We start from the raw sequence: 57,671 nt of genomic DNA, 5'->3' as shown, positions 1-57,671 counted from the left end.
ACCGTCAATCTTGCCCCAACGGCTAACCCGGATATCGTTGAAATGACTGTTACCCAATCGGCATATCAGGGAGCGGCAATAACGGTTAATGGGGCAAATACTGGCGCAATTGCGATTATCAATGATACAGAGAATCCATCGGTCGGAACACTCAACCTGACCAATGGCCATATAGAGCTTACTTGTAACTTGCTGATGGCCAGCGTTAACTTTCCTAATCATGTTAATATTGCGAGTTCGTTGAAAGGCACGCTGTATCCGGTAAGCACGCGCAATGGCCAAACCGTGGTTGTGAGCGGAGGAATAACAACATCATTATTTGGAGGAGGGAAGTTTTACGAGACGAATGCCGGGAATACTCAGGACACATCTCTGGTAGAAATGCAGATTAATAAGGAAAAAGCCCCTGGATTAACCGATTATATTGTCCCTCGTAAATCAAAGACAACGACTTATATGCCTAAAGTTCCCTGCCGTATAAGAAACAAATCCAATGCGGAATTAACTGTTTACCTTTATAATCTTCCTGATAAAAATGCCCCCCCTGAGAACGATGGCAGCGGTAAATTAAGTTTTTCAAATGCTGCTAACTCGGTTGCCGATAGTATTACGTTAGTATTACCGCCGGATAATCAGGAACATAATAATTGGGTTGATTTCGACCTTTCCGGCGAGCAAGAAAGCCAATTGATGAGTGACACCGCCATTGTTATTAATAAAAACAATGCGGATGGCGAACAAATCGGGAAGCAAACAGCCACTGTCGTTTGGGTAGATCTTGCATTTACTCCTATCCCCCAAGGGCTTGACAAAGTTGAAGTTTCCAACGATAATACTTGCAAGCCATTCTATCAACATCCAAAAGGATTTGGCAAACCATATTTGGGTGTCATAACTCGCACAAACTCTGTTCAATTTGGATTTGAGATATTTGGTACCGTTAAACCAAACGATTATAATCTACCTCTGATTATTAATCAAGAGGTTTTAAGGTCAGCAATGTATATAATAAAGCCGGATAATTCTGTTTCATTCAGCAATGCGCGATGTAATTCCAAGGACAATCCAAAGAGTATGTGGTCTACAATAGTTCCACTGCAAGGAAAAATTTATTTTCTTGATGGTCCTGGTTTCACTCCTGACGTTGACTCAGATGCCACAGAGCTAGACATAGACACAAAAATAGCTATACGGATGAATTTTAATGGCTGGGTTACTTTAGGAACACAAATCAACCTGGTTTGTTCCGATAATTTTGGTTATTACATTCGTGCCGGAGCAAAAGTGGTTGATCCGGGAGATAGTAAACCAAAACGCTGGGAAATGGAAAAGATAGCTGGCGGTGGCGCAAATAATTTGGATAATACTATTGCCACAGGAACAACCAATCTCACTATTGATACAGTCAATGCTCTATCTTTTTATGTTTCACCGAAGGCTGAACGGCCTGACCCCAAGCTTAAAACTAAAATTCAGTTTACGGCTAATCCTAACCAACAAGACGTAAACACATCTTTTAAGTGGTCTTTTGGTGATGGCAATGATGCTGTTGGAGAAAATCAGTTGTACACCTATGCTGGACTTTCCCTTCTGCATTTACACAACAGTTCGTTTGCTTTAGCTCGCGTTAAGGCAGAAAATGCGACTAAAGCTCCTAAGTGGTTTGATGAAGTTGATGTAGTGGCAGTTGTTAACGAGAGACCAATGCCTATTATTCGGCTGGAGAAAATCTCTAGAAATACAGAAGAACAATTGGTTATTGATATTGATGGAAGTGGGAGTTTTGATAAAGACGGAAAAATCAATACCTATAAGTGGACGCTAACCGCGCTTAAAAACGATGAGGTTATTGATCAATTGGAATTCAAAAACGATCCTAACCCTATTAAAGTGCTTTTTAAAGAAGACACTAAAGACGCGGATAGCATTTTAGTGGAATTAGAAATTATTGATGATGAGATTTCAAGAGCGACAGATGCAAAGCTATATAAACCATAGAGAAGAAAGGATAACGAGTTATGCAAAAGATTTTTAAAACAATGGCATTGTTAGGCATTCTGGCAGCCTCGTTCGCAGTTTATACGGTTATCAAGGCCGATGGGCAATCGCAAGAAGACCCCAAATGGATGAAGGAAAAAGAAAAGTTTGGTAATGACATAAAGTCTCTCAGGGATGAAATCAAAGAAACAGATATGCTGGCATTTCTTATGAATGATGTTGGTTTGTCGGATCTTAAATTCTCGATTGTCGAAAAATGCAAGGATTTTTTGGAAGAGCAGGTAAAAACACCCAGAGATAAAAGACTGCCCAATTGGGTAAAAGCTACATCACGAGCGATTTATCTGTTAAATGCCTTTGAAAGTCGAGATAATTCTTGTTCCTCTATCCTTGTTAATTATCTTGCCCTTAATCAGGACGGGGAAAAACGCATACTATTTGAAAACGATAGGGAAATCTACCCTCTTTTGGATGATTGGTCCGATTCGCTTTCAGAGAAATATCCGGCTAAATATGTCCTATCTAAGATTCCCGGAGATTCATCGGCACGAAAAATATTAGATTATCTTGCAACTGGGGAAGACAAAAATACTATAAATATCGATTATTATCCGGATAAAGACGACCGATACCTAAAAAAAACACTGGAGGAGCGAGGGATAGATGCCGCAACTCTTAATAAAGAAAGAGTAGAGAAAATCTGGAATGAAAATGCCCTGGAAATATTGGAGAAAACCTTGGGCAAGGATAACTGGCTGAATTACTGCGAGAAGTTCAAAAAAGACCTAAAGGATGAAAAGCAAAAGGAGCGGGTAGATAAATTTATTACGGCCTGCAAGGAGATCATCTCCCACCGACCGGCAAAATAATGGGAAGTTATTGGTAATGCTATTCCGAACAGAGCCAAAGTGTTACCTATGATGGTTAGTAATCCACTCTGTAAGTATATCTATTCCTATCATGGAGTAGGGGTGTGATTATACCTAGGTAGAGGTATGGTCACCATGGAGTAGAGGTATGGCTACTATAGAGTATAGATATGGCTATCCCCAAGGGGAGGCTACGCACCAAGGGGATAGGAGTATGGTTAGAGGGGAGTATCTGTATGGTCACCATAGAGTAGAGGTATGGTTAGACCAGAGTATTATAGCCATTACAGGGGAGTAGGGGTATGATTACACCGGAGTATAGTAATGGTCACTATGGAGTAGAGGTATGGTTAGGGTGGAGTAGGGGTAGGGTACCCCCACCCCCATAGGCAGAAATTGTTGAAATAACCGACTTCTTATGGTATAATACTCAATATAACACGTAATCAGCCCATTTGATGGGTAAAATTGAATAGATTCTTGTAATAAAAGTAGGTTTTATCTGCAAAACGTGCCGAAATAACCGACTTTTTTGGGGTAAAATACGACCACAGAGGGCACAGAGGGGTATGAAAAGATACATTTTTAATATAATGCACATAAGAAACTCACTATATTGAAGATGGTTGTTGATTATATTGAGTTTTATAGAATAAACGGAAGATTTGGGTTGACAAAATGGAAGAAAAGACTTGACAAAGTGGAAGATTTGAGTTGACAAGGTTCACCGCAAAGGCGCAAAGAAAGGTCTAATTTTTCTTAGTGGCTTGGTGTCTTTGTGGCAAAAAGGAAAGGAGTTTTTATGTTTAATGCGGAGAATTTCCTACAGCAAAACCCTTGGCGCCAGGATGAATCCAAACTCATAAGCTGGTCTTTTGACCGTTCATTATTGCCCAAATTATTGGACGCGCTTAAAGGCGATAAGCCGATACTCCTTTCCGGCCCGCGCGGTGCGGGAAAAACCACTCTTCTTCAATTGACTATCAGACACCTTATCAAGGAAAAGTCGATTCCGCCTTCCGCCATATTCTATTTTAATCTGGACGATGTCCTGACGCGCGAAGGATTCACCGGAGCGGATGATGTCGCCGGATTCATTAACGGATTCAGCCCGGATAAGAAAACACGGCTCTGGATTTTCCTTGATGAAGTCCAGCACCTTGATTCCGCCATGGTTCAGGAGCTGGAAAAGTTAATGGATAATAGTAAACTAATTATGGCGAGTTCGGTTAGAGATTCTTCCCCCGACAGTAATCGGGGTCAGAATGACAATATTCAAAGATTTGAACTCGGTATGGTCTCTTACACGGAATACTGGAACCGGATGCTTAACCCGAATAATATTTACCTGCCTAAATACAAACTGCCGGAGAAAATAAAGGATTTGCCCAAAAGCAGTTTTTACACCTTAGCGCTTCCTGTTTTGGATGGATACCTGCGTTACGGCGGATACGCCGAAACGGTTAAGGAATATACCCTTTCCAAGCGTCCGGCTATTTTGCGGAAGATTTACCAGGCTCAGTTTTCCCACCAGCCCAAGTCCAAGCAAGAACGGTTAGAGCAAACCCAACAAAGGAAGATTCTGGACGAGTTAACCCGCATACACGGTACGGTCTTAAACGTTAATAAGTTAGCACAGGAAATCAAGGCAGAATGGCGCAAGGTTTCGGCTTTTATAGATGCGCTTGAATCCGATTATTGCGTTAATAAGGTTTTCCCTTATCCTGATAAAGGTGCGCCGATTTTATATTTCAATGACAATGGGTTAAGGAATATGCTGGCAGATTCATTCCAGCCAATTGATACCCGCACAGACCGGAAAGCGCTTATTGATAATTTAGTCTATAACGAATTGCGGTTTATTCCGTGGATAAAAGATATAAAATATTGGGCGAGCGAGACGAGCGATGTTACCGGCTTCTGCCTGAAGCACGGATTGGTCAGGCACCTGGTCGGCGCGTTATATGATTTCCCTCTGGAGAAATCCGGCAGGTGGGCGTTGGTGAATTTCGGCAGGCGGATAAAGGCAAAGAAGATAATTGTTTTTACCCGCGACTATGCCGGCTGGGATGAAATAACACCGACACAGGTTATCTACCTGCCGCTTGCCTATGCCTGGCTCCTGCCGCAGGTGTTGGGAGAATAAATCATCGTAATCAGCGGCTTGTTTACTCTTGGATGGATAATCCCCGCCTACGCTTTGCTCTGGACGGGCAGGCGTTTAATCCCGTTGTTTATTGCCTAAAACAAATCATCCAGTTCACTGCTTGAGCCTTCGGGCATCTTGCCGTGCTGGGAGATATAATGCTGTATCAATTCACTTTCGCGCTTGGTATAATACGGTTCAAGCTCAAAGGTGAAATGCTTTGCCTTGCTATTTGAGAGCTGTTCCTTCAGTCCCTCTTTCAGGTTTGCTACCCCTTTTATAATCAGCACGTTCTTGGCGTCATCCAGCAACTGATATACGCCTTCCTTTTCCGGGACTGCGTCAAGTGATTGGGCGTCAAACTTTAGGTGCGACTCTTTCTTGGGCGGGAAGGTAACCGGCGTGATGCAGAACCGCATATCGCATTGCAAGCACCGCGCGGCTTCTTTTATCGCATTGTCTTTACTGAACCCCTTTTCTATCTGCCCGAAATCATTTACCCTTTCCGCTATCGGTCTCGTGGGCATCTTGACGCGCTGCCAGGAGGAGAAGGATTCATCGCGGCCGAAGAGGGGATTAGGAGTTAGAAGTTTCATGCTAGAAGTTACAAGTTTGCCGTCGCCGCCGAGATGCTTGTCAATCGAGACGGCAACCTTCTTTCCTTCGGCGATAGATTGGATGACCGAGCTCGGATTATGCGCGGCTTCACCGCAGGCAAAGATGCCGGGCTGATTTGTTTCCAGTGAATTTTCATCCACCTTGATTGCGCCGGAATTTGCCACATCCAATCCCATCTTTTGGAGCAATTCCTTATCCGGTTTCTGGCCGATGGCAAGAATGACCATATCCGCCTCTATTTTATGGGTAACGGACTTGTCAAACTGGGGATTGAAGCGTTTAGCAGAGTCTCCGCCAAAGGCGGATCCGCCTTCGGCGGAAAAAACCGCGGTGCACTTGGTGAAGCAGACGCCTTTGACGCAGTTGGAATCTCCGATAAGCTCCTCCGGACCCCAGGAATTATTTATGGTTATCCCTTCCTCGCGCGCCTGTTCTATTTCCCAGTCATGGGCGGGCATTTCATCGGCTGATTCCAGGCATGCCATCTCAACGCTCTTGGCGCCGAGTCTCTTGGCGGTAAGCGCTGTATCTATTGCCACGTTCCCGCCGCCGATGACCAAGACTTTTGATGGGATTGTGTATTTTTTCCCCTGGCGGACACCGCGCAGGAAATCCATCGCCCATAATACAGATGTTAGTTGTTGGGTATCAGATGTTAGATTTAATCCTTTAAGCGGGATTTGTTTGGCCATCTGGGCGCCGGTAGAAATAAGGATGGTTTTAAATCCGTCTTTTTTAAGGCTTTCCACGGTGAAATCTTTTCCGAGAGTCTGGTTCAGTTTTATCTCCACACCGCTTGACGTGATGTGTTTTAAATCCGCGTCCAGTATTTCATCAGGCAGCCGGTAAGCCGGGATGCCGTAACGCATCATCCCGCCGGCCTTGGGCTGTGATTCAAATACGGTTACCGGATAACCTTCTTTGGCAAGATAATACGCGGCAGTCAGTCCGGAAGGTCCTGAGCCAATCACTGCAATGTGGCTAGTTTTTAGATTAGAGTTTTTAGATTGTGGTTTTTCGGTACTATTATCTGTTGCGTACCGTTTGAGTGCGCAGATTGCAATCGGTTCGTTAACTTCCTTACGGCGGCAGACTTCCTCGCAGGGATGGAAGCAGACATTCCCCAAAACCGCGGGAAGCGGAACCGATTCTTTTATCACTTCCAATGCTTTATCCTGATTGCCCAGTTTTACTTGGCGGATATATTCAGGGACATTAATGCCCGCCGGGCAGGTGTATTTGCAGGGGATTAAATCCGTTTCGCGCTCGGTTGATTTTACATCTTTATCCATAAGCGCGCCGGTCGGGCAGACTTCTATGCACGCTCCGCAGAACTTGCATCCGGAATCCTTAAGCGCCGGTTCATGCGAGCCGACAACAACCTTGCCGCCGATTATGACAAATCCCAATGCCTCTATCCCGCGCAGGTCTTTGCAGGTGCGCACGCATCTGGTGCAGCCGATGCATAAGTTATAATTGCGCTTGATAAGCGGGTCTATTTCGATAACAGGCATCTCCTTGGGTTTGTAGCGGGGCGTTTCTGCCTTGATGCCGATATACTCGGAGACCTTTTGCAGTTCGCATTTGCCGAATTTGGGACAGCACCGCTCGTTATTAGGGACGTTGCTGGAGCATTGGGTCAAGGAACAGCCTTCATGCTGGGCGCAGGTCAGGCAGGAATGCGGGTGCTCGGCAATTATTTTAGAGAGATTGTCCTTCCGAAGGGACAATAATTCCGGTGTATCAGTTTCTATGGACATCCCGTTTTTAACTATCGTGGCGCAAGAACGCTGAGGCTTATCCACCCCGCCTATTTTAACCAGGCATAACTGGCAGCCGATGACTTCGGTTAAATTGTTCACCGGTTCATTAGTTGATTTGAGGTCGCCGCGGAATATTTTATCGGAAGTCCTTGAATCCTGCGAAGGCGGCAAATCCGGATGTGCGCAAAGGTGCGGGATATAGATATTATTCGCCAGCGCCGCTTTGAGGATGGTTAATCCTTCCGCGACGGTTAATTCGGCATTGTTTATTTTAATGGTGACCATACGTCTTAAATAGATTATATCGAAGTATCCGAATCGGTCAAACATTTTATCATATCATTCTGAGCCGGTCCCGCCAGGCGGGACGGGAGAAGAATCTATTCTCACGGATTAGGCTCTTTACTCTGCTCAGAGTGACATAAACGGTCGTTGTTCCGGAGCGATGGCGGATTGATTTGTTTGACAGTGGGCTAATTAATCCTATAATAAACGACCTTATGTTGTTCGAATTGAATGAAGAGAAGAAGCTAATCAGGGATACCGCACGCGAATTTGCCCAAGAAACCCTTTCCAAATACGCCAAGCAAATAGACCGCGAGGAGCGGATACCGCAGGAAGTAATCAAGAAGCTGGCGGAACTGGGCTTTTGGGGGATTATCGTGCCGGATGAATTCGGCGGGGCGGGGCTGGATACGTTTTCACTTGTCTTGGTCCTGGAAGAAATCAGCCGCGTCTGTGCCTCAACCTCGGTAACCATGTCCGTCCATAATTCTCTTGTTTGCAACGCACTGGTAAAATATGGGACAACCGAGCAGAAAAAGAAATACCTGCCCAAGCTTGGCGGTGGGGAAATTATCGGGGCATACGCCTTGACCGAGCCGGCTTCCGGAAGCGATGCCGCTTCGCTTATTACCAAAGCGGACAAGAAAGGCAATCAATATATCCTTAATGGCAACAAGATTTTTATCACGAGCGCCCCGATTGCCAGTGTTTCGATTGTCTTTGCCCGGACCAATCCGGATAAATCTTTGAGGGGCAAAGGCATCAGCGCGTTTTTGGTTGAGCCGTCATTCAAGGGTTTTAAGCTTGGCACAATCGAGGAAAAAATGGGCGTAAAAGGCGCCAAAGCGAGCGAGATTGTCTTGGAAGATTGCGCCGTGCCGGCGGAAAACATGCTGGGCGAGGAAAACAAGGGGTTTAATCTCGCGATGGAACTTTTAAACAGCGGCCGAATCGGGATTGCCGCGCAGTCTGTTGGTATTGCCCAGGCATGCCTTGACGCCGCGATGAAATACGCGCAGGAGCGGAAACAATTCGGCAAGGCACTGGCGGAATTCCAGGCAATACAGTGGAAGATAGCCGATATGGCCACAGAAATAAATGCCGCCCGGCTTTCGACTTACCAGGCGGCTTTGCTCAAAGATAAAAAACAGCCCCATATAAAAGAGGCTTGCATGGCGAAATTATTCGCCTCGACCGTATGCAATAAGGCGGCCAAGGAAACCGTCCAGATACACGGCGGGATGGGTTATACCAAGGAGTTTGCGGTGGAGAGGTTTTTCCGCGACGCCAAAGTAACGGAAATTTACGAAGGCACGTCAGAAATCCAGCGAATAGTCATAAACAAGGAATTATTCGGCAAAAACTGGGTTTCTTCGCGCCAATAAAATGATTGATAAGAAAAAGATTTTAGCCGGAGATAAGCCGAGCTTGGCCAAGGCTATTTCGCTGGTTGAAAACGACGCCGATAAATCCACCAAGCTTTTATCAGCACTTTACCCGCACCTGGGTAAAGCACACCGGATAGGGATTACTGGGCCGCCCGGCGTGGGGAAAAGCACCCTGGTCGACGAGCTGGCCATAAATTTGCGGAAGCGCAATAAAACGGTCGGCATTATCGCCATTGACCCTTCGAGTATCTTCAGCGGCGGGGCAATCCTGGGCGACCGTATCAGGATGCAGAAAATCGGGATTGATGCCGGCGTTTTTATCAGGAGCATGGCTACCCGCGGCTGGATAGGCGGCATCAGCCGGAGCACCTCCGACGCGGCGGATATCATCGATGCTTCCGGCAAATCATACGTCATCATAGAAACGGTCGGGGTGGGCCAGTCCGAGATAGAGATATTCAAGAATGTAGATACGACCATCCTCGTCCTTTCGCCCGAATCAGGCGACGCCATCCAGGCGATGAAGGCGGGTATCATGGAGATAGCCGATGTAATCGTGATGAATAAATCCGACCGGCCCGGTGCGGATAACCTGATAGATGCCATTAGGAACACGTGCGAAATGAAATGGAGTCCCCCAAGTGAAACTTCGGGGGGCGAAATATCCTTGAATTGCCGGAATAAGACTTCGCTCTCGGATGGATGCAAAACCGCTATTCCCATATTCAAGACCGAGGCAATCAATTCAGTCGGCATCACGGAGGTCCTGGGTTTTCTAGAAGAGCGCTGGCATCACTTGAAAGAAAGCGGGGAGTTATCCCTGAAGCGCAAACTTATCGTCAAAGAGAAACTAAAGTCGCTCGTTTTCAAGGAGTTCGAGGACTTTATCGGCAATGATAAAAAAATAAGGACGCTTATCGATAAATCTGTTGATGAGATTTTAAGCGGCAAGACGAATGTTTATAAATCGGTTGATGTGATAATGAAACAAATATCAGGCATTCCGAAAAAGCGAAGTTAAGGCCCGCTGTTTTTACCCTAAGCGGATCGGAACCCTCGATTTTATATAAAAACAATTTATGTTTAAGGCTTTTTGGATATACTTCAAGCGTTACCGGTGGCAGTTTTTCATGGCGATAATCCTGCTGGGAATCGTCGACCTGGTGGATGTCGCTTTCCCGCTGGTCATCAAATACGCGATTGACGATTTATCCAAGCCGAATGCGCTGGCAATTATTATATGGTATGCGATAATCTACGTCGGATTGGGCATCATCCAGGGAAGGGGCAGATACTGGTACCGTATTTTCTTCTTCGGGACTTCCTTCAAGGTGGCGCGCGATATCCGGGAGGAATTATTTTCCCACCTGCAAACCCTTTCCAGCAATTATTTTAACCGGACTTATACCGGGGATATCATGTCCCGTGCGACCAGCGATATCGAGGCCGTGCGCCAGTTTTATGCCCGTGGGCTTTTTATCGGGGCGGATATCATCGTTTATATATTCACCGTTCCGGTGATAATGATTTTCCTGAGCCTGAAGCTCACCATTTTGAGCATGTTCCTATTGCCGTTCCTGCCGTTTTTCGTCAACCGTATGGGGAATCTTATCCACCATCGTTTCAAGGATATACAGGAGACCTCGGCGGAAATAAGCACATACGCGCAGGAAAACTTCGCCGGCATCCGCGTCGTGAAGTCATTCGCCCAGGAGGAAAACCAAAAAGCCGGTTTTAAAGAGATAAACGACAAATATGTGAATCAAAATCTTTCGCTTGCCAAAGTGGAGGCGGTTTTTTCACCCACGCTCCATTTTTGCGCTGCTGCGGGCATTTTGGTGGTTCTCTATTTCGGCGGCAAGGAAGTGATTAACGGGGTCATTTCCCCGGGCACTTTTGTCGCTTTCACTTTATATATGGGCAGGCTGCTCTGGCCGATGATGGCGCTGGGCTGGACGATTTCCATATTCCAGCGTTCGGCCGCTTCCATGCAGCGCTTGAGGGAAATCTTTAATGCGAAAGCGGAAATCGTTTCGCCCGCGCAACCGGTCGCCAAAGAAATAGAGGGTGCAATCGAGTTTAAAAACGTCGGATTGGCCTACCAGGGGCTTGGGCTGGAAAGTGTGCAGAAAGAACCGGCTTTAGCCGGAGTAAGCCTCAAAATACCGGCGGGCAAGACCGTGGCGATTATGGGACCGGTCGGCTGCGGCAAGACATCCTTGATAAACCTCATCCCGCGGCTCTTTGACCCGACCGAAGGAAGCGTCTTGATTGACGGGGTTGATATCAGGCAATATGATTTGGGGGAACTCCGCAGGCGAATCGGATTCACCCCGCAGGACGTATTTCTCTTTTCCGAAAGCATAAAAGAAAATATCGGGTTCGGCCTGTCTCAAACGATCGATTCGGAGATGCCGAATATCAGGAAGTCTTCGGAGTTATCCATGATTAACCAGGATATCGAAAGCTTCCCGGAAAAATACGAGACGCTCCTGGGAGAACGGGGGGTAAACCTTTCCGGCGGGCAGAAACAGCGCATCACCATTGCGCGAGCACTCGCTAAGAAGCCCAAAATACTCGTCCTGGATGATTGTTTTTCCAGCGTGGACGTGGAAACCGAGGAAACGATTTTGAGCCGGTTCAAGACCGTATTGCCCGGCATTACGACCGTAATCATTTCGCACCGCCTGCCGGTCGTGAAGATTGCGGATATAATAATCTTCATGGAAAAAGGCCGCATCGTCGAAACCGGTTCCCACCAGGAATTATTGGCCAAAAAAGGCAGGTATTCCGGTTTCTACAGGCAGCAGGAATTAATCAGCGATTTGGAGAGGATTGAATGAGAGGCCACGGAAAAAGTTATCACGCGGATGATGAAATCCTCGGCAAGGTGTATGACCATACGCTCATGAGGAGGCTGTTTGGTTATGCCCGCCCATATTACGCCGTCTTTGCACTGGGGCTCTTTTTGGTGCTGGTTTCAACCGCGTGTTTCCTTGCCGGGCCGAGGCTGATAGGCTTGATAATAGATTTAGGGATTAAGCCCAGGAATTTCCAGGAATTATACAGCCTGTCCGCACTTTACCTGGCGGTGATGCTTTTAAGCTGGCTTACCGATTATGTTTCCACCTATGTTTTGGCCTACCTGGGGCAGAAAATAATGTTTGATTTGAGGGCGCGGCTCTTTTCCCACCTGCAGAAAATGTCGCTCCGGTTCTTCGATAAAAACCCGGTCGGCCGCCTCGTCACCCGCGTCACCAACGATATTGGGACATTGAGCGAATTATTTTCGGTCGGGCTGATTACGGTTTTCCAGGATGTCGTAATGCTTATCGGCCTTATTATCGTGATGTGGTGGATGGATATCTATTTGACCTTAATCGCACTTTCAATTGCGTTATTCCTGATTCCGCTGACCTTTTTCTTTAAAGTGCGGATACGCAATGCCTACCGTGATATCAGGATAAAACTTGCCCGGATTAACGCCTATATCGCGGAAAATGTCGCGGGAATCCGCATCACCAAATTATTCAACCGGGAGGATAAAAACCAGGAACTGTTTAACGATATCAACAAGGAGCATTTTGATGCATGCTACCGTTCGATTAAATATGACGGTTCGTTTATTTCTTCGGTAACTATCATGAGGGCTGTTTCTATCGGGCTGGTGTTGTATTACGGGGGCAGCGCGGTTTTTGATAAAGTCATCGAATTAGGCGTCCTGGTTACCTTCCTGACCTATACCATGCACTTTTTCGACCCGATACAGGATTTGGCGGATAAATACACCCTTTTCCAGTCCGCCATGGCTTCGGCTGAAAGGGTGTTTAAGATTATGGATACGCCCGAAGATATCGTCGATGCGGAAAAGCCGATTCCTTTGCCCGCAATAAAGGGCGAAATAAAGTTTGAAGACGTCTGGTTTGCCTATCCTTCGGATGAGAATAAGGAAGCCCCGCCTCTTTATGTCCTGAAGAATATATCATTCTCGGTCAAGCCCGGTGAAAGCATCGCCATCGTCGGGATAACCGGTAGCGGCAAATCCACCATCATCAACCTGCTTTCCCGGTTCTATGACGTCGGCAAAGGGCGGATACTTATCGACGGAGTGGATATCCGTAACCTGCGCCAGTCCGAATTGCGGAAACAGATGGGAATAGTCCTCCAGGATGTATTCCTCTTTTCCGGCACGGTCCTTGACAATATCTGTTTGGGTGAGAAAAATATCAGCCTGGAGAAATGCCGGGAAATCGCGAAGTATGTCCATGCGGATACGTTTATCGAACAATTGCCCAACCAATACGAGGGCTCGGTTGCGGAGCGCGGCGTCACTTTTTCCACGGGCCAGCGCCAGCTCCTTTCATTTACTAGGGCACTGGTCTTCGATCCCAGGATATTGATTCTGGATGAAGCCACTTCCTCCATCGACGTAGAAACGGAAAGCTATATCCAGGACGCCATAAAGAAGGTGATAAAAGGCCGAACGTCCATCATCATTGCCCACCGCCTTTCCACCATCAAAAACGTGGATAGAATCTTGGTGATACATCACGGCGAGTTGAAAGAAATGGGAACCCACCGGGAACTATTGGAAAGAAAAGGCATCTACTACAAGCTCTACAAGCTCCAGTTCAAGGCTTAAGCTTATTTCTTGCAGTGGTGCGCGTAGGCCTTCTTTTCGCTGTCCGTCAGTTCGGCATTGGCTGTTTTGCCGTCAAAGGAAAGATGAATTTTGTTTTCCCGTGCCAGCCAGCCTATTGCCAGGTGCACATGTTCGGGGGAAAGATTGAGCATTTTCCCCAGTTTGCTTGCAGGTGTCTTCCCGTTTTTGCCCAGTGCATACCAGACCTGTCCGGCAGTCTCGCCTATTTGTGGCAGCATAATATCCCCTCCTTCTATAACTAATTTCAAAATTCCTCTTGATTATTAACCGTTATTCCCAATTGCAAATAATCGTCTTACCGGCTATTTGCATGGGGTCAGTCATGCCTTCAGGGGTCTTGCAATCCTGGCTCCAGATATCAAAGGTGCTTATATTCCGCACGTCGGGCGGGGGTGGTTTTTTGCTGGAATAATTTTCTGCGTTATTATTGCGGTAATAATAGGGGAATCCCAGTTTGTTGACCCATTCGCCGCCCTGTCCGGTTTCCCCCCTTTTGAAGGGATAGTATTGCTTTTTGGGCGGGTCGGCGGTCAGGTCGCCTTTCAAAGCCTCGACCAGGACCGATGACGAAAAGTTTGACGCGGCCTGTTTGGGATAGCCGCCGTAGTCCGCGTAGAATAATTCTAAGGATTCGGACATGGCGCTGATGGCCGCCTTGGATGCCGCCTGCCTGGCCGAACAGTTAAACCCCAGGAAGTTTACCATGAGATACGTGGCTAATACCGTAATGATGGCGATGACGACCAGGAGTTCTATCAGCGTGAAGCCCGTGTTTTTCCCATGATGTAATCTTTTATTTTGCATATTTTAAATTCCTCCGGCAATAGTATAACCGCAAAAACCTGAAATGTCAACTCTAATTTTGAAAATTATTCATTTTTTTTATGCGCTGATTTATAAACACGAATGGCACGAATAAAGCCGGATTTGTTCCATAAGGGCACCGGGGAAATTTAGAAAAGCTTCATCTGGCTGGGCGGGGCAAACCTGAAAGAGGAAAGCTGGCTTGCCGGTGCGTCTTTCGGCGGGGTGTGTTCGAAAATCCTGATTTTCCCGTAAACGCCGTCGTGGCCCGGTTCGATATGGAGCTTCCCTTCCCGGACCAGTTTGATGCCTTTTACGACTTTATCGTCCGCGAAGTGGGAGATTTCATCCAGTTGCATATCCAGGAGTATCTTGAATTCGCTACCGCATTTTTCAATCAGCTTGTCGTAGGCGGCTTCTTCCGTGGTCGTTCCGGTGGAGACATCGAGCGCATCCGCGATGATTTCCTCCAGCGGAACCAGGTTTTTATAGGGGATGCTGTTGGGTGGGACAAATCCCTCCGGCCGGTCGGCCAGCGCCTCTACCCGGTGCATGACGCCGATGGTGAGCGGCTTCCTGCATTTGGGGCAGAGGTTATTGTTCTTCTTGCTTTCCGCGGGCGAAAGCGCCACGTTGCAGTCGCGGTGCCCGTCGAAATGGTATTTGCCTTCCTCCGGGAAAAATTCTATCGTGTAAAGGAATCGCTTGGGGTCCCTGGCCTTGAGGGTATCGATGATGGATTTATAGGAAAACTCCGCGTCAAAGACGTTCGCCTCCCGTCCGATTTTACGGGGTGAGTGCGCGTCGGAATTGGAAATCAAGGCAACCTTATCCAGTTTGGAGAGCCGCCAGTTCATCGCCGGGTCGGAAGAGAGCCCGGTTTCGATGCAGTGGATGTATTTGGCCTCTTCGCCGAAGCATTCTTCGATGGAATCGAACCCGGAATTCGCCCCGTAGAGGGAAAACCAGGGCGTCCAGGCATGCGCTGGCACGAGGAAACATTCCGGAGCGGTATCCATGATCATCTTGGCCATCTCCTTGACCGGCTGCCCGAAGATGGGGCGTCCGTCCGAGGAAACGTTGCCCATGCGCTTCAACTTGGCGTTTATCTTGCTGACCGCGTCGAAGCTGGGGGCCAGGATGAGCGTATGGATTCTCCGGCCTTTGCCGTTTTGGGTGAAGATATTGCTGATTTCCGCGCTCAGGATGAAGTGGGTGGATTTTTCGCCTTTCTTTAGGGTGAAGAATCCGTTCCCTGCGTCTGTCAGGCGCAAGCGTAGTTCCGCGAAGTAATTGGGGTGGGTAAAATCGCCCGTGCCTAAAAGTTTGATGCCCTTGATTTTTGCCCAGCGGGAGAGTATTTCGACATTCATCTCCGGGCTGGTCGCCCGGCTGTATTTGGAATGTATGTGAAAGTCCGCAATGAACTTCATTGGGAACTTCTTCCTTATTTTATATTCAAGCAAAGCTCACGCTATGCCTGACGGTTTCTTAGAAGCACACTATTTAAAACTAACGCTAAAAGTATAAACCATAATTATGACTTTGTCAAGCCAAAAAATAAAAATATATGAAAATTTTTTACCTTGACCCCGTTACAATCTAAATTTATAATTGACTTGCCATGAAGAAATTATGCCTTTGCCTATTGTTTGTTTTGTCAGCGTTCGGCTGTAAGGGGGTGGAGAAGCTGGTTGTTACGGAATTTGTCCCCGCCGCTTCACGGCTTGCCTTGCCTTCCTCCTTCTCCATCGGCGAATCCGTCACCTACCGCCTCCGGCGCTATGTCAAATACAGCCCGGAAGCCAATCCCAGCCAGCTTTCCGAAGGCATCGTCAAAATCAGCATCACCAGCAAGGCGCTCTGGAAAGATGCCGAGTATTTCTGGGTGGAATACGTCATAAACGACGGCACCGACCAGCAACGTGTCTTCAAATTCATGGTGGATGAAAAAGGCAATCCCCAGCCCTTCAAGCTAATCATGAAATTCAATAACATGCAGGCGGTGGAAATAGAGCTGAAGCGCTGGGAAGTGCGGACGCGCCTGAGCGCGGAAGGGCTCTTCTATGAAATGACCCGGAGCATCCCGCCGATTCCTTTTACCCAGCCGGAACATTCGGGTAAAAAGGAAACCGATGAGGTGCAGATAAACGTAAACAATAAAGAAACCTGGCTTAAGTGCGATAAGGTAAACCTGATACCGGATGAAGATGGCTATGAAGGCGCTATCTGGTATGCCCCGCCCCTCCCTTTCTCCGGCTTGGTCAAGGCGTTGTTGTATGAGGGAGAATACCGCACCCAGATTATCCTTCTGGCTTACCAGACTACCGGGGCGCAGACAGTGATTACGGAAAAGACGAGGAGATTGGATTTCTTGGAGAGTAACGAGTAGTGAGGAGTGAATAGCGAGGAAGAATGAGGAAAGCTGTTTTTATTTATATTTTTATAATAATAGCCGCAGTGAATCTTTCCTTGTCTGCCGAAACTATCGAGGTTGTTTACCGCTGGCAGGAGGTTTTAAACCAGGTAGATTCCGTGGTGCTCGACCGCTTTACCAAGACCATGGCTCCGGCTGAGGCATATTACTATTATATCATGTATGCCTGGGCAAAGGATGACGTTTCCATCAGCAAGACCCCGTCGCGGGTTAACCAGGCATGGATTCCGGAAAAGATTCTGCTGGACGGAAAGGAAATCACTTACGAGAAATACACGAACCTCATAGAATTCTCGCCGCCGGAGAAATACGAGATAGTCTATTACCAGAAAACGCCCGAAGGCCTTTTAAAGATTGGGACGAAGCTCGCGGGATCTTCGGCCGAGTTTGTTTCGGATATCCAGATGGTTACGAAGGTGGCATCGCAAATCGGGGAGAAGACGGAACTTGGTCTATGGCATTTTGGCGGATTGGCCGTGGTGGTCGGCAGTATCATCAACTTTAACCAGAAAGAAAGCGAGGTGCCCGAATTACCCCCAGTCGCCATCCTTACGGCCATCCCGGTTACCGGCACGGTTTCCACGGCGTTTTACCTTGACGGCTCGGCATCTTATGACCTCCACGAAACCGCCTCGGCTTTGATGGTGCGCTGGGATTACACCAACGATGGCGTCTGGGATACGGCATACAGCAAAATAAAAACCTCTTCCTATACGTATCCGGGAGTCGGGACATACACGGTAAAGATGGAGTTGGCGGATAACCAGGGCTTTACGGCATCAGCCACGGCGGACGTCAACGTGATTGCGGATGGCTCGGCGCTCTTGAATTCCCCCAGCCCGATGTTCCACCACGACCTTAGGCACACCGGCTTAAGCCCGTATCAGGGGCCGATAACCAATACGTTCAAATGGGCATTTTCTACAGGCGGAGATGTGGAATCGTCACCGGCAATAGACGCCGCCAATAATATTTACATTGCCTCTTACGACGGCAACCTTTACAAAATCACGCCATCGAGTTCCACTGTCTGGGCGGGTCCGTATGTAATCGGCGGGCTGGTTCATTCATCCCCGGCGATTGCCGCGGACGGCACCATTTTTATCGGCGCGGCATCCGGCATGCTCCACGCAATCAATCCGGGCGGGACGCAGAAATGGACTTATGATACGGGAAGCTGGCTGAAATCTTCTCCGGCAATCGGCGCGGACGGGACGGTTTACGTCGGCTCGATTAACGGCAATCTTTACGCGATTAATTACGACGGTAGTTTCAAATGGTCGCGCCAGTGTGGGCCGTGGCTGGAGACATCGCCGGCGATAGCGGCGGACGGGACGATTTATGTCGGCTCGGCAGACGGCAGGGTTTACGCCGTGAATCCGGATAGCACCATCAAGTGGTCTTACCCGACCGGTAGCGGCATCGTTTCATCTCCGGCGATAGCGGCGGACGGAACGGTTTACATCGGCTCTTTGGATAATTATTTGTACGCGTTAAATGCGGACGGGACATTGAAGTGGCGCTACCAGACCAACGGGGCGGTTTATTCATCACCAGCCGTCGATGCCGGAGGCAATATCTATTTCGGGTCGGATGACGACAAGCTTTATTGCCTGGATCCTACCGGTGCAATCGTTGCCGGATTCCCTTTTGTTACCGGAAATAATATCCGTTCATCGCCGACCATTGATTCAACCGGCGCGGTTTATATCGGTTCGGATGACGGTAAATTATATTCTATCTCGCCGACAGGGATCGCCAACTGGGATTATAATACGGGACAGCCAATCCGTTCCACTCCGGCGCTGGCAAACAGCTCTGCAATAAGCCCGGTAGTTTATGTCGGCGCCAATGACGACAAGCTTTACGCCATCGGACAAGCGCCGCCCGACCCGGCGGATATTTCCCTTACCAAGAAAGCTAATAAGCAGCAAGTAACAATCGGCGATATCGTAACGTATCAAATCAATATTACCAACAAAGGCCCTGACCCGACCGATGCCACGAGGACGACGACCGTTTACGACCGGATTCCTTTTGGCTTTAAATATGTCCGGGGTTCGACGTTGCTGAACGGGGTTAAGCAGGCCGACCCGACCGGTGCGGCAACGCTTGCCTTTGACGCGGGTGATTTTATTGTCGGCGAGAGTAAGATTTTAACTTATCAATTAGTCGTGGGAAGCGGAGTCACTTTCGGCAAGTATGAAAACAAGGCGTATGCGGTATATTATTACAATGTCCCGCCGGTCACCGAGGGGCGTTCCAATACCGCGCGCGAATCGGTCACGGTCATTCCCGACCCGATATTCGATTTGGGGACGATTATCGGAAAGGTCTTTGAGGATGCCAACAACAACGGCGTCCAGGATGAAGGCGAAAAGGGTATAGCCAAGGCGAAAATTATAATGGAAGACGGGACAATCATCACCACGGATAAGGACGGGAAATACCACGTGCCGGGGGTGATGCCGGGAACGCACCTCTTAAGTTTAAAAGTTCAAGGGTTTAATAGTTCAAAAGTAGTGAGAGTTACGGAAGGGTTATTGTGCAAAGTGAACTTCCCTGTCAACTCCAAGAATTCTACAAACTCTACGGACTCCTTAGACTTGGTCATCTTAGGAGAAGGCGTTGCCGGCTACAATAATACGAGCGGCAATATTAATCCGGTAAAGCATAATGATATGTATAATGACGGCGCTTACGGCCAGGGCCGGGTTGCCGGTTATTTAAAGACGACCATTAACGGGAAGTACCGCATTACTTCATCCGTTGATACAGATAGAATCGCAAACCGTGAGAATGAACGTAGTTTGTCCCGTTATATCGACCCGGATAAATATTATCTCACTTACGGCGATACGTCCAAAGTATCTTGGGATGCGACCAATACGCAAGGGCCGGTTTATCTTCTGGCAGAGCACCTGCCCAGCGGCAGTAACCTGGTGGTCGGGAATTACCAGACGGGATTGAATAAAACGGAGTTGCTTAATTATAATCGGACTCTTTATGGGGCAAAGGTATATGTTAATAAAACGAACAATGACCAAAAGACGATGACCAATGCAACGCTGTTCGGCGCGCAGGCTAAACAGTTAAGCGGCCATAACGAATTCAAGGCGACCGGCGGGACATTTTATTACCTGGAAAACCGGAATGTCGTCCGGGGCTCGGAACAAATCCGCATTGAAGTGCGCGATAAAATCACCAACCTGACTTTATCCAATACGCCATTGTCGCAGGGCGATGATTACGAGATAGATTATTCCAACGGCCGGATAGTCCTGACCAAACCGGTTGCCTCGGTTGAATCTTCCAACGGCCTTATCTCAACAGGGCTCTTAAACGGGAATCCGGCTTACATTATAATAGACTATGAATACGAGCCGGACCGGAGCCACTGGACTAGGGGCAGTTATGGCGGTTCAGCCAGCCGGCAAATCCCGATACCCGGCGAACAGTTCCAGGTGAAATTAGGAGGGACTTATATCAGGGAAGAGACGCTCGATGAGAATTATGAATTAAGGGGCGCGAATACGTCCTTGACCCTATTCACCAAGAACAAGCTGGATATCGAATACGCGGAATCGGTTTCCTTCGCGATTCCCAATTCGCTGTCAACGGACGGCGGATTAAGTTTCAGTAACATCCCGAACGCCGTGCAACCGAAAGGAGCGGCTTACAGCATCAAGACAACGATTAACGAGATTGACCGCCTGCCGATAAGCGCGTATTACAAGCGCCTCCAGCCTGATTTCATAAGCTCAGATACCGTTAACCAGCAAGGGACGGAGAAATACGGCTTGTCGGTTTCCAATTCCATGCTGGAAGGAAAACTCAATCTCATCGCCAGATACGACGCGCAGGAATTATTGGAGCTTGATACGGAAAACCTTGCCACCAGATTCCAGGTCGGAGCCAAGCGGACGGAAACCGCTTCTTTACACGGCAACTACACGCCCAATAACCAATGGGCGTTTAACGGCGAATACCGCCACCAAGAAGCGCATATTCCGCTTAACGCCATCCAAGGGGAAACCAACCGCGATACGGATATAGTTGCCGCGAGGGTGGAGCGCAAGTTCTACGGCGGGGTTTTCAGGACGTATCTCGGCCAGCAGGCAACCCTGAACGGAGACTCGAATTACCAGACGACTTTAGGCGCGGCGGCAAGCATCGTTGACCCGGACACCATGGATATCGTTTCTACCGCCAGAGTGGAAGCGACCAGCGGGACGGACGGAAATGCGCAACTCGTTGGGGTGGAAACGAAACTTAACGAGCTATGGAGCCTTTATACGAATTACCGCCAGGGATTGACCAGAACCGAAGGCAGGGAATCCCTATTCACCACGGGCACTGCCTATAAGCCGGATGAATCCACACGGGTGTACACCCAGCAGGAATATAAAAAGTCCGAGATAAGCGAGGCTAATTCCCAGCGCGTCGGGGTGGATAAGCAAATAAATGTCTACTGGCGCTGGAACGGCAATTTCGAAAAGAGCCGGTTGCAGAATTATGATACCAGCGAAACCGAGCGTTACAGCGCTTCCACGGCGATTGGCTATTATTCCAAGCCGTTAGTTATAACCACGCGGCTGGAAGTAAGATTCGATGAGAATACCATGGTCGGAGACAGGAACCAGTATCTTACATCTAATTCGTTCAAGTGGAACATGGAGCGCAATCTTTATATTGACGGGCGTTTCAACTGGGCGCAGACCTTAAACCAGGCAACCGAAACGACCGAGGCTTTATACCGCGAATACGGGCTTGGCGTCGGCTACCGTCCGGTAAACTGGGACAGGCTGAACATCCTTGCCAAATACACGCGCCTGACCGACGATTACCCGGCAAGCCAGGCCGATTTGCTTAACGCGATAAGAATCACCCGCCAGCGCCTTAATATTTATTCGATTGAATTGGCGTATGACGTCACCAAGAAACTTGAGGTAATCGAAAAATACGCGTTGAAAGAGGGCGAGGAAAAGGTTGTCAATTATCCGTGGATGGATAGCAAGACCACCTTGCACCTGACGCGCTTCAATTATAAGATATTTGATAAGTGGACGGCCGGCTTGGAATACCGCACCTTGAGGCAATATCTGGCGGATGACACGAAAAGCGGATTCCTTGCCGAAGTCCTTTATAAGCTTGCCGACAGCTTTTATATCGGCGGCGGCTATAACTTTACCGATTTCTCCGATGACCTGACCATTAATAACGACTACTCGCTTAAGGGGGCGTTTGTTAGGTTTGTTGTGGCATTTAGCAAGTAATGAAATATAATTTATTTACTGTGGGCATTATAAAAAACCTGGCTAAAACCAGGTGGTGGCTGTTTATTCTCCGCCTCGTGTTCGTCCTCTTGTTCGGACTGATTGTCTACGCCGGCCTTTTCGGCGGGACATACCGCAATATCGCCTCCGTCGCCACCGGCATTATCTGGCTCACCTTAATAAGCATCTTCGCCATCATCTTCGGCAAGGTCTGGTGTACGGTGTGCCCGTGGAATACCATCGCCGGATGGTTCGGTGCGATAAGCGGCAAAAAGCGATTGGAAAGCAGTAAGCCGGATATCCCGCCATTCCTGCGGAAACTATGGCTGCCGGTTACCTTATTATGCGTCATGGTTTTCCTTGAATACAGCATCGGGATTTCCCTGAACCCGCGCATGACCGCTTATATTGGGCTGGCCATGGTTGCGCTGGCGATTATATTCGTCTTCCTATTTAACCGCAAATCTTTCTGCCGTTATGCCTGCCCGGTTGGAATAATGAGCGGATTGTACGCGCTCTTCGCGCCGTTTGAACTGCGCAGTATCAACCAGGATGTTTGCGCTAAATGCCCCAATAAGGATTGCCTGAACGGTAATGAGAAAGGCGTGGGCTGTCCGGTCTTCGAATTCCCTTCGACCATGGATACCAATATGCACTGCACGCTGTGCCTGGAGTGCCCGAAGGCCTGCCCTTATGATAATATCACCATCAATGCAAGAGCGCCTGCTTCTGACCTGAAAAGCGCTCATACAGATAATCACTCCTATAATTTTCTGGTGATACTCTTATTGCTTTTCACTTTATTCCACGCCTTTTATACGAGTGCGCTGGGGATACGGGTTAATGAATACATGGTAACCCGTTTCTCTTTTAACCAATATCATATCTCCGCTCTTTTCGTGATGGCTATCCTGGCCGTTACGATTATGAAATCATTCAGCGTATCGTTATTCGGCTTTTCTTCCCGCATACATGCATTCATTCCGGTCCTGATTTTCACCCATCTGGGACTGATTATCAAGCAGTTTTCCATCCATATAAAGGAAATGCTTTACACGCTGAATGACCCGTTCGGCTGGAACTGGAATCTCTTCGGCAATACGGATTGGATTTCCTCCATAATGAGCGGCTGGAAGATGCAGCCGGGAGTCTGGTATTGCCAGATAGCCCTGATGGTTATCGGGGTTGCCTACGGCATTTATCTTTTGATGCGCCGCGGGCGCAATGTGTCCGCTGGCTTAAGCGTATTTTCCTCCTTAATCTATGCGGCGCTTATTCTCTGGCTTTCTATCCCGGTGTGATAAGCCCTTAGCGGCAATGATATACTGAACTTATTTTGGCGCGAAGGAATAATTCCTAAGTGCCAATTGTTATATTACATAGGAGATATCGGTATGATAAAAAACAAAACAGCATTTGCTTTTTTCATTATTGCATTGTTTGGATTAGCCGGTTTCATATTCGCTCAGGGTAAGCCTCCCGGAAAGAAAGACGAGCAGGCACGCCCAAAGATTGACCAGCAAAAAGTCGATGGTGCCATCAGGAAAGGCGTGGCTTTCCTGGTTAAAAACACCAATATTACTTTTGATCTTACTGATTACAAAAAAGTGACGCGCAAATTCCGTCCCGAAGAATTGATTCTTTATACTATCGTGCATGCTGGCGCCGAAGAGGCGGATATCGACAAGCTCCTGGAAAAAGTCCTGTCAAACGAGCTCGATTTCACCTATCATGTCGCGTTACGGGCCATGACATTAGAGGCAATTGATATGGTGAAATACCAGGATGAAATCAAGAACTGCGCCCAATTCCTTATTGATAACCAATGTGCTAACGGGCAATGGAGCTATGGGGAAAAAACGGTTTTGGAGAAGCCGCCCGAAAAAGACTCGAAAGCGCAAGTTACCGGCACGCCGGATGATTCGAAAAAAAAGCCGGCGCCTAAAAAGAAAGGCAAAGACGGCGATTATGCCGATAGTGTAAAGAAAGTTGCCATCAAACAAAAACGCAAAGGGCCTCCGGCCGGCGATAATTCCAATTCACAGTATGCGGCATTGGGTTTAAGGGCCTGCATGCAATCCGGCATTATCATACCGGACGATATCCTTAAAAAAGCCCTGCAATGGTGGCGCTCTTCCCAGACGACTGACGGCGGCTGGCATTATGCGGCCGATGGTTCAGCCGGCCAATCCGCTTACGGCGCCATGACGGCGGGAGGATTAGGTTGCCTTTGTATCTATGATTTTTACCTTAAGGAAAGCAAGGATAAAGACAAATGCATCCCGAAAGCCGTTGACTGGCTGGCTAAAAACTTCACGGTTACTGAGCACGCCAAATATCTGGATACTAAAAAGCACCATTATTATTACCTTTATGCGCTTGAGCGAGCCGGCATACTGGCTAACACAGAATTATTCGGTAATAACGAATGGTATGCAACAGGCGCGGAATATCTCCTTAAAGAACAGGGGGAAAACGGCAGTTGGATGTCTAACCCGATTGATACCTGTTTTGCCGTATTGTTCTTAAGGCGCGCCACCAAACCGCTTAAGGCGGTTATCACTAAATAATTGCCGGGCTGAAAGTGAGTGTTGCCTTCACTTCCGGTCATAAAATCGCTCTTTGTTCCTTGGTGTCTTTGTGGCGATAGATTTTATTTGACCCTTACGCTGAGGCTTTGTATAACTTTTTAATATATGGGTATTGACAGCCACTCATCAGCGTTCATCAGGGCGCGCACCATCCTTTTTACCGACATCGTCGGTTCATCTAAATATTTCTCTTCGCAGGGCAACACGGCCGGCCTTGAAATGATAAAGCGGCACAACCAATACCTTTTCCCGATAGTCGAGCATGCCAACGGCCGCGTCGTAAAAACCATCGGAGACAGCATTATGGCGGTCTTTGAACGCCCGACCGACGCCCTGAAAGCCGCCTTTAGCATGCAGGCGAAACTTGCCCAAGTCCGCCAAACGCAAACTGAAGATAAAGACCTGCACATTCGTATCGGGATACATTACGGGCTGGTTTCCGAAAGCGGCAATGATATCTTCGGTGACGCGGTAAATATGGCCGAGCGGATAAAATCCAATGCCGGTCCGGATATTATCACCATCTCACGCACCCTGCGTGACCTGATTAAAATAGACAAGCGCTTTGATTTCAAATCCATCGGCGAGCGCGAGCTTAAAGGCAATGTCGAGCTGATGGAGCTCTTTGAATTGACGCAGTCGCCGGAAGTCCGCCCGCTATCGTTTTTAGGCAGGATTACAAGGCGCACCGTAAAACTCTTTAAGAAACAGGCGGTCGTTATCCCTCTGATACTTGTCTTTATCATCGCCGCGGTCTTATTAAAAGTATTCCTTTTCACCAAGCCCTATGACGCCATTGCCGTCATGCCCTTCCGCAACCTGAATAACGACAAGGAATCCGATTATTTATCGATTGCCATTACCTCCGAGCTGAATGTCCAGCTCCTGAAGATTGAATCGCTCGTCATCCGCCCGCTTAACGCCACGCTTCCGTATAAAGGCAAGGAATGGAAAGCGGAAGCCTTAAAAGAGGAGCTTCAGGTTTCCAAAATAATCAGCGGGAGCTTTATCCGTTCCGAAGGGCAGTTGCGGGTGAATGTGGAAATCATCGATGCCTATGGCAGGGAGCGCCCGGTGGTGCAGGCATACCAGGGAAAGGATACCGATACCTTAAATCTCCTTGACCAGGTCTCGCGCCAGGTGGCAAACGCCCTTCGCCTGCAGATTATGGACAACAAGGATATCTTCAAATACGGGACGGAAAATATCCCCGCTTATGACAATTACCTGAAAGGCGTTGCCTATCTTTCCGGCGAGGTGACCAAGGAAAGCAACAATTCCGCGATAAGCTGCCTGGAAACGGCTGTGACGCTTGACCCCAAATTCGCCCGCGCCCACGCCTCGCTAGCTTATGCGTATGCCCTGCACTTCTGGTGGAATTTTTCCAATGATACCGCGTGGCTGGAAAAAGCGGAGAAAACCGCGCGGCAATCGCTGGAACTGGATAAAAACCTGATAGAAGCCCATCACGCCCTTGCCTATACGCTGGAAGCCAAAGGAAAGCGGCTGGAGGCGACGCGTGAATATATCCAATGCTTTAAGCTTGATAGAAGATATGTCCCGTCTTTGATTTATATGGCGCGCTATGCCTTTTATATGGGCGAATTCGAGACGGCGCTGGAAGTCCTGGAACTTATCGGCAGGATTGACCCGACCTATAATTTTTATATGCGCCGGGCGATTAACCTCTTCTTCGCCGGCAGGATAAGTGAGGGATTGAACGCGAATAAGCTGGCTGAAGGCCGGGCGCACGGAGTGGATGAGCTTACCCAGATTGCCATGAATTATGTCTGGCTGGGTGATATCGCCTCCGCCGAAAAGGTATTGGGCAAACTGGCGGCGCTCGACCCGCAGGCGTTAAGCGCGAGCGAGGTCAGGGCATGGATTTATACCGGACAAGGAAAATACAAGGAAGCGCAAGGGGAAATGGCGCGCTTTTCCGCGAGGGAATCATGGGGCATCATGCAGGAGATGGCGGCGCTTTACGCCCTGCAGGGAGAAAAGGAAAAGTCTATTGAATGGCTCGAAAAGGCAATCGCATCAGGCGGCCCCAGTTACGCCTGGTTTATCTCCGACCACTTTAAGGTGGTGAAAGACGACCCGCGTTATAAAGAGCTGATTAAGAAGCTGGCTGATGATTACGCCCCGCTCAGGGCGGAGTTTAATGAATTATTGGCTAAGCCGAAGCAGTAAGCAGTGATATAACCACAGAGAACACAGAGAAAATACTAGCAAGAATTGGTAGGTGTTCTGCGAGGTCAAAAATTAAAATTGATTTTATGAGTCAAAATGTAAGCGAAATAGAATTCAAACAATATCTAGAGACATACCATAAGACTTTAGAAGAAACCGTAAACAAATTTTTACCTAAAGAGTATGTTACAAAATTATGGTCATTCGCTATTCAACCATCCCATATTATTGGATATCTCTCTACAAACTTTGGCATTGGGTATGAGTACGTGCCAGGCAAGAACGATATCCAAATTGTTAGAGGAAGCTCACGAATAGAAGATTTATTTCTTAAAACTACAAAGCAAATTAGAAATATAAAAAGTCGAGGGATAGTTGCTTATGGTAGTGGGACCATTATTCTTGATTCTGGGCAGTTTAAAAATATATATCCTTTTAGTTTAGAATCTTTAAACGCAAGGATACGAATATTTAACACTACTTGTGAAGCCCTTAACTGGAAGCGATATATAGCATTAGGCGAGATTTTTGGCAACAGGAAGAAAGACTTTTGGACTACAGAATTAGCAATAACACGCGCTAAGGACGAAATTCTTATTGCTCTTACTGATATTTCACAAACCAAGAAGTACCAAGTAAGCATTGATGATTTTGTAAAACAACGCAAGGCTGAAACCATTCTTATTATTGGAGATTATTCACGAGAACAACGGTTAAGAGAAATAGCAGCAGCGTTAAGCAAAAGATACACTCCGATTCTTGTTAAAGATATTCCAGATAGTTTGTATCAAGATATCAGGCAAAAAGCTATTACGATAGGTTCGGTTAGCCGATTTGTGATAGTGGAAGATTCATCTCCGTCTGGACATCTTAGAGAACTTGATGATTGTAAAAATAATGATTGGATTACAGTTATCCTTAGAGAGCAAGGGCAAAAAAGCACTTTTATGACTGCGGGAATTTCAAATACGAGTACGATTATGAAAGAATTTGAATATACAACTGATAGTCTTAATAATGTTATAGAAAATGCTATTAAATGGGCGGAAGAAACCATTGTAACTAGAAAAAAACAAATGATAGCGCAATATCCATGGAGACTTTAAAACACATCCATGGGAATTCGGGGGGCAGCCCTCACCGTTTCACGGTGAGGACGCCCAAATCTGGTATATTGTTGTAGGGGACAGCCCTCTGTGAGGACGCCCATATCTATTATATTATTGTAGGGGACAGCATACTGATTATCAGGAATTAGTAGGTGTCCCCGGAATTACGTGGAGGATGAAAATGACGGATCCCATTGATAAGGTCGTACTTAAAAGAGCCCTGAAAGCGTTTCGGAAACGTTTGAAAATAATGCGCTTAGACGATGAAAGTAGTCTGGGGGGAGGTGCCTTTAGTGGCGGAAAAGTTTCTGGTATCGTCGCCATCAGACCTCCGGATCAATTCCCTCAGGAAGTCTGGGATGAACTTGTTAAGCAGGGGAAACTTATTGCGTCAGGATCGTTATATGAATTGTCCCAGGAGGAAGAGACGGAATAAGAGATTATCCGGTGACGCACACCTTGCCTCCTATCAACCTGTTTAAGCGGATTACGGGACATGATTTTTCCAAAATGCCTCGCCAATAACTTTTCTGCGTTCAGGTGACGCCATGCCGAACCCTTAAAACAAATAGCCCCCTCTGCCGTCCTTTGTGCCTTAGTGCCTAGGCGGCAATATTTAAAAATCAGTATCTTAATTTAACGTTAGAATTCCCCTGGCCCCCTATACCCCCTACCCCAAAATATTGCTTTACCCGCAATTTATAAGTGACTGGCTAGCATATATAGCGTATGGTATTAGGAACTATAGGGAATAGTATTAGGATATATAGCGTATGCCATTAGGGACTATAGGATATGCCATTAGGGACTATAGGGTATGTTGTTAGAGACTATAGGGTATATCATTAGGGGCTATAGGATATGCTATCAGGGGCTATAGGATATGGTATTGGGGACTATAGGATATGGTATTAGGGTATATAGGGAATGGTATTAGGATGACAGGGATATACTATTAGGGTATGGGGCGTTACAGTATAGGGGAGCCAATGCCATTTTCCGGAAAACACTCCTGCCTTCCCGGTCTCCTTATAAATACTGTTTTGCCTGCGTGGTTGTTATTTGTTTGACCGGCTTGGTTGCTTTTTCTAAAATCATTCCTGTTAAATATGTCCAGAGTATATTTTGTTATGTTCCTTCTTATCGTCTTAAGTATCTTCTTCGGGATGAATTATTTCGCCTACTCCCGCGTGGCAAACGGGTTAACGTTTTCGGGTAACTTCCGCCGGGCGCTTCAGATTTCCATGCTTGCCTTTACCCTGTTATTTATCTTAGGAGAAGTCTTGAGCCGTCGGACGGATTTCTTTCTTGCCAAAGCGGTTCTTGGCGCGGGAAGCATCTGGGTCGGGTTGGTCGTCATGGCGTTTACGTTTCTGGTGCTCGCGGATATCGGCAGGCTTTTCCTGCATTCACCTCTCCAAAGATATTGGCTGACCATCTCTGCGCTGATTCTCTTGGTTCTTACCGGCAGTTATTCCATCTATAACGTCGCCCGTTTCCCAAGACTGAAGACTATACATATAAAGGTAGACGAATTGAGATTACCTAAATCCGTGCCGTCGTTTACCATCGTCCAACTTTCGGATTTGCATCTTCATAAACTGCGCTCGAAGGCGTGGCTGGAAGGGATAGTGGAGGAGACCAACCGCCAGAATCCGGATTTAATCGTGATTACCGGCGACCTGGTAGACTCAGATATATGTAAGCCGCCATTAGGGCGAGCCTCGCCTTCGGGCGGGGGAACCGATTTCTGCTCCGTATTAAGGCGTTTACGCGCGAAATACGGCGTCTTTGCCGTTACAGGCAACCACGATTTCTATGCCGGGATTGATACCTTTATGAATGCCGCCAAGGAGTCCGGAATCACCGTCTTACGGAATAATAATGTAAAGCTGAATGATTTCATCCAACTGGTCGGGGTGGATGACAATACCGGAAAGAGTTTCGGAGAAAGCGGTTGCGATTTGGCATCCGCGCTTAAGACACCGAATGTGATAGGCAAAGGCAAGCTCGTTATTCTGCTATCACACCAGCCGGATATATTCGATGAAGCGATTAAGAACGGAGTGAATCTCCAGCTTTCGGGACATACCCACGCCGGACAGATTCCTCCGGTGGATATCCTGGTGCAGTTAAACTTCAAGTATCCATGTGGATTCTATACTGTAAATTCCTCTCACCTATACACCACTTCCGGAACAGGTTTTTGGGGACCGCCGATGCGGCTCTTTTCCAGGTGCGAGATAGTGAAGATAGTGATAGAGCATTAGGGATATGACAGAGCAATCAATTTTCTGTTAATCATCGCCTTCCGGTTGGTCGTCATCTTCTATTACATCTTTTGGAAGGTCCGTATCAATATCTTCTTCTGGGGGAGGTAATTCGATAGTCATAATATTATCTTCTATTTCCTCTTTTTCTTCCGGGGAAATTGCGATTGCTTCTAATATCTTCTTGGCTCTCAGGCGCACTTCAGGGTCTTCGCTTTTTGATGCTTTTCTTATCCATGATAATGCCAAACTGTCCATTTTGATTAACATTAAAGTGGCATTTTCTCTGGTCTCAAAATCATCGTACCCTAATTTCCGGATGAACTCTTCTATTTTCTTTACCGTTTCAGAGTCAACCAGGCCGGATATGAATTGGTCAGCGATTGATTCTTCGGTGGTTTCCTGGTTTATCCCGAATTCTTTTCTGGCAAATTCGACCATGTTATCCTTGTAATCTCCCTGTTTAGGCTTTAGCAATAATGGAATGGCTTTATTGACGTCCTTATTGCCCAGGATAAGAGTTATAAAGTTGCCGTCCCTGGTAAAAGAAATATCATTTAGCGCAAAGAGAGCAGTGATTGTCTTATAATCTTTTGCCGGGCAACTCTTTAATTTCTCAAGCAGTTCGGCTTTTGCTTTCATAAAAGTCTCGTCGCTAATCGGGAATGAAAACCTGATGGATTGCCCCTCTAATTGTAACCACTGATGCTTTTCCTTTGCGGCGGCAGTAAACAAATCAATACTCTTTTTGTCCAACGCGCTAAAAAGCTTTTTAGCGTCATAAGTTTGTTCTATGATAATTTGAGATGTTATTTCGTTAAACAATCCGATGATTTTTGAGGCGTTTGTTACGGTGATGGTTTGGTAACAACTCAGTCGTTTATCTTCATCCAGGAAACACTTTCCGGTGGTAACCGTTATATTCTTAAGCAAGAACGCGGCAAACTTTTTGACGACTTCCGGTGAATTTTCATCGTCTATATTGTCCTGGATTCCTTTTTTTGTTACATGCCCTAACCAGCCGCCAAAGGCGATTTCCCAGTCAGGTTTGAAGAAGCCGGACATCTGTGTTCCCGAGTCGGAAATATCATTGTCGCTATAAATTCCTTTGTAACAAAGAAGCAAATGCAGTTCATCCTTTGGCTTGTCATAAAAGAAATAGGCAACCTGTTCATCCATATCCAGGCAACCAATTAATAGAAGTAAGAATAAACATGAGATAAAAGCCTTTTTCATTCCATACGCTCCTTTTAATAAACTTGTTATTTGAATGGCTTAAAGCGCATATTATACAATAGCTAAAACGATTTGCAAGGTCTTTTTGTTATTTCAATTGGTTTTAAGCCGTGATGCTTTCTGCGTACTTTGCGCCTTAGCGGTGAAAATGGTGGTTCTGGATTACTTGACTAAATAAAAGCGAATTGATATAAAGTTAGGCTTTATGGAACGCTTTAAGCATATTTTGTGGCTGGTTGTGTCCTTGGGATTAATCGGACAGCAGACCGTTTTAAAGGCGCTCGGGATTCACTTGGGTCCCGGTTGGGAGGCGCTGGTTCCGGGCTTGGCAATCTTCGGCGCGGCGTTTATGCTTTCCTGGGCGGCGGAGCTTGCCCAGATGGAAATACCACAAACCTTGGCCTTGGCGTTCCTGGCGCTTATCGCGGTGCTCCCTGAATACGCGGTGGATTTATATTTTGCCTGGTCAGCCGGAACCGACCCGAAATACATCCATTACGCCACCGCCAATATGACCGGGGCGAACAGGCTCTTAATAGGCTTGGGCTGGCCGGTGGTGCTCTTTGCCTACTGGTTTGCCACTAAGAAAAAGCATATCGATCTTGAGCCGGGACACCGGATAGAACTCTTCGCGCTTCTGGCGGCGACTTTCTATTCCTTTTTCATCCCGATAAAAGGGAGCATCCAGTTAATCGATTCGGTCGTGCTCCTGGCAATCTTTATATTTTACATCATCGCGGCAAGCAAGGCGCACCATGTCGAGCCTGAGCTGGAAGGGCCGGTCGAGCTTTTCAGCAAGGGCTCAAGGCTGTATAGATGTATAGTGACGCTGGCGTTCTTTGCCATTTCCGGATTCACGATTTATATTTCCGCCGAACCGTTTGCCGAAGGGCTTATCGCCAGCGGAAAGACCTGGGGGGTGGATGAGTTTATCCTGGTCCAGTGGCTGGCGCCGCTGGCTTCGGAATCGCCCGAGTTTATCGTGGCGATAATATTCGCCACACGCGCCATGGCCGGGGCATCGCTCGGGACGCTTATTTCTTCCAAGGTCAACCAGTGGACGCTTCTTATTGCCTCTCTGCCGATAGCCTATACTTTAGCCGGCGGCTCAATCTGGGGTATGGAGCTGGATAAACAGCAGATTGAAGAGATATTCCTGACCGCGGGCCAATCGCTCTTCGCCATATTCATACTTTCCAATTTCCGTTTTTCCATGCTGGAGGCGTTCGCGCTTTTAATACTCTTTTCCACCCAGCTGGTTATTCCGTTGCTTTTCCCTTCGATATTCCCGAATATGCCGGAAGCGGATTTGAAGGCCCTTGAAATAAAGGCGCGGCTCTTTTACGGGGGATTTTACATCGCGCTGTCAATACTGATGATAATGCTTTCCCATAACCGGCGCAACGCGATTCTTTCACTCATCCGTCCGAAAAGAAAATAACAACGGGATTTAACAGATTACACTGATAATCCGTAAAATCCGTTTAATCCTGTTGTTTTAATGCATGAACATCTATATAAGGACTTTTGGCTGCCAGATGAATAAGCTGGATTCGGAGCTTATGCTGGAGCAATTCCTGTCCAAAGGGCATAAGCAAACCGATACCGAGAAAGACGCCGACGTCATTCTTTTCAATACCTGCAGTGTCAGGAAGCACGCGGAAGACAAGGTGTATGATAATCTGCGCATGCTTAAGCCGCTTAAGGATAAGAATCCGCGCCTCATTATCGGATTGGTCGGTTGCATGGCGGAAAAGGAAAAGGCAAACGCCTTGGATAAAATACCGTTTCTCGATATCGTCTGCGGGCCGAATCAGGAAGAGGCTATTTCCGATACGATAGATGAAATAATCCAAACCAGGAGCAGGATTATTAAAACCGGGGACGGCGAATCAGCCGGCAAAAGCCCAATCCGTACGCTTGGCAGCCTTTCGGCATACGTCCTGGCGATGAAGGGATGCAATAATTTCTGCAGTTATTGCGTGGTGCCTTATGTCCGTGGAAAAGAGACCAGCCGCCCGTTGGGGGAAATAGTCAATGAAGCGAAAATGCTTTCCGAGAAAGGCGCCAAGGAGATTATCCTGCTTGGACAGTGCATCAGCTCCTATGCCGACCGTGGTAGTAAGCTTTCGCATCTCCTTAAGGCGGTCCATGAGATGGTTAGAATTAAACGAATCCGCTTTGTCACTTCGCACCCGGCTTATACGACCGAAGATATTTTTAAGGCGATAAAGGATTTGCCCAAGGTCTGCCCGCATCTACATATGCCGGCGCAATCCGGCTCGGATAAAATACTTAAGGCGATGAACCGGAAGTATACAAGGGGCGATTACCTAAAGCTCGCGGAAAAGGCGAGGGGAATCGTGCCAGGAATAGAAATCGCCAGCGATTTTATCGTCGGTTTTCCGGGAGAGACCGAAGCGGATTTTGAGGATACGGCAAGCCTTATCAGGGAAGTGGGATTCCTTAACAGCTTTGTCTTTAAGTATTCTTCCCGACCCGGAACCGCGGCGGATAAAATGGCCGATGATGTGCCTTATAAGGTAAAACAGGAAAGGAACAAGATACTTTTGGATATACAGGGCAAGATATCTGAGGAGAAAAACAGGCTTTTGGTCGGAAAAGAGGTGGAAATACTGGCTGAAGGCAGGAGCAAAACCAATGTAATGACCCAGACTGGGCGCACAATGCAGAATCATATCGTGATATTCAATTCTACTGATGATTTAACGGGACAACTGGTTAAGATTAAAATAACCTCATCCACCGCCTTAAGCCTGCGCGGTGAGTTGACCTGACAAGACTTTTTTCCTTTACTTTGAGGCGGTTTTATTGCATAATTTGCCATGCTAGCGTCCTGCAAAATAGGCAATAAACAATGAATATACGTAACAGAATTATTCTCGGTATAAGCTTATTACTGGTTGTCCTGGCTGTCGGGACGATTGGTTATTGGTATATTAGCGGAAACTTTCTGGATTCTTTATACATGACGGTAATCACCGCCGGCACGGTCGGATACGGAGAAATAATAGACCTTTCCCACAGCCCGGGTGGCAGGGTTTTTACCATCGTATTCATCGTTCTTTCGCTCGTGACGATTGCCGTTATCACATCGCTCTTGGCAGCGTCAATTTTGGAAATAGAATTAACAGGTTCATTAAGGAGACGTAAAATGAATAAAGACATCAGCAAGTTATCAGACCATTACATTATCTGCGGGGCAGGGGAGAACGGGAGGCATGTTATCCAGGAACTGGCAAAGACACTCCATCCATTTGTGGTGATTGATGTTGACCAGGAGGCGCTGGAAAAGCTGGCGGCGGCTATCCCGAATCTTCTTTACATTAAAGGTGATGCCACGGATGACGAATCGCTCTTGGCGGCCGGAGTAGAACGGGCCCTGGGGGTTGTCACGGTGCTGCCTTCGGATAAGGATAATCTTTATGTCACGGTTATGACCAAGCAATATAACAGCAAAGTACGGGTGGTAGCTTTGGGTGTGGAGGATAAAGCCATCAATAAGCTTAAGAAAGTGGGGGCGGATTCCGTGGTGGCGCCTTCGGCAATCGGCGGATTGAGGATGGCTTCTGAAATGGTCAGGCCTTATGCGGTTAAATTCCTGGATACAATGCTCAGGCAGACCGAGCGGACATTCAGGATTGAGGAAATCATCGTCAGGAAGAATGCGTCCATAATCGGCAAGAAACTGGCGGAAACACCTTTTCGTGATAAATTCGGATTGCTGATACTGGCGGTTATGAGACCGGATACCGACGAGATAGTGTATAACCCGCCGGCGGATACAATTCTGAAAGAAGGCAATATAGTAGTCGCTCTGGGCGATGTCGCTAAAATCAAGGGAGCGGCTGAGTTTATTCATTCGTAAAGAATAATTATGCCGGAAGATTTAGAACTGCATCAAAAATACATTAACAGGGCGATGGAACTGGCCGCCAGGGGCGAGGGCATGGTTGAGCCCAACCCGATGGTTGGTGCGGTCATCGTCCGGGATGACAAGGTGATAAGCGAAGGCTGGCATGAACATTTCGGCGGCCCTCACGCGGAAATCAACGCTTTCAATAACACCAAAGAGTCTGTTGAAGGTGCGACATTATATATTAATATCGAGCCATGCGCACATTTCGGCAAGACGCCTCCATGCGTGGATGCCATTATAAAAGCCAAGATAGGCAAGGTGGTCTTTTCCGTGCGCGACCCGAATCCTGTCACCGCGGGCAAAGGCGTGACGATATTACGCAATGCCGGCATTGACGTGGTGGAAGGCATCGGCGAACGCAAGGCGCGCCTATTAAATGCGCCGTTCTTCAAGCTCCATACCGAAGGCCTGCCGTATTTTATCGCCAAATGGGCGATGACCGTGGACGGCAAAACCGCCACCCGGAGCGGCGATTCCAAATGGATTTCTTCGGAAGAATCCCGCTCGTTTTCCCACGAGTTCAGGGAAAAGATGGGCGCGATAATGGTGGGAATCGGCACGATTCTTAAGGATAACCCGAAGCTTTTGGGAAGGGAAGGCGCCAAGAACAATCCGCGGCGCATTATCCTGGACAGTTTCGCGCGGCTGCCGCCGGACAGCGAGATAGTCAAGACCCTGAAACAGGCGGAAACCCATGTGGTCATTTCCCCGAACGCGCCCCAGGAAAAGGTTAAACAACTCTTTGAGTTGGGCGTTAAGATTTTTGAGATAGAAGAAGTGAGCGGTAAGATCAATTTCCTGAAACTGGCGCGCAAGCTGACCGAGCTTGGGATAAACAAAGTGTTGATAGAAGGCGGAGGTGAGGTTCTGGCAAGCGCTTTTGAGGCGGATTTGGTTGATGAGGTGATGGTTTTTATCGCACCCAAGATTATCGGAGGGCGGGACGCCAAGACGCCGGTTGCAGGGGAAGGATTAGATATCCTGAAAAACGCTTTCACGCTGGCAGACCCGGAAGTCAGGCTTATCGGTAATGATATTTTAGTCCGCAGCCGCATTAATCGCAGGTAGTCCATTCACCTTCTCCTTAGCCTAAACCTGAGTCCCGGCACCCCATTAAAACATTGACTATTTTAGCGCACAAGAGTAAAATCAGTATAGCCGATTATTGATAAAATCAACGTTCTAATATTATAGGAGGGGACAAACAATGCCGCACGTAACAAAAGGAAAGGAACTCTTGGTAACCACGCCTAACGAGGTGGGCGCTTTAGGAAAAGTAACCGGAGCCGTATCCGCCGCCGGGGCAAATTTTATTACTTTATCTGCCTGGGGAGAAAAAGACAAGGGCTATTTTCGTATGCTCACTTCGAATAACGCCAAAGCCGGCGATGCCTTAAAAAAGTTAGGATACGGAGTGACCGAAACAGATGTGCTGCTGGTAAATATCGGTAACAAACCCGGAACACTGGCGCCGATAGCCAAGAAGATAGGCGATGTGGGAATTGAGATTAATTATTGCTACGCCACGGCCTGGAGTGATATGGCGGTTCTGGTTTTATCTACCAAAAATAACGACAAAGCATTGAGTATAATAACCGCTTCGTAATCGCACCCTGATTAGGCCGTCGTATAGAAGCATAAAACCAGGGATTAATTTGGTTCTCATAAGGGACGGTGCTTTTATTTTATACAATTGAAAACTAAAATATTTGTTTAGGACCAAATAAAATATTGACAATGTCATAAAAATCGGGTAGTATGCCTATAAAGGCTTTGGTCCATGGAAGAATTAAACAAACCGTCTCCTGAGTTATTAGAAGTCAATATCCGCCAGGAACAGGAAGGCGTTACCACCATTCTGCTTTCCGGGGTTCTGGATAATTTTTCTTATATGCAGCTTGAAAGGGTTTTTGACCCGCTGATAAACCAGCATATTTATAAATTCATCGTGGATTTATCCCGGATAGACCGGATAAGCAGCGCTGGGGTAGGGGTTTTCTTGAGCAAGCTTCGGTTAATCAGGGAAAAGAACGGCAATATTATATTGATTAATCCCATGCCCGAAGTAATGAAGATGTTTGCCAAGCTTGGGATAACCCAGTATTTTACCATTGCGAAAGACAGACAAGCCGCCATGAGTTTGTTTAACGTCTTAAAACCGCGGGTGTTGGTAATATCCAGTCGGCCGGAATTCGGAAAAAACCTGGTCGGATACCTGAGCCAAAAGAACCGGGAAGCAATCAGTTTTGCGAGTGCTAAAGATATTCTGGATCACCTGAAAACCAATCCGGCAAGCATTCTAATAATAGAAACCGAAATACCCGATACAGAATATGAGGAGATGATCAAAACGGCGAAGGAATTTAAACCTAATTTGCCTGTTATAGTCGTAAGCGGCTATCTAAGTGCAGAAACAAAAGATAAACTGACCAAGCTGGGTGTATCCGATTTCTGCAATAAGATGTTCGGGTTTGATTATCTGGGCGCTATCATTGAGCAAAAGCTGACTTCCTGATAATGCCCCACGCCATAATAACCGATTTTTATTCGCCAAGCCACCGTGTTTTTATTCATCAAGGGTGTTGAACGTATCGGCGTATTTTTCGAAAGTATCGCTGTAGTTATCGTAGATCGTTTTTGGGCAATAAAAGACAATTCGGAACTTAGTTCCATCAGCATCTATTGCATGGGCGTAATATTCGTAGTCTGTGCCGTTTATATCGCATATATAAACTAGAGTAGCTCTTCTTTTGCCTTTCGGTTTTACCACGACTTCAACTTCGCCATCGTTCTTAAGACCATCCAGAACGCCTTTCAGGTAGTCATCAGCGCCGCCTTCAAATTCACTTTTGGTAATGAGTCCATAAATGCCGGCGGCATCATTGGAAAACTCCGCGATGAGAGAGCCGTCGGCTTTATCCAGAATATCCATTTTCCATTCAGCCGGTAGATTAATTTCAAATCCCCATTTCTCGCTGGACCAGGTTTTATCCTTAGGTTTTTGTTTGGGTGTGTCGGCCAGTGGTTTAAGGGTGCTGGAGTATTTTTCGAATAGTTCGCTGTATTTATCGTATATTTTTTCCACGCAATAAAAGACAACCCGGAGTTTTTTATTGCCGTCAACGTCTATAGCATGGGCGTAATATTCGTAGTCTGTGCCGCTTACATCGCATATGTAAACCAAGGTGGCACTTTGCTTGCCTTTTGGTTTAACTACGATTTCCGTATCTTCGCTCTCCTTGAGCCCTTCCATGATATCTTTTAGGTAGTCATCAGCGCCGCCTTCAAAATCGCTGGTGGTGACAATTCCGTAAATTCCGTTTGTTTCATTTTCAAACCTGGTTACGATGGTCCCGTCTATATTATCCAATATAACTATTTTCCAGTCGCCCGGCAGAGAGAGTTCAAACCCCCATTTTTTGCTGGACCAGGTTTTATCCTTAGGCTTTTGTTTGGGTGTATCGGACAGGGGTTTAAGTGTGGCGGCATATTTCTCGAACATATCGCTGGTTTCAGCGTAATATTTTTTTTCCGTAAGGAAGCAAACAGTTAAGATGGTATCATCCGCCCTAATTACGCGCGCATAATACTGGAAAGTGGTGTCTTGTACTACGGCGGTGTATATTGCCGTCGCCTCGTCGTCATTTCCGGAAGGCTTTTTCAGGATTTTGACTTCCAGCTTTTTCTTAAGATTGTCCAGGCTGGCATTAAGATATTCGACGCAGGTGGCTTCGCCCCTTTCGACATTAATTGCGCAGCCTCTGATTTCTTTGCTATCGGAAGCAAACGCCACCGTTACTTCATCCTTGGCCCGGTCATAAATTTCCATGTTCCAGTCAGCCGGTAGGGTTAGTCTGAACCCCCATTTTTCGCTGGACCAGGTTTTATCTTCAGTTTCAATGGGCGTGTTTATTTGCTTTTCGGGGATACTTTTCAAGGTGGCGGCGCATCTTTCGAATGTATCGCGGTATTTGCTAAAGGAAGCCTTTTCGCTATCGAAATCAACACGCAGGATAAATCCGCCGATATCAATAGCCCGCTGGTAGTATTGGCGCTTGCTTTCCGAATCGGAGATCGTATAGATGATAGTTGCGTCGGTTTTGCCCAGCGGCTTTTTTATCACTTCAATTTCATAATTATTGTTGGGGTCTTTCAGGGTTTCAATAATATTATTAAGATAAGCATCGCAGCCGTCTTTCCATTCGGCAATAGTGATGAGCCCCTCAATTTTTCCTTTGGCGCCGGAAAAAGTAGCAACCAGGGTGCCCAGAGCGGATTCACGAATTTCCATATTCCAGTCTTCCGGGATGGTAAGCTCGAAGCCCCATTTATCGCTTGACCATGTTTTATCTCCGGCTGATGAAGGCTCGTCAGTTTCTTTTTTCTGGACGCTTTTTAAAGTAGCGGCACAAGTTTCAAAAGTTTCCGCGTAATCGTCATATTCGCTTCTTTTACAGGTGAATCCCACGCGTATTTTTTCCCCTTGCTCGTCGATGACACGCCAGTAATGCTTACTTTTGTCTTCGCCGACAACTGAGGTGTAAACGATAGTGGAATCTTTTTCGCCTTCCGGTTTTTCAAGTATTTTGATTTTATACTGCTCAATCAGCGGGGATATGATAGAATTAATGTAATCATCGCATCTTCCGTCATATTTTTCCACGGCGATATATCCCGTGACAGATTTGTCCTCGTTTTCGAAATCCAGGGCGAGAGCGCTTTTCCCGGCGGGGTACTTAATCGTTTTCCATTCGGCCGGCAGGGTTATTTCGAAACCCCATTCCCCGGAAGTCCATGTTTTGTTGCCCTTGCTGTCCGGGTCACCGGAGCCTATGATGTCGCTTTCCTCCTGAGCCGACGCCGTATTAAATGCCAGGCATAATGCCGCTAATAAAAGCCACAATATTTTCTTCATAAAGGCCTCCTTTAATGATTTTATCTGTATTAACATGGATTTTATATGTTTTGTGGGTAGTGTCAAGTAATTTTCTCCTAAGATTGCGCTTTAGAGGGTTTTAGCCCCTGTTTTCCGCCCCAATAATTATTTAAATAAAAATGCATAAAAAAGTGGACAATCTGTTTTTATTTTGTATACTATATCGTTTTTCACTAATAGGAGAATTACAAATGGAACGAGGTCTCAGGCGGACGAGAACCGGGGTGGTAATCAGCGATAAAATGGATAAAACCATTGCTGTCAAAGCGGAAAAGCTGTTACGCCATCCGAAATACGGAAAGTTTATAAGAAAATCCACCGTCTATAAAGCCCATGACGAAAAAGAACAAGCTAATATAGGCGATGAGGTGGAAATAATGGAGACCCGTCCCTTAAGCAAGACCAAAAGGTGGAGACTGGTAAGCATAGTAAAGAAAGCTGAGCTAAAACAGGATTAATTTATGATAATGATGAAAACCAAGCTGGTCGTGGCCGATAATACAGGCGCCAAGATAGTCGGCTGCATACAGGTGCTGGGCGGAAGCAAACACCGCTATGCCGCAGTCGGCGACATCGTTATCGGCAATGTGAAGAAGATTATTACCGGCGGTGCTTTAAAAAAAGGTGACATTGTCCGCGGCGTGATAGTCCGTACTAAGGCGCCCATCAGGCGTAAAGACGGATCTTACGTCCGGTTTGACAGGAATGCAATAGTCCTTCTGGATGCCGAAAACAACCCGCGCGGAACGCGTATTTTCGGGGCGGTCCCGAGAGAATTACGTTCTAACTTCATGAAGATAATTTCACTGGCTCCGGAGGTGGTTTAATATGAACATAAAAAAAGGCGATATCGTAAAAGTAATCAGCGGCGACGACAAGAACCGTGATGGCAAGGTAATACGGGTCATGACGGGAGGCGAGAAAATCCTGGTGCAGGGCGTTAATATGGTTTGGAAACATATGAAACGCAGCTCTAACTATCCGCACGGTGCCCGTATCCAGAAAGAATCTCCTATTAATATATCTAATGTAAAGCTGATTTGCCCGAATTGCAATAAACCGACCCGGGTCGGTTTTGTGAAGCAGCCCGACGGCGTAAAAAACAGAAGCTGTAAAAAGTGTAAACAAGCGATTACCGCATAATAAATATGTCAAGACTGTTAGAAAAATATAAGAAAGAATGCATCCCGGTGTTAAAGGAGAAATTAAGCCTTAAGAATGTAATGGCGGTGCCGCGCCTGGATAAAATCGTGGTGAATGCCGGCGTGGGCAAGGCGATCGAAAACAAGGACAGAATCGAGGCAACGGTAAAAGATATCGCCGCGATAACCGGGCAAAAGCCGGTGGTAACCTATGCCCGTCAGAGCATTTCCGGATTTAAACTGAGAAAAGGTGAGAAAATCGGTTGCAAGGTCACCTTAAGGGGCAGGACAATGTATGAATTCCTAGATAAATTAATCAGTATTGTCATCCCACGCTTGCGCGATTTCAGGGGATTGGACCCGAAGTCATTTGATAATCAGGGCAATTTTAATATGGGCATCGCCGAACAGTCGGTTTTCCCGGAGATAAGCATTGATCAGGTCCAGTTTGTTCAGGGGATGGATATTACCATGGTGATTTCTAACGGTTCGAAAAAGGCCTCCCATGAATTGTTAAAATCATTGGGGATGCCCTTCAGGAGTTAAGTAGAAGATTGCCCGCCAAAGGCGGGCCCGCCTCAGGCGGAAAAGGGGATAAACTTGGCGACAAAAGCATTAAGGATAAAGCAGCAAAGCGAACCTAAATACAAGGTTATGAAATATAACCGTTGCCTCCTTTGCGGCCGGCGCAGGGCTTATTACCGCCGGTTTTGCATGTGCCGGCTTTGCTTCAGAAAGCTTGCCTCGGAAGGCAAGTTGCCCGGTGTCAGGAAAGCAAGCTGGTAGAGCGAACTTAACTTATAAAAGGAGTTAGTATGAGCACAGACCCGGTGGCTGATATGTTAACGATGATCCGGAACGCCCGGATGAGAGGAACCGAAAAAGTTAATATGCCCGTTTCGAGCATTAAGCTGGAAATCGCCCGTGTCCTTAAGGAAGAAGGGTATATTAAAGATTATAAAACCGTTAAAGCCGAGGATAAAAAAAATAATACGCTTGCCGTTTACCTTAAATACGGGGAAGACGGCGAATGCATCATTAATAAAATCGTTAGGATAAGCAAACCCGGCCGGCGCGTTTATTGCCGGGTCAAGAATATGAGCAAAATCCTGGACGGATTGGGCGTTTCCATATTATCCACCCCCAAAGGGGTAATGAGCGATAAAGAATGCCGTAAGCTTAATTTGGGCGGCGAGATAATTTGTAACGTTTATTAAAAGGAGTTTTCTAAATGTCCCGAATAGGCAGTAAACCGATTCAGTTGCCGGATGGGGTGAATGTGACCCGTAAGGATAATACCTTGCTTATTGCCGGACCTAAAGGCAAGATAGAGCAGAAAATATCCCCGAATGTTAAGGTGGAGGTTGATGCCGCGGCAAAGAAAGTAAAGCTGACCTGCAATATAAAACTGGCTTCGGATAAAGCCGTTTACGGAACGGCGCGGAGCCTTATCAATAACGCGATTCACGGAGTTTCGCAAGGCTACGAGAAAAAGATTGAAATACACGGTGTTGGTTATAACGCAAAAGTCCAAGGGCAGGAATTGACTATCAGCATAGGTTTTAGCCATCCGGTAAAAGTAAATATTCCCGCCGGGCTTACTGTCACTGTGCCTAACCCGAACATGCTTATAATACAGGGTGTGAATAAGGAATTGCTCGGGCAGTTTTCCGCTTCTGTGAGGGGGATTAAACCCTGTGAAGTGTATAATCTTAAAGGCATAAAATATGCCGACGAAATAATAAAGAAAAAGGCCGGAAAGACCTTTGTGTCCGGAGCTTCGTAATACTATGAATAAAACGAGAGAAATACTGCGTAAAAGGACGATTCGCCATTACCGCCTGCGCCATAAAGTTCAGGGAACAGCGGTTAAGCCGCGTTTGTGCGTTACCCGTACCCTTAATCAGATTTACGCGCAGGTGATAGATGATGAAAAGGGTCATACTTTGGTATCCGTTTCCACGCTCACCCCGGATATAAAGAAAAGCGTTAAGTCTGGAGGAAACGTTGCCGCGGCTAAAGTCGTGGGCAAGAAAGTGGCCGAGGAAGCGGTTAAAAAGAATATCAAGACTGTGGTTTTCGACCGGGGCGGATTTCCTTACCACGGGCGCATTAAAGCATTGGCAGATTCCGCGCGAGAAGGCGGATTAAAGTTTTAGTGATTTGAATTTCCTATTAAGGAGGTAAATCTTGGAAAGACCACCGAGAAGAAACAGGAGGGATGAACCCAGGGAGGCCCCGGAATACGAAGAAATTGTCCTTAAGGTAAAGCGTTGTTGTAAGGTTGTCAAGGGAGGTAAGCGGTTTAACTTTAGCGCACTTGTTACCGTGGGCAATAAAAAAGGACGTGTTGGCTACGGGCACGGAAAAGCCAAAGAAGTGCCTTTCGCCGTGGAAAAAGCCATCAAGGCGGCCAAAAGAAACCTGGTTGATATCCCGATTAAAGATACGACTATTCCACACCGTGTGGAAGGCAAATACGGTGCTTCAAGGGTGATTGTCCGTCCGGCCTGTAAAGGAACCGGGATTATCGCAGGTTCGGCCATGCGCGCCATTCTGGAGCTGGCTGGCGTGGAAAACGTCCTTGCCAAAGTTATGGGAAGCACCAATCCGATGAATGTGGTCAGGGCCACCGTAGTCGCATTGCAGAAATTAAAGACAAAGAAAGCAATAGAAGAATTAAGGGGTGTTAATGCCGTATGAATATTACTCAATTAAAACACAACGTAAAAATAACACGTAAACATAAGAAACGCGTCGGAAGAGGCGACCGTTCCGGCCATGGCGGCACTTCAGGCAAAGGTCATAAGGGGCAGTTGGCCCGTTCCGGCCACCAGCGCCGCCCGTATTTTGAAGGCGGACAGATGCCTTTAATCCGCAGGCTGCCGAAAAGAGGATTCACCAACGCCCGTTTCCAGGGAACTGTCGCCATTGTCAACCTCAAGGATTTAAACCGGTTTGACGCGGGAACCGAAGTAACCCCGGAATTGCTTTCTAAAACAGGACTTGTCAAAGGCAGTTACGATAAAATAAAGATTCTTGGCAAGGGAGACTTGACTAAGAAACTTATTATTCACGCGCATGCTTTTAGCCAGGGGGTTGCAGAGAAGGCCAAAAAGACAAACAGTTCTTGCCAGCTGATAAAAGCAGCCAATTAAATAGTGCCGGTGAAATATGTCCCGAATTAAAGAAATCATTGTAAACATTTTTATGATTCCGGAGCTCCGGCGCCGGATTCTTTTTACCTTCGCGCTCCTGGCGGTTTTCCGGCTTGGTTTTGCCATACCGATCCCCGGGGTTAATGTGGAAGCCCTCAAGGAATGGCTTAAAGTACTGGAAGAAAACTACAAGGCGGTATCTTTTATCGCCATCTTTTCCGGAGGCGCGCTTTCCCAGTTTTCCATCTTTACGCTGGGAATTATGCCGTATATCACCGCTTCCATCATGTTTTCGCTTCTCATTAAGGTTATCCCAAGCCTGGAAGCCCTGAGCAAGGAAGGTCCCAGTGGTTACAGGAAAATCAGCCAGTATACAAGGTTAGCCGCATTGCCTATCTGTATTTTATGGTCCACCACAACGATTGCCGTTTTGCAATCACCTCAAGTGTCTGCACGGGTTGGTCCGGTTGTTCTCAATCCCGGTTTCTGGACATTTATCCTACCGACTATATGCTCTTTAACAGCCGGGGCGATGTTCCTGATGTGGCTGGGCGAGCAGATTACGGAATACGGCATTGGAAACGGTGCTTCATTGATTATCATGGCCGGAATTATTGACCGTATGCCGAATGCAGTTGTCCAGATGATAGACGCGGTCCAGAAAGGCAATGTTACTATAGACAGGCCTTTGATTCTTTTGGCGTTATATGTCCTGGTGATTGTGGCGATTGTTTATACGACCCAGGCGCAGCGGAGGATTCCCGTCCAATACGCCAAGCACATCCGTGGACAAAAGGTCTACGGTGGCCAGAGGCATTACCTGCCTTTAAGGGTGAATCAGGCCGGAGTCATGCCGGTTATTTTCGCAGTTACTTTGATGGCCGTTCCGCAGTTGATAGCACAAGTGACCAAAAGCGAGATGTTACAGAGTATTTTCAGCCGGAGCGAATCCGGATTCTGGTACACGTCTTTATATATAATACTCATATTCTTTTTCACTTATTTCTGGACGGCACTTTATTTCAGGCCGGTTGAAATGTCAGAACACCTCAAAGAATGGGGCAGTTTTATACCGGGCATAAGGCCGGGGCGTGAAACAGCCGATTATATGGAAAAAATAATGAACAGAATAACGCTGACCGGCGCGACATTTTTGGCGCTGATAGCGGTTTTGCCTAATATCATTTCGGTGCTTCTTAACGTGGATACCTACGTGACGGGCTTTTTGGGCGGGACGGGCATATTGATTGTGGTCGGTGTTGGACTGGACCTGATGCAAAAGATAGAATCGCAGCTTTTGGTCAGGGAATATGACGGCTTTTTAGCCAAAGGAAGAGTGAGAGGACGTAGATAACTATGATAGTTGTTTTACTTGGAGCTCCCGGTTCAGGCAAGGGAACACAGGCGACAAAGCTTAAAGATGCTCTCGGCATTGCCCATATTTCAACCGGAGATATCCTGAGGGAATCCATAAAAAAGGGGACTCCAGTAGGCAAAAAAGCGAAAGAATACATGGAAGCGGGCGGTCTGGTGCCGGATTCCATCATCATCGAAATAATCGCCCAGCGTATAAAAGAACCGGATTGCAAAAAAGGATTCATCCTGGACGGATTCCCCAGGACCGTAAAGCAGGCCGAATCCCTTGACGGTATCCTGAAGGAATCCAATCTTAAAATTGATAAGGTAATCAGCATGGATGTCACCGATAGCATTGTCATCGAAAGGCTTTCCGGCAGGCGCACCTGCCGTAAATGCGGCGTTAATTTCCATATTAAGTATAACGCCCCTGCCAAGGAAAATATCTGCGATAAATGCGGCGGAGAATTATATCAGAGGAATGACGATAAAGCCGAAACCATCAAACACCGGCTGGAAGTTTACCGTAAGGATACTTACCCGCTTCTGGAATATTACAAGAAAGCGGTCATAAATATTAAAGCCGATGAAGACATAGATAAGATTACGGAACGCCTGATGGCTTTGATAAAAGGCAAATGATTAAGTATAAATCAGCCCGCGAAATCGAATTAATGCGGCAGGCCGGCTTGATAGTTGCCGGTGCAATGAAATTAGCGCGGGAAATGATTAAGCCAGAGCTTTCCACTATCGAGCTGGACGTAAAAATGATGGATTATGTGATAAAGCACGGAGGTGAAATGGCTTTTAAAGGATATCGCGGCTACCCCGCGAATATCTGTGTTTCGATAAACGAAGAACTGGTTCATGGGATACCGGATTCCCGCAGGATAAAATCCGGCGATATCATCAGCGTTGACGTGGGAGTGCGTTATAAGAATTATTATGCCGACGCGGCATTTACCATGGGGGCCGGGGAGATTTCGGAAAAGGCAAAGCGTTTGATTGAGGTAACCAAAAAAGCCCTGGATATGGCGATTGATAAAATAGTGCCGGGCAGGCATCTTTTTGAGATATCGGCAACTATCCAGAATTTCGTTGAATCCCAGGGGTATTCGGTAGTGCGTCAGTATGTCGGGCATGGAATCGGTACGGAGCTTCATGAAGACCCTCAGGTGCCCAATTACCGGATTTCTCCCGAAGAGCAGGCAGATGTAATCCTGAAGCCGGGCGTTGTCATTGCGATTGAACCGATGGTGAACGAGGGTTCTTGGGAAGTGGAAACCCTTAAGAATAAATGGACCGTCGTGACGCGTGACCGCAAACTCTGCGCTCATTTCGAGCATTCGATTGCCGTGACGGCTTCGGGGTACGATATCCTGACCAAAGAATAGGACTATGGTAAAAGAAGATTTTATTAAGACAGAGGGAATCGTAAAAGAATCTTTGCCAAATGCAATGTTTAAAGTGGAAATAAAAGGTGGCCACACGGTTTTAGCCCATGTGGCCGGCAGGTTAAGAATGAATTTTATAAAGATTATTCCGGGGGATAGGGTGACTTTGGAAATATCCCCTTATGATTTGAATAAAGCCAGAATAGTTTACAGAGGATAAAAATCATGAAAGTAAGACCGTCAGTAAAGCGTATTTGTGAAAATTGCCAGATTATCCGGCGCAAAGGCAAAATCAGAGTTATCTGTTCGAATCCGCGTCATAAACAAAGACAAGGATAAAAAGAAAAGGAGCTATCTTATATGGCACGTATCGCTGGGGTGGAAATTCCTGCAAATAAAAGAGTGGTAATCAGCTTAATGTATATTTACGGCATCGGCAAGACCCTTTCGCAAAAAGTCCTTAAGGAAGCTAATATCGATGAAAATATCAGGGTGAAAAACCTTAACGAAGACCAGCTCGGACGCATTAATAATATCATTGATAAGCATTTTGTGGTTGAAGGCGCTTTGCGGCGACAGATCGGCCAGAATATCCAGCGTTTGAAAGATATCGGCAGTTACCGCGGTTTCAGGCACCGTAAGGGATTACCCGTCCGCGGGCAGCGCACCCGGACCAATGCCCGAACCAGGAAGGGACCTCGTAAGACGGTAGCAGGCAAGAAGATGTCTCTTGCTAAAACATAAATAATCAATTGACGGAGAAAATAATAATATGAGAACACAAAAAGCGAAAGTAATCGACGGAAGCGCCGAAGAAAAGAAAAAGGGCGGTACCGGGGTGCCGGAAAAAAAGCCGGCCAAGAAGAAAATTAAGCGGGAAGTCGCCCACGGCGTGGCTCACGTTAAATCCACTTTCAATAATACGATTATCACGATTACCGATATTACCGGTGCAACGCTTTGTTCGGCTTCTGCCGGGACAATCGGCTATAAAGGCTCCAGGAAAAGCACGCCTTTTGCCGCCCAGAAAGCCGCGGCCAGCGTCGCAGATAAAGCCAAGAAATTCGGCATCAAGGAAATTGACGTCAAGGTAAAGGGTCCGGGCGCGGGGCGTGATTCGGCAATCAGGACACTCCAGGCATCAGGACTGACCATTAAATCTATAGAAGATGTGACTCCTCTTCCGCACAACGGGTGCCGCCCGCGCAAGAAGAGAAGGGTATAATCTAAACTATTTAATTCCCCCGCTCCGCTACGCTCTGCGGGACGATAGGGAGCTCCCCCCGCCGTAGGCGGGGGCGCAAGGAGTATTAGAAATGGCAAAAATAAGTGGCGCAAACTGCAGGATATGCCGTCGCGAAGGCATTAAATTATTCTTGAAAGGCAATCGGTGTGATACCGCAAAATGCGCGATGGAAAAAAATCCGCAAATACCCGGCCAGCATGGCGCGAAAAGGCCGCGTTTTACCGATTATGGAAAACACCTTAGGGAAAAACAGAAAGTGAAACGCCTTTACGGGGTTGCGGAAAAGCAATTCAAGCATTATTTTACGGAAGCCTCCAGGCAGACCGGCAATACCGGAGAGAACCTTTTGGTTATTTTGGAACGAAGGCTGGATAATACGATTTTCTTAGGGAAAATGGCTCCGTCACGTTCTGCAGCCAGGCAGTTGATATTCCATGGGCATATCCGTATAAACGGGCGACGCGCTTCGGTTCCTTCCATGAGCGTAAATGCCGGTGATATCATCACGCCGAAACCGAAGGAAAAGAGCATGAAAATAGTCAAATCGTTTATGGATACGATTAATAAAGAGCAAATTCCATCCTGGTTGAAGTTATCCGAAGAGCCGGTGCAATTGCAGGTAACGCAATTGCCCAAACGTACGGATATCCTGGCGCCTGTTAACGAACAGATGGTTGTAGAATTTTGTTCAAGATAGGAGAATAAAAAAATGATTAGAGCTCGCTGGCGTGAATTTGAATTGCCCAATCGGGTAATCTGCGATGAAAAAACCCTTTCCGCCACTTACGGCCGGTTTGTTATCGAACCGTTTGAACGCGGATTCGGCGTGACCATCGGAAACGGTTTACGGCGTATTCTTCTTTCTTCGATAGAAGGCGCCTCCGTTACCGGGATAAGAATCAAGGACGTTCCCCATGAATTCACCACCATTGAAGGCGTCTTGGAGGATGTTACCGATATCGTCCTTAACATCAAAAGGCTTGTTATCAAGCTTAACTCCGATGAGCCCAGAAAACTCGTGATAGAAGTGAAAAGCCGCAAAGGCGCGGTGACCGCGGCGGATATCAAAGCGGATTCCATGGTGGAAATAATGAACCCGGATCTCCACATCGCCACGCTGGTTGAAGAACGTGATTTTACGGCGGAGCTTAATATACGCAGGGGCAGGGGCTATGTCACCGCGGAAGAAAATGAATTAGGCGAACAGGAAATAGGCTTTGTTCCGGTTGATACCGTGTTTTCCCCTATCAGCAAGGTTAATTATAAGGTGGAAAATACCCGCGTTGGACAGGTGACCGATTACGACCGCCTGACTTTGGAAATCTGGTCGAACGGCACGATTACGCCGGAAATGGCATTGGTCCAGGCATCCAAAATATACAGGAAACATATAAACCCGCTCGTCCAGTATTGGGAAATCGGGCGCGAATTGCAGATAGACGAGAAAAAGGAAGAAGAAGAACGCAAGAAGGAAGAATACCGCGGTGAACTGAAGAAAAAGCTTGCCATGCCCGTAAGCGAGCTCGATTTATCCGTCCGGTCTTCCAAATGCCTTACCTACGGTAAAATCCAAACCATCGGCGACCTGGTCACCAAGCAGGAAATCGAACTCTTGAAAACCCGCAACTTCGGGAAGACTTCCCTTAAGGAAGTCAAAAAGAAACTGGCCGAACTGGGCTTATCGCTCGGCATGGATTTGAATACTATTTTTAACGAGAAAGGTAAATAGGAAATGAGGCACGGAGAAAAAGGCAGGAAGCTGGGGGTGACGACCAGCCACCGCCATATGATGGCGCGCCATATTGTCAGCAGTTTGTTTAAACACGAAAGAATCGTTACCACGATTGACCGGGCAAAGGAATTCCGCCACCTGGCGGAAAAGTTGATTACCCGCGGAAAAACTATGACCCTGTCCAATTACCGTTATGTTCTTTCGTATATTCAGGATAAAGCCATGGTCAAGAAGCTCTTCGCGGAGATAGGACCGCGCTTTAAAGACCGGAACGGCGGCTATACCCGGATAATGCGCCTGGGCGGAAGCCGCTGGTCAGGCGAGAAGAAAGCCGGCAAATGGGCTTCGCGCAGGTTAGGCGATGACGGCGAACGCGCCATCTTAGAGCTCGTTGTCAGACCGGAAGCCGAAAAGGAAAAAGGCAAGAAGGAAAAGAAAAAGGTAGCCTCTACCAGCAAATAGCGCTTCTACTAAAGTAAATAGATTCAAGCGTCCCCTGATTCCGCTTCTGCGGGAGAAAGGGGATATTCATAAATAAATATGGACTGCGTCTTCTGTAAAATCATAAAGGGCGAGATCCCCTCCTCAAAATTATACGAAGACGAAAACGCCTTGGCTATTCTTGATATCAATCCGGTTGCCGCGGGGCACACGCTCGTTATTTCCAAAGGACACTACCCGGAGTTTCTCGATGCTCCGCCTGAAGCCATGGCGGAATTCATGAAAACCGCTCATAAAGTCATCGGCGCGGTGGCCAAAGGAACCGGGGCGGAAGGCTATAATCTGCTTATTAATAATAACCGGTGCGCCGGGCAGGTAATCCCGCATCTCCATATTCACGTCATCCCACGCAAAAAGGGGGACGGATTGCGCTTTGAATGGATTCCCCGCCCTTATCCCGAAGGCGGGATGGAAAAGATTGCCAAAGCCATTAAGGCTTATTTTTCTTAGTATAGCAAATCATAAAAGGATGTTCAAAAACCCGGGCACCGTCATTCCCGTGTAAACGCGAATCCAGAAGATTACAAGTAGCCTGGATTCCTGCCTGCCCGTCCGGTCAGGCGGGCTTTCGCCCCATTCTGCCGAAGGTCCCTATTATCGGTTGCCCCTACGTCAGCATAATCGGGCGTCCTCGCCAGAGGGGTGTCCCCGAATCCCGTCCCTTTTTGCGGGACGGGAGGAGCGGGGCAGGAATGACCCAGAGAAGCGGACATTAGTTATATGAGTATCAATAGTATAGGGGCATATAAACAACAGGATTAAACTGATTAATTAATCTGATAAATCAGCTAAATCCGGTTGTTAAATTTCTTGACAATTCATAATTAAAATATAGATTATAGGTAGTCAATCGTTCAATAAAAGGAGGCGGTTTATGAAAATTAAAATAATATTCGGTATCATCTGCCTGATGTTTACACTAAATGCCGTTGGTTGCATCGGATACGATACTAACTGGAACCCTTCCTGGACGAATAAATACGATCATGAAAAGCGCCACTTAAGGGCATTGTGGCAGGATATGTCGGATATCCATCGGTTTATAGACCGGTATCTGATGAACTTTGACGAAAACGACCCGTCAAGGTATTAGTTCGCTTTCAGCCTCTTCATCACCAATCGCCTGATATGTTCGGAAGATAATTCTATCCGTAAGTTTTGTTTTACCCATTCGGACATCTTTTTAAAGCTCCAGCGGGCTTCCCATTGCTTGGATTTGCCTTTGCTGTGAATGAAGGACTATCCGCTTAAACTTATCAGTTCGTCAAGCTGTCCGGGAGCCGGTTTCTTTTCCCTTTTCCGGGCAGACAGGCTTTTTATCCCGTATCTTTCGTATTTCATATAATCACAAACCAGACCTTCTAATAAAGCGGGAGTTCCCCGCCTGTGAAGGCGGGGGTGAAAGCCGTTTCCAGCAACAAAGTTGCTGGACAAGCGAAGCTTGAAACCGTAAGAACCACGCCTGTAAAGGCGTGGGAATCTATTTTCACAATCCAGAATCAAGAGGAATTGTTTGTTACAAAGAATAATGCCTATTACTAATAGAGAAGCTTTACTAATATTTAACCTAATCTTAACAATTCCTTAACACGCATTTTTTATACTAATGGCAATGAAAGAAACAAAGAGATTAATGAAAAAGACGGATGAGAAAGGATTAAGATAATTATGGACGGCATTTCATTTGGTTTGATTGTGGTTTTACTACTGGTGCTTTGGGGAGAGCTTGTCAACGGCTGGACGGACGCGCCTAACGCCATGGCAACGGTCGTTTCCACCCGCGTGCTTTCTCCCATGCAGGCGATGGCGATGACCGTGGTGTTTAACCTGTTGGGCGTCCTTTTGGCCGGCACGGCCGTGGCGGCGACCATCGGCAAGGGAATCGTCGATCCTTCAATCATTGACCTCACCACCATCGGCGCGGCGATGCTGGGCATAATAGTCTTTTCCACGGGCGCCTGGTTTTTCGGACTGCCGACCAGCGAATCACACGCCCTGATAGCCGGACTGACCGGCGCCGGGCTTGCCAAAGCGGGAGTTTCGGTCCTGGTCTGGGCGGGCTGGAAAAAGGTTTTGCTGGGGCTGGTCTTTTCCACTTTCCTCGGATTCGGAGTGGGATTTATTATCATGTTTTTAATCTACCGCCTGTTCGCGCGCATCGAGCGCTCCAAAGGTATCAAGATATTCGGCAAGGCACAGATACTTTCCTCCGCCTTCATGGCCTTCAGCCATGGGACAAACGATGGGCAGAAATTCATCGGCGTATTCGCGCTTGCGCTGGCTTTAAGCGGGGTTATCCCGATGGAAACCTTCCTTTCCAAATCTTTCAGCGTTCCTTTCTGGATTATCCTGATATGCGCCCTGATGATGGCGCTGGGCACGGCTTTCGGCGGATGGAAGATAATGAAGACAATGGGATTCAAGATGACCAAGCTCGAACCGGTGCACGGCTTTTCGGCCGAGACAGGCGCCGCGATTACTATCGAAGTCGCTTCCCGCTTAGGCATACCGCTTTCCACGACCCATACGATTAACACGGCGATAATGGGCGTCGGCGCGACCAAGCGCTTGAGCGCCGTTCGCTGGGGCGTTTCCGGGCAGATGGTTATGGCCTGGATACTCACTTTCCCTGTCTGTGCCTTAATCGCTTACTTAACCACCAAGCTCGTAATGCTCTTCTCCTAATCACGTTCGATAGAAGCCTGCTTTCCTTAACATAAACTTAACCGCACTTTTATATTTCCTTAACCTCCTTATTTTATAATTGCAACCAGAAAGGAGGTGATAAAGATTGGAAGAAACAAAAAGGGAACCTGCCCGACTGTCCGCCCGGACGATCCATTCGGACGGGGTCATCCGGTCAGGCGGGAATGCGGCCTGTGTAGGAAAGAATCTTAATGAAATACTAAGGAGGAAAGAAAGTATGGCAAACAAATACCTGGGTTTATTAATGGTTGGATTACTGTTAGCAACGGCGCTTGGCGTCTCCGCGCAGGATGAATTTAAGCCCACCGTGGATTTTAAGGGTTCGCGCATCGCGATAGGTTATCTGGATTCCGAAGAAAACGGAAGCTACAAGGACGGCTCGTTCCAAGCGCCTGACTGCAAACTCCGGTTTAACTGGACGATGCAGGAAAATATGGTCATTGTGACCAGGCTCAGCCTGAGCAATATCGCCGTCGGCGCGCCGGATTACTTTTACATCCAGTATAAAAACCTTTTCAGCGAATTCGCGCCTTCTCTTAAAGACAGCGCCTTTAATCCGGCTATTAAGATAGGCCGCGTTAAGGTGGATATCGGTGAAGAGACTTTCTCGGACAATCCCGTTGAAAGCGTGGTCATTAACAACTCCGCTGGATTAGTTGCCGGCTATGATGAGGGATTAGAACTTTCTCAAAGTCTGCACAAAGAAAACCTCGGCGTGCCGATTAAATGGTCGCTGAGCTTCTTTAACGGGAATACGGGCTCCGGTGCGGATGACCAGCAGGGAAAGGCGTTATGCTTCAAGCTGGGCGCCAATCCGATACCGGAACTTTACGTTTCGGGCAGTTATTACGATTCCGGTGAAATCACCGCGGTGGACGCCGAGGTGAAATACGCCGGACTCGGGTCACGGCCGACCAATGCAACCCATTGGAGCCGGACTATCACGGAAATCGACCTGCGCTACGATTTCCAGCCGGGCAAGGAAAACCGCTTAAGCCCCGGCGCGCCGGCTTTTTCCGACAGCAAAGCCCATGTCAGGGTAGCTTACGGTCAGTTCGAGGATGACGGCAGCGACAAAGCCGCCCCGATTGTCCAGATAACCGACCGTGAAGGCACCTATTATTTCGTGGACGGCCTTTATAACGCCACCGCGAAAGTATACGTTGCCGCGCGTTACAGCATGATAGCGTTTGATAAAGACACTATCTTTGCCTCGCTTAACGGCGTTAACGCCACCGAATATAAGCGGATATCCGCGGGAGTCGGATACCGTTTATCCGGCAACACCCACCTTAAGGCGGAATTTACGACCAATACGGAGGAAATTCCTACCGGTGCGGTTAAGCAGGAAAACGACCAGTATTCTATGTTATTTACATCTAAGTTTTAGATGGAAAAGGCGGATGGTCCCGATTTAATATCGGGATTATCCCCGGTAATTATAAATATGTATATAAACGGGAACATCCATAAAGGGGAAGATAAAAGAAAGCTCCCACTCCGTCCCCCGACGTTACGTCGGGAGACTGCGGGGACGCCCGATTTATCAGGAGTCCTGGTAGGGAGCGTCTTCGTCTTTCCTACGCTGGGAAGGCTCATTCCGGCCGCCGGAACTCACCCCCCGGCGCCGGAAGGCCTTCTTCAGCCGCAATTATAGGAGGATAGATATGAATATATTAAGCGGGATATTTTTAGGGTTAGGAGGGTTATTATGCGTAATCCTTTTCTTTTGGAAGGTATTTCCAAAACCGTCCCCGAACGCGGAGTTCATAATGGGATTGGTGGAAAAATGCCTGGATTAACGCAGATGGCCGAAAACAATACCGTTGCCGCGGGCAGGCCTGCCTGCCGAAGCCTGTCTGCCCCGATGGACCTGTCTGCCGTAGCACAGGCAGGCATCGGGACACAGGCAAGCACCGACGCAGGCAGGAAAGAGGAAACGATAAGGCCGTATATAAACAAGGCGGTCTTGACGCTTTCCCCTTACCAGACTATTTATGACGCCTGCTGCCTGATGCGCCGGAACCACATCGGTTGCGTGGTTGTCACCAACCGGGATAAGCCCGTGGGCATCGTTTCCGAAAGCACGATAGTCAAGCAGGTCGCCAGCGGGCGCAGCCTCCACACCGAACTGGGCAAGGTCATGAGCAAGCATATTATTTTCTCAAGCCCGGATAAGCCCATCTCCGCGGCGCTTGAATTGATGCACCGCCACCACATCAGAAGGCTGCCGGTAATGGAAAACGGCGTCTTGAGCGGCATCGTTACCCAGACGGATTTATTGGAAGCCTCCTGCAGATTGATTAACAACCTGAAAAGCCGGCATACGCGCCTTTCGGAAATCGCCGGCAAGGATGAATTGACCGGCCTTTATAACCGGCGCTATTTCAAGGAGGTATTTGAGGATGAACTGGCGCGCACCAGGAGATACGGCGGATTGCTATCTTTGGTATTACTGGATATAGACCACTTTAAGCAAATCAACGATTGTTACGGGCACAGCGCCGGGGATAAGATACTGCAGGAAATGGCTTCCATTATTAAAGGCAATGCCAGGGGTGTTGATACATCGGTGCGCTATGGCGGCGAGGAATTCGCGGTCTTGTTGCCCGGTGTGGGGACGCGGGCGGCGCATCTCTTTGCCGAGCGGTTAAGGGCGATTATTGAAGGGCATGAATTTAATATCGGAAGCGAACATATCAAGCTGACCATTTCCGGCGGGGTCTGCAAATGGACGAGCGAACTGGACAGCATGCCGTCCATGATAAACGAAGCGGACAAATACCTTTACCAGGCAAAAGAAAGCGGGCGGAATAAAATCCTGGTCGCGCAGTGAGAAAAAGGCAACCGCCCCTGACGGTTGCGAAGCGTCCCGACCGCAAGCGTCGGGAGAGAGATGAATAAAGGGCGAAAGCCCCAATCGAGAGAGATTGGGGCATCACCTGTCCATTACACTTGCGATACCTGGAGCGAAAGCTTGAGTAACGCGCCCTGCTTGACAAAGTCAAGGTGAGACGCGCCGCCGGGAGTAAACGATTCCAATCCTAACGCCGGGTCAATAAAACCCTGTATCAGCGTATTGGTAGTCGTGTTTTCCTCGGTGATTATCGGCATCGAGAGTTGGGAATTGAAAATCACCATGCCTGCCTGAACCAGCCTGTTCATCAGCGCTGCTTTCAGAGCCTGGACGAGTTCAATCCTGCAAACCCGATACGGACCACCGATTATCCCGGTATCCTGGGGGCGCACCATACCTGCGGCCATCGGCTCGCCTGTGAGCCAATAAGTCGCAATGGTCGCCGCCCCTTGTCCGCGCACCTTATCTCCGGTCAGCCTTAAGACGCCCTTGCCGACGGTCTCTGTCCAGAATTTCTTGGCAAAAGAAACTATGTCCTTGAACCGCTTGGCGGTGACGCCGTCAACCGACTCGAACATCCGGTTGAGCTTCTCGTTCCACTGGTTATACGACTGCTGAAGGTTTGCGTCATGCGCGTTCTTCATCTTGTCGTAGGTCTTGCCACTTTTGGAACGATAGGTAGAGCTGATTACGTTTGCCCATGCCTGATTAGAGGCTTCCACAACCTTGTTCTGGAAAGCCGCTTCATCGGGTATCTTGGCATTGCGGCGGTCATTAATGAGCGTCGCAACGGTCTGCAAAACGTCATTCCACTTCTGTTCCATATCCGGAGAAGGTGGCACGTTCGCTGGTATCCATAGATCCACTTTTGATACGATTCCCATGTTATTCACCTCCCTTCTAAGCCCCGAACCCATCGCGGTGCGGGGTCTTTTGGTTAGGCTGACAAGCCGGTCTCCCTGATTAGTGTGTACATCACCAATCACCGGCTCATCGGCAGTTAAGAAATAAGTTTCAGGTTGCAAGTTATAAGTTTCATCTTCTAACTCGAAACTCG

At 47.5% G+C, this 57,671-nt stretch carries 52 protein-coding genes and 1 pseudogene (2 of these 53 cut by a window edge); 46 read left to right on the top strand and 7 right to left on the bottom strand.

The window, feature by feature from the left end; translation table 11 throughout:
• The 3 genes from HY811_01390 to HY811_01380 all read left to right on the top strand — a co-directional run.
• Window positions 1-1,998, top strand: partial view of a putative Ig domain-containing protein gene (locus HY811_01390; protein ID MBI4833460.1) — the 3' portion only. The gene continues 3,543 nt to the left of window position 1, outside the view; 1,998 of the gene's 5,541 nt are visible here — the last part of the coding sequence; the start codon falls outside the window, past its left edge; its stop codon occupies window positions 1,996-1,998.
• A 20-nt stretch (window positions 1,999-2,018) separates the two neighbouring features.
• Window positions 2,019-2,867, top strand: a complete 849-nt coding sequence (locus HY811_01385; GenBank protein ID MBI4833459.1) for a hypothetical protein — start codon at window positions 2,019-2,021, stop codon at window positions 2,865-2,867.
• An 802-nt stretch (window positions 2,868-3,669) separates the two neighbouring features.
• Window positions 3,670-5,013: an ATP-binding protein gene (locus tag HY811_01380; protein ID MBI4833458.1), complete on the top strand. Its 1,344-nt coding sequence runs from the start codon at window positions 3,670-3,672 to the stop codon at window positions 5,011-5,013.
• Window positions 5,014-5,108: 95 nt separating this feature from the next.
• Here the strand turns inward: HY811_01380 and HY811_01375 are convergent, their stop codons facing one another.
• On the bottom strand, window positions 5,109-7,724 hold the full coding sequence (locus tag HY811_01375; GenBank protein ID MBI4833457.1) for an FAD-dependent oxidoreductase: 2,616 nt from the start codon (window positions 7,722-7,724) through the stop codon (window positions 5,109-5,111).
• 170 nt (window positions 7,725-7,894) lie between these two features.
• Between HY811_01375 and HY811_01370 the strand changes: the two genes are divergently transcribed.
• From HY811_01370 to HY811_01355, 4 genes are read left to right on the top strand one after another with little or no spacing between them, the layout of a single operon-like run.
• A complete protein-coding gene (locus HY811_01370) occupies window positions 7,895-9,064 on the top strand; it encodes an acyl-CoA dehydrogenase family protein (protein ID MBI4833456.1) in 1,170 nt (389 codons plus the stop codon).
• 1 nt (window position 9,065) lies between these two features.
• Window positions 9,066-10,088: a methylmalonyl Co-A mutase-associated GTPase MeaB gene (gene meaB, locus HY811_01365; protein ID MBI4833455.1), complete on the top strand. Its 1,023-nt coding sequence runs from the start codon at window positions 9,066-9,068 to the stop codon at window positions 10,086-10,088.
• Window positions 10,089-10,146: 58 nt separating this feature from the next.
• On the top strand, window positions 10,147-11,910 hold the full coding sequence (locus HY811_01360) for an ABC transporter ATP-binding protein (protein MBI4833454.1): 1,764 nt from the start codon (window positions 10,147-10,149) through the stop codon (window positions 11,908-11,910).
• Window positions 11,907-13,709, top strand: coding sequence for an ABC transporter ATP-binding protein (locus HY811_01355; GenBank protein MBI4833453.1), 1,803 nt, complete (start codon window positions 11,907-11,909; stop codon window positions 13,707-13,709). The genes HY811_01360 and HY811_01355 overlap by 4 nt, the downstream gene beginning before the upstream one ends.
• Window positions 13,710-13,711: 2 nt before the next feature.
• Here HY811_01355 and HY811_01350 read toward each other — a convergent pair whose 3' ends face one another.
• From HY811_01350 to HY811_01340, 3 genes and pseudogenes are all read right to left on the bottom strand, one after another.
• Window positions 13,712-13,951 carry a winged helix-turn-helix domain-containing protein gene (locus HY811_01350; protein ID MBI4833452.1) on the bottom strand — a complete coding sequence of 80 codons (240 nt, stop codon included), beginning with the start codon at window positions 13,949-13,951 and terminating at the stop codon, window positions 13,712-13,714.
• A gap of 49 nt (window positions 13,952-14,000) precedes the next feature.
• Window positions 14,001-14,534, bottom strand: coding sequence for a prepilin-type N-terminal cleavage/methylation domain-containing protein (locus HY811_01345; protein MBI4833451.1), 534 nt, complete (start codon window positions 14,532-14,534; stop codon window positions 14,001-14,003).
• Window positions 14,535-14,767: 233 nt separating this feature from the next.
• Window positions 14,768-15,967: pseudogene (locus HY811_01340) on the bottom strand (DNA helicase UvrD).
• Between the two features lie 191 nt (window positions 15,968-16,158).
• Between HY811_01340 and HY811_01335 the strand changes: the two are divergent.
• The 8 genes from HY811_01335 (at window position 16,159) to HY811_01300 (ending at window position 30,410) form a co-directional block, all read left to right on the top strand.
• Window positions 16,159-16,926, top strand: a complete 768-nt coding sequence (locus HY811_01335) for a hypothetical protein (GenBank protein MBI4833450.1) — start codon at window positions 16,159-16,161, stop codon at window positions 16,924-16,926.
• 23 nt (window positions 16,927-16,949) lie between these two features.
• On the top strand, window positions 16,950-22,247 hold the full coding sequence (locus tag HY811_01330) for a PQQ-binding-like beta-propeller repeat protein (protein ID MBI4833449.1): 5,298 nt from the start codon (window positions 16,950-16,952) through the stop codon (window positions 22,245-22,247).
• A complete protein-coding gene (locus HY811_01325) occupies window positions 22,247-23,548 on the top strand; it encodes a 4Fe-4S binding protein (protein ID MBI4833448.1) in 1,302 nt (433 codons plus the stop codon). Before HY811_01330 ends, HY811_01325 begins: the two co-directional genes overlap by 1 nt.
• A 93-nt stretch (window positions 23,549-23,641) precedes the next feature.
• The gene (locus tag HY811_01320) at window positions 23,642-24,817 is read left to right on the top strand and encodes a terpene cyclase/mutase family protein (GenBank protein ID MBI4833447.1); all 1,176 of its coding nucleotides are present in this window, start codon (window positions 23,642-23,644) and stop codon (window positions 24,815-24,817) included.
• A 126-nt stretch (window positions 24,818-24,943) separates the two neighbouring features.
• Window positions 24,944-27,031: a hypothetical protein gene (locus tag HY811_01315; GenBank protein MBI4833446.1), complete on the top strand. Its 2,088-nt coding sequence runs from the start codon at window positions 24,944-24,946 to the stop codon at window positions 27,029-27,031.
• Between the two features lie 86 nt (window positions 27,032-27,117).
• Window positions 27,118-28,137: a hypothetical protein gene (locus tag HY811_01310; protein MBI4833445.1), complete on the top strand. Its 1,020-nt coding sequence runs from the start codon at window positions 27,118-27,120 to the stop codon at window positions 28,135-28,137.
• Between the two features lie 178 nt (window positions 28,138-28,315).
• Window positions 28,316-28,576 (top strand): hypothetical protein, encoded by a 261-nt coding sequence (locus HY811_01305; GenBank protein ID MBI4833444.1) that lies wholly within the window; start codon window positions 28,316-28,318, stop codon window positions 28,574-28,576.
• A 694-nt stretch (window positions 28,577-29,270) separates the two neighbouring features.
• The gene (locus HY811_01300; GenBank protein ID MBI4833443.1) at window positions 29,271-30,410 is read left to right on the top strand and encodes a metallophosphoesterase; all 1,140 of its coding nucleotides are present in this window, start codon (window positions 29,271-29,273) and stop codon (window positions 30,408-30,410) included.
• A gap of 27 nt (window positions 30,411-30,437) precedes the next feature.
• Here HY811_01300 and HY811_01295 read toward each other — a convergent pair whose 3' ends face one another.
• Entirely contained in the window at window positions 30,438-31,646 is a 1,209-nt protein-coding gene (locus HY811_01295; GenBank protein ID MBI4833442.1) for a hypothetical protein, read from the bottom strand.
• Window positions 31,647-31,851: 205 nt separating this feature from the next.
• On the opposite strand from HY811_01295, the gene HY811_01290 reads away from it, so the two are divergent.
• The 6 genes from HY811_01290 (at window position 31,852) to HY811_01265 (ending at window position 38,101) form a co-directional block, all read left to right on the top strand.
• Window positions 31,852-33,087, top strand: coding sequence for a sodium:calcium antiporter (locus HY811_01290; protein MBI4833441.1), 1,236 nt, complete (start codon window positions 31,852-31,854; stop codon window positions 33,085-33,087).
• A gap of 97 nt (window positions 33,088-33,184) precedes the next feature.
• Window positions 33,185-34,444, top strand: a complete 1,260-nt coding sequence (gene miaB, locus HY811_01285) for a tRNA (N6-isopentenyl adenosine(37)-C2)-methylthiotransferase MiaB (GenBank protein MBI4833440.1) — start codon at window positions 33,185-33,187, stop codon at window positions 34,442-34,444.
• An 80-nt stretch (window positions 34,445-34,524) separates the two neighbouring features.
• The gene (locus HY811_01280) at window positions 34,525-35,535 is read left to right on the top strand and encodes a potassium channel protein (protein ID MBI4833439.1); all 1,011 of its coding nucleotides are present in this window, start codon (window positions 34,525-34,527) and stop codon (window positions 35,533-35,535) included.
• Between the two features lie 9 nt (window positions 35,536-35,544).
• Window positions 35,545-36,654, top strand: coding sequence for a bifunctional diaminohydroxyphosphoribosylaminopyrimidine deaminase/5-amino-6-(5-phosphoribosylamino)uracil reductase RibD (gene ribD, locus HY811_01275; protein MBI4833438.1), 1,110 nt, complete (start codon window positions 35,545-35,547; stop codon window positions 36,652-36,654).
• Window positions 36,655-36,793: 139 nt separating this feature from the next.
• Window positions 36,794-37,192 (top strand): hypothetical protein, encoded by a 399-nt coding sequence (locus HY811_01270; protein MBI4833437.1) that lies wholly within the window; start codon window positions 36,794-36,796, stop codon window positions 37,190-37,192.
• Window positions 37,193-37,366: 174 nt separating this feature from the next.
• On the top strand, window positions 37,367-38,101 hold the full coding sequence (locus HY811_01265; GenBank protein MBI4833436.1) for an STAS domain-containing protein: 735 nt from the start codon (window positions 37,367-37,369) through the stop codon (window positions 38,099-38,101).
• A 51-nt stretch (window positions 38,102-38,152) separates the two neighbouring features.
• On the opposite strand, the gene HY811_01260 is transcribed toward HY811_01265, so the two are convergent.
• Window positions 38,153-40,501 carry a hypothetical protein gene (locus HY811_01260; protein ID MBI4833435.1) on the bottom strand — a complete coding sequence of 783 codons (2,349 nt, stop codon included), beginning with the start codon at window positions 40,499-40,501 and terminating at the stop codon, window positions 38,153-38,155.
• A gap of 212 nt (window positions 40,502-40,713) precedes the next feature.
• Between HY811_01260 and rpsQ the strand changes: the two genes are divergently transcribed.
• The 25 genes from rpsQ to HY811_01135 all read left to right on the top strand — a co-directional run bounded on the left by rpsQ (window position 40,714) and on the right by HY811_01135 (window position 56,593).
• Window positions 40,714-40,980, top strand: coding sequence for a 30S ribosomal protein S17 (gene rpsQ, locus HY811_01255; protein ID MBI4833434.1), 267 nt, complete (start codon window positions 40,714-40,716; stop codon window positions 40,978-40,980).
• Window positions 40,981-40,983: 3 nt separating this feature from the next.
• A complete protein-coding gene (gene rplN, locus HY811_01250) occupies window positions 40,984-41,349 on the top strand; it encodes a 50S ribosomal protein L14 (protein ID MBI4833433.1) in 366 nt (121 codons plus the stop codon).
• A 1-nt stretch (window position 41,350) separates the two neighbouring features.
• Window positions 41,351-41,665 carry a 50S ribosomal protein L24 gene (locus HY811_01245; GenBank protein MBI4833432.1) on the top strand — a complete coding sequence of 105 codons (315 nt, stop codon included), beginning with the start codon at window positions 41,351-41,353 and terminating at the stop codon, window positions 41,663-41,665.
• Window positions 41,666-41,670: 5 nt separating this feature from the next.
• Window positions 41,671-42,210, top strand: coding sequence for a 50S ribosomal protein L5 (gene rplE / locus HY811_01240; GenBank protein ID MBI4833431.1), 540 nt, complete (start codon window positions 41,671-41,673; stop codon window positions 42,208-42,210).
• Window positions 42,211-42,264: 54 nt separating this feature from the next.
• On the top strand, window positions 42,265-42,450 hold the full coding sequence (locus tag HY811_01235; protein ID MBI4833430.1) for a type Z 30S ribosomal protein S14: 186 nt from the start codon (window positions 42,265-42,267) through the stop codon (window positions 42,448-42,450).
• 29 nt (window positions 42,451-42,479) lie between these two features.
• Complete coding sequence (gene rpsH, locus HY811_01230; protein ID MBI4833429.1) at window positions 42,480-42,881, top strand: 30S ribosomal protein S8; 402 nt, start codon at window positions 42,480-42,482, stop codon at window positions 42,879-42,881.
• A gap of 14 nt (window positions 42,882-42,895) precedes the next feature.
• Entirely contained in the window at window positions 42,896-43,450 is a 555-nt protein-coding gene (gene rplF / locus HY811_01225) for a 50S ribosomal protein L6 (protein MBI4833428.1), read from the top strand.
• A 4-nt stretch (window positions 43,451-43,454) separates the two neighbouring features.
• The gene (locus HY811_01220; GenBank protein ID MBI4833427.1) at window positions 43,455-43,823 is read left to right on the top strand and encodes a 50S ribosomal protein L18; all 369 of its coding nucleotides are present in this window, start codon (window positions 43,455-43,457) and stop codon (window positions 43,821-43,823) included.
• 31 nt (window positions 43,824-43,854) lie between these two features.
• On the top strand, window positions 43,855-44,367 hold the full coding sequence (gene rpsE, locus HY811_01215; protein MBI4833426.1) for a 30S ribosomal protein S5: 513 nt from the start codon (window positions 43,855-43,857) through the stop codon (window positions 44,365-44,367).
• A complete protein-coding gene (gene rplO / locus HY811_01210) occupies window positions 44,364-44,822 on the top strand; it encodes a 50S ribosomal protein L15 (GenBank protein MBI4833425.1) in 459 nt (152 codons plus the stop codon). The genes rpsE and rplO overlap by 4 nt, the downstream gene beginning before the upstream one ends.
• A gap of 16 nt (window positions 44,823-44,838) precedes the next feature.
• Complete coding sequence (gene secY / locus HY811_01205) at window positions 44,839-46,176, top strand: preprotein translocase subunit SecY (protein ID MBI4833424.1); 1,338 nt, start codon at window positions 44,839-44,841, stop codon at window positions 46,174-46,176.
• Window positions 46,177-46,178: 2 nt separating this feature from the next.
• The gene (locus tag HY811_01200; GenBank protein ID MBI4833423.1) at window positions 46,179-46,820 is read left to right on the top strand and encodes an adenylate kinase; all 642 of its coding nucleotides are present in this window, start codon (window positions 46,179-46,181) and stop codon (window positions 46,818-46,820) included.
• Complete coding sequence (gene map, locus HY811_01195) at window positions 46,817-47,572, top strand: type I methionyl aminopeptidase (protein ID MBI4833422.1); 756 nt, start codon at window positions 46,817-46,819, stop codon at window positions 47,570-47,572. The genes HY811_01200 and map overlap by 4 nt, the downstream gene beginning before the upstream one ends.
• A gap of 4 nt (window positions 47,573-47,576) precedes the next feature.
• Entirely contained in the window at window positions 47,577-47,792 is a 216-nt protein-coding gene (gene infA / locus HY811_01190; GenBank protein ID MBI4833421.1) for a translation initiation factor IF-1, read from the top strand.
• 5 nt (window positions 47,793-47,797) lie between these two features.
• Window positions 47,798-47,911, top strand: a complete 114-nt coding sequence (rpmJ, locus tag HY811_01185) for a 50S ribosomal protein L36 (protein MBI4833420.1) — start codon at window positions 47,798-47,800, stop codon at window positions 47,909-47,911.
• Window positions 47,912-47,932: 21 nt separating this feature from the next.
• Complete coding sequence (rpsM, locus tag HY811_01180; GenBank protein MBI4833419.1) at window positions 47,933-48,316, top strand: 30S ribosomal protein S13; 384 nt, start codon at window positions 47,933-47,935, stop codon at window positions 48,314-48,316.
• A 28-nt stretch (window positions 48,317-48,344) separates the two neighbouring features.
• A complete protein-coding gene (gene rpsK, locus HY811_01175; protein MBI4833418.1) occupies window positions 48,345-48,797 on the top strand; it encodes a 30S ribosomal protein S11 in 453 nt (150 codons plus the stop codon).
• Between the two features lie 91 nt (window positions 48,798-48,888).
• Window positions 48,889-49,515 (top strand): 30S ribosomal protein S4, encoded by a 627-nt coding sequence (gene rpsD, locus HY811_01170; GenBank protein MBI4833417.1) that lies wholly within the window; start codon window positions 48,889-48,891, stop codon window positions 49,513-49,515.
• 12 nt (window positions 49,516-49,527) lie between these two features.
• Window positions 49,528-50,547 (top strand): DNA-directed RNA polymerase subunit alpha, encoded by a 1,020-nt coding sequence (locus tag HY811_01165; GenBank protein MBI4833416.1) that lies wholly within the window; start codon window positions 49,528-49,530, stop codon window positions 50,545-50,547.
• 3 nt (window positions 50,548-50,550) lie between these two features.
• Window positions 50,551-51,012, top strand: coding sequence for a 50S ribosomal protein L17 (gene rplQ / locus HY811_01160; protein MBI4833415.1), 462 nt, complete (start codon window positions 50,551-50,553; stop codon window positions 51,010-51,012).
• A gap of 78 nt (window positions 51,013-51,090) precedes the next feature.
• The gene (locus tag HY811_01155; GenBank protein MBI4833414.1) at window positions 51,091-51,501 is read left to right on the top strand and encodes an HIT family protein; all 411 of its coding nucleotides are present in this window, start codon (window positions 51,091-51,093) and stop codon (window positions 51,499-51,501) included.
• Between the two features lie 424 nt (window positions 51,502-51,925).
• On the top strand, window positions 51,926-52,144 hold the full coding sequence (locus tag HY811_01150) for a hypothetical protein (protein ID MBI4833413.1): 219 nt from the start codon (window positions 51,926-51,928) through the stop codon (window positions 52,142-52,144).
• Window positions 52,145-52,719: 575 nt separating this feature from the next.
• On the top strand, window positions 52,720-53,736 hold the full coding sequence (locus HY811_01145) for an inorganic phosphate transporter (protein MBI4833412.1): 1,017 nt from the start codon (window positions 52,720-52,722) through the stop codon (window positions 53,734-53,736).
• 106 nt (window positions 53,737-53,842) lie between these two features.
• Window positions 53,843-55,147 carry a hypothetical protein gene (locus HY811_01140; GenBank protein ID MBI4833411.1) on the top strand — a complete coding sequence of 435 codons (1,305 nt, stop codon included), beginning with the start codon at window positions 53,843-53,845 and terminating at the stop codon, window positions 55,145-55,147.
• Between the two features lie 321 nt (window positions 55,148-55,468).
• Complete coding sequence (locus HY811_01135; protein ID MBI4833410.1) at window positions 55,469-56,593, top strand: GGDEF domain-containing protein; 1,125 nt, start codon at window positions 55,469-55,471, stop codon at window positions 56,591-56,593.
• 113 nt (window positions 56,594-56,706) lie between these two features.
• Here HY811_01135 and HY811_01130 read toward each other — a convergent pair whose 3' ends face one another.
• Window positions 56,707-57,671, bottom strand: partial view of a trypsin-like peptidase domain-containing protein gene (locus HY811_01130; GenBank protein MBI4833409.1) — the 3' portion only. Its footprint extends 793 nt past the window's final position; 965 of the gene's 1,758 nt are visible here — the last part of the coding sequence; the start codon falls outside the window, past its right edge; its stop codon occupies window positions 56,707-56,709.

The organism is Planctomycetota bacterium (assembly GCA_016207825.1).
In the GTDB taxonomy this organism is placed as follows: Bacteria; Planctomycetota; MHYJ01; order JACQXL01; family JACQZI01; genus JACQZI01.
Note: the sequence above shows the minus strand (reverse complement) of the source record. Positions and strands in the feature narration are given on the sequence as shown.

Bases quoted from the DNA above. Each gene is read 5' to 3' on its own strand.
- HY811_01385 (MBI4833459.1), top strand. From the start codon at position 2,019: ATGCAAAAGATTTTTAAAACAATGGCATTGTTAGGCATTCTGGCAGCC.
- HY811_01380 (MBI4833458.1), top strand. From the start codon at position 3,670: ATGTTTAATGCGGAGAATTTCCTACAGCAAAACCCTTGGCGCCAGGAT.
- HY811_01375 (MBI4833457.1), bottom strand. From the start codon at position 7,724: ATGTTTGACCGATTCGGATACTTCGATATAATCTATTTAAGACGTATG.
- HY811_01370 (MBI4833456.1), top strand. From the start codon at position 7,895: ATGTTGTTCGAATTGAATGAAGAGAAGAAGCTAATCAGGGATACCGCA.
- meaB (MBI4833455.1), top strand. From the start codon at position 9,066: ATGATTGATAAGAAAAAGATTTTAGCCGGAGATAAGCCGAGCTTGGCC.
- HY811_01360 (MBI4833454.1), top strand. From the start codon at position 10,147: ATGTTTAAGGCTTTTTGGATATACTTCAAGCGTTACCGGTGGCAGTTT.
- HY811_01355 (MBI4833453.1), top strand. From the start codon at position 11,907: ATGAGAGGCCACGGAAAAAGTTATCACGCGGATGATGAAATCCTCGGC.
- HY811_01345 (MBI4833451.1), bottom strand. From the start codon at position 14,534: ATGCAAAATAAAAGATTACATCATGGGAAAAACACGGGCTTCACGCTG.
- HY811_01335 (MBI4833450.1), top strand. From the start codon at position 16,159: ATGAAGAAATTATGCCTTTGCCTATTGTTTGTTTTGTCAGCGTTCGGC.
- HY811_01330 (MBI4833449.1), top strand. From the start codon at position 16,950: ATGAGGAAAGCTGTTTTTATTTATATTTTTATAATAATAGCCGCAGTG.
- HY811_01325 (MBI4833448.1), top strand. From the start codon at position 22,247: ATGAAATATAATTTATTTACTGTGGGCATTATAAAAAACCTGGCTAAA.
- HY811_01320 (MBI4833447.1), top strand. From the start codon at position 23,642: ATGATAAAAAACAAAACAGCATTTGCTTTTTTCATTATTGCATTGTTT.
- HY811_01315 (MBI4833446.1), top strand. From the start codon at position 24,944: ATGGGTATTGACAGCCACTCATCAGCGTTCATCAGGGCGCGCACCATC.
- HY811_01310 (MBI4833445.1), top strand. From the start codon at position 27,118: ATGAGTCAAAATGTAAGCGAAATAGAATTCAAACAATATCTAGAGACA.
- HY811_01305 (MBI4833444.1), top strand. From the start codon at position 28,316: ATGAAAATGACGGATCCCATTGATAAGGTCGTACTTAAAAGAGCCCTG.
- HY811_01300 (MBI4833443.1), top strand. From the start codon at position 29,271: ATGTTCCTTCTTATCGTCTTAAGTATCTTCTTCGGGATGAATTATTTC.
- HY811_01295 (MBI4833442.1), bottom strand. From the start codon at position 31,646: ATGAAAAAGGCTTTTATCTCATGTTTATTCTTACTTCTATTAATTGGT.
- HY811_01290 (MBI4833441.1), top strand. From the start codon at position 31,852: ATGGAACGCTTTAAGCATATTTTGTGGCTGGTTGTGTCCTTGGGATTA.
- miaB (MBI4833440.1), top strand. From the start codon at position 33,185: ATGAATAAGCTGGATTCGGAGCTTATGCTGGAGCAATTCCTGTCCAAA.
- HY811_01280 (MBI4833439.1), top strand. From the start codon at position 34,525: ATGAATATACGTAACAGAATTATTCTCGGTATAAGCTTATTACTGGTT.
- ribD (MBI4833438.1), top strand. From the start codon at position 35,545: ATGCCGGAAGATTTAGAACTGCATCAAAAATACATTAACAGGGCGATG.
- HY811_01270 (MBI4833437.1), top strand. From the start codon at position 36,794: ATGCCGCACGTAACAAAAGGAAAGGAACTCTTGGTAACCACGCCTAAC.
- HY811_01265 (MBI4833436.1), top strand. From the start codon at position 37,367: ATGGAAGAATTAAACAAACCGTCTCCTGAGTTATTAGAAGTCAATATC.
- HY811_01260 (MBI4833435.1), bottom strand. From the start codon at position 40,501: ATGAAGAAAATATTGTGGCTTTTATTAGCGGCATTATGCCTGGCATTT.
- rpsQ (MBI4833434.1), top strand. From the start codon at position 40,714: ATGGAACGAGGTCTCAGGCGGACGAGAACCGGGGTGGTAATCAGCGAT.
- rplN (MBI4833433.1), top strand. From the start codon at position 40,984: ATGATAATGATGAAAACCAAGCTGGTCGTGGCCGATAATACAGGCGCC.
- HY811_01245 (MBI4833432.1), top strand. From the start codon at position 41,351: ATGAACATAAAAAAAGGCGATATCGTAAAAGTAATCAGCGGCGACGAC.
- rplE (MBI4833431.1), top strand. From the start codon at position 41,671: ATGTCAAGACTGTTAGAAAAATATAAGAAAGAATGCATCCCGGTGTTA.
- rpsH (MBI4833429.1), top strand. From the start codon at position 42,480: ATGAGCACAGACCCGGTGGCTGATATGTTAACGATGATCCGGAACGCC.
- rplF (MBI4833428.1), top strand. From the start codon at position 42,896: ATGTCCCGAATAGGCAGTAAACCGATTCAGTTGCCGGATGGGGTGAAT.
- HY811_01220 (MBI4833427.1), top strand. From the start codon at position 43,455: ATGAATAAAACGAGAGAAATACTGCGTAAAAGGACGATTCGCCATTAC.
- rplO (MBI4833425.1), top strand. From the start codon at position 44,364: ATGAATATTACTCAATTAAAACACAACGTAAAAATAACACGTAAACAT.
- secY (MBI4833424.1), top strand. From the start codon at position 44,839: ATGTCCCGAATTAAAGAAATCATTGTAAACATTTTTATGATTCCGGAG.
- HY811_01200 (MBI4833423.1), top strand. From the start codon at position 46,179: ATGATAGTTGTTTTACTTGGAGCTCCCGGTTCAGGCAAGGGAACACAG.
- map (MBI4833422.1), top strand. From the start codon at position 46,817: ATGATTAAGTATAAATCAGCCCGCGAAATCGAATTAATGCGGCAGGCC.
- infA (MBI4833421.1), top strand. From the start codon at position 47,577: ATGGTAAAAGAAGATTTTATTAAGACAGAGGGAATCGTAAAAGAATCT.
- rpmJ (MBI4833420.1), top strand. From the start codon at position 47,798: ATGAAAGTAAGACCGTCAGTAAAGCGTATTTGTGAAAATTGCCAGATT.
- rpsM (MBI4833419.1), top strand. From the start codon at position 47,933: ATGGCACGTATCGCTGGGGTGGAAATTCCTGCAAATAAAAGAGTGGTA.
- rpsK (MBI4833418.1), top strand. From the start codon at position 48,345: ATGAGAACACAAAAAGCGAAAGTAATCGACGGAAGCGCCGAAGAAAAG.
- rpsD (MBI4833417.1), top strand. From the start codon at position 48,889: ATGGCAAAAATAAGTGGCGCAAACTGCAGGATATGCCGTCGCGAAGGC.
- HY811_01165 (MBI4833416.1), top strand. From the start codon at position 49,528: ATGATTAGAGCTCGCTGGCGTGAATTTGAATTGCCCAATCGGGTAATC.
- rplQ (MBI4833415.1), top strand. From the start codon at position 50,551: ATGAGGCACGGAGAAAAAGGCAGGAAGCTGGGGGTGACGACCAGCCAC.
- HY811_01155 (MBI4833414.1), top strand. From the start codon at position 51,091: ATGGACTGCGTCTTCTGTAAAATCATAAAGGGCGAGATCCCCTCCTCA.
- HY811_01150 (MBI4833413.1), top strand. From the start codon at position 51,926: ATGAAAATTAAAATAATATTCGGTATCATCTGCCTGATGTTTACACTA.
- HY811_01145 (MBI4833412.1), top strand. From the start codon at position 52,720: ATGGACGGCATTTCATTTGGTTTGATTGTGGTTTTACTACTGGTGCTT.
- HY811_01135 (MBI4833410.1), top strand. From the start codon at position 55,469: ATGCGTAATCCTTTTCTTTTGGAAGGTATTTCCAAAACCGTCCCCGAA.